The sequence below is a fragment of the Mesorhizobium loti genome, from assembly GCF_013170705.1.
Classification (GTDB): Bacteria; Pseudomonadota; Alphaproteobacteria; order Rhizobiales; family Rhizobiaceae; genus Mesorhizobium; species Mesorhizobium loti_D.
This window is the reverse complement of the sequence record NZ_CP033334.1, coordinates 3,479,975-3,533,894: the sequence shown is the minus strand read 5'-3', so window position 1 is coordinate 3,533,894 and position 53,920 is coordinate 3,479,975. Positions and strand designations below refer to the sequence as shown.

Below are 53,920 nucleotides of genomic sequence, written 5' to 3'. Positions count from 1 at the left end.
CCCGCGATCCTCGGCAACGCGAACACTACAAGGAGACCGGCTTCGCGTTTTTCTGGAGCGGTATGTCCAAGTAGCTCTGGGCAAGGCCTCAAGCAGCACCACGCGGATCATGACCACCGCAAATTCGCGACCAAATCAACATGAATGAATGAGTGCCTAATCACTCGTTTATTTGCCAACGCACCGAAAGGAAAAGACAATGTCGAAAGTCTGGTTGATCACCGGCAGCGCCCGCGGGCTGGGGCTGGATATCACCGAGGCGGCGCTTGCCGCCGGCAACAGCGTCGTGGCGACGGCGCGCGATGTCACCCGCCTCGCGGAGCTCGAAAGCCGCTACACCGGGCATCTGCGCGGCTTTGCGCTTGATGTCACCGACCCCGCCGCCGCGCAGGCCTCCGTGGATTTTGCGCTGGAGACGTTCGGACGTCTCGACGTTCTCGTCAACAATGCCGGCTTCGGCCATATCAGCCCGTTCGAGCAGACCAGGGAGGCTGATTTCCGGGCGCAGATCGAGACCAACCTCCACGGAGTCGTCAATCTTGCCCGCGCGGCCATCCCGGTCATGCGTGCCCAGCGCTCGGGCCATATCATCAACATCTCCTCGGTCGGCGGGCGGACGGCCACGCCGGGCCTCAGCGCCTACCAGGCGGCAAAATGGGCGGTGGGCGGCCTGACTGAAGTGCTGGCGCTGGAACTCGCCCCCTTCGGCGTCAAGGTCATTTCGGTCGAGCCGGGCGGCATGCGCACCGATTGGGGAGCCACCGCCTTGGCCGCCGCGCCGGCCTTGCTGCCCGATTATGAGCCAACCGTCGGCGCTGTGCTGGGCATGCTCAAGGCCTATGTCGGCAATGCCATTGGCGACCCGCGAAAGGTCGCCGATGTCATCGTCGATCTCGCCGGGCGCGATTCCTTGCCCGCTCACCTGATTCTCGGCAGCGACGCCTTGCATGTCTTTGCCCAGGCCGAAGCCGCGCGCCAGCATGCGGCGAAGGAATGGGCACCGGTCAGCACCTCCATCGATATCGAGGGTGTCGACCTTTCGTTCCTGTCGCGGGAGAGCCACTCATGAGCGCCTGGACCACGCACGACATCCCGCCCCAGCAGGGGCGCAAGGTGGTGATCACAGGCGCCACCGGCGGCCTTGGTTACGAGACGGCGCTGGCGCTGGCGCAAGCCGGCGCGGACGTGCTGATGACGGGACGCAACGAAGCCAAGGGCAAGGATGCGCTGAGCCGCGTCCAGGCCGAGGTTCCCGGCGCCGTCGTGCGCTATGCCCATCTCGATCTCGCGGACCTCGCCTCTGTCGAAGCCTTCGCCGGCCAGCTCGCCGGCGAATGGGAGGGGATCGACCTGCTGGTCAACAATGCCGGCGTCATGACCCCGCCGACCCGCCACGAAACCGCCGACGGCTTCGAACTGCAGTTCGGCACCAACTATCTCGGCCACTTCGCCCTGACCGGACGCCTGCTGCCGATGCTGCGCAAGGGAAGCAGGACGCGCGTCGTCAATCTCAGCAGCGGCGCCCACCGCATCCAGGCGGCGATCCATTTCGACGACCTGCAATGGCAAAAGCGCTACAGGCCCTGGGCCGCCTACGCGCAGTCCAAGCTCGCCATGATCCTGTTCGCCTTCGAACTGCAGCGCCGCAGCGACGCCAACGGCTGGGGCTTGCTGAGCAATGCGGCACATCCCGGCTACGCTCTCACCGACCTGCAGACCAGCGGGCCACGCCTGGGCCACGACGGCCGGCCGTCGTGGCTCGATTGGCTGGGCAGGCTGCTCGCGCCGGTTCTTTCGCAGTCGGCCGCGCAAGGCACGCTGCCGACGCTGTTCGCCGCGACCGCGCCCGACGCGAAGCCGGGCGGCTATTACGGTCCGCAAGGTCTGTTCGAACTGAAGGGCGCGGTAGGCGAGGCAAGGATAGGCCGCCACGCGCGCGACACTGCCGTCGCCTCCCGGCTTTGGGACGTGTCGCGGGAATTGACCGGCGTTGGCTGGCCGGGCGGGGCCTGATGCGCCCGTCAGCCGTCCCTGGCAAACAGCGTAATGCCGGCGGTGCCGGCGACCTTCAGGACTTTCCCCAGTTCGAGCGTCGGCTTGCCGTTCTCCAACTCCGACAGGAAGCGCCGGCCGACCCCGGCGAGATCGGCGAACTGCTGCTGGGAGAAATCTCGCCGCTTGCGGGCCGCGCGCACCAGCCGGCCGAGATCCGCCGGCGACGTTATGGTGCTCCCCTGCAAGGCCGCTTGCGCCAAGGCGTCCCCGGCATCATCGCGGACCGGAGGTAGCCGCCGTGGCAGCGCCGCACGGACGGGCCTGGGTTCATCGCGGAGGTCACCAAGGCTCCCGTCATGCTTGTTCGAAACGCCGTCAGTCGGGACGGCCGGCGCCAGCGACCCGAATAAATCCCCCTGCTCGGCGGGAGCGGATCGTGCGGCGCGGCGCGCAATTTCGACAGCGCTTTCAGGCGGGGGTGTCTGTGTGGTCATGATTCCGCTCCCGAACGGGAGCATATGCTTTGCCGGAATGAAATCAAAGCTACTTGTTACCGTACGGGATCATAAATCATGACCCCGTACGGGAGCGGCCATAGATTGCCGCCGGCCTCCACACGGAAGCAAGCGCGGGCGGAGACTGCTCCCGAACGGTATCGGCCGATCACCGTGCCGCATACCTCGCCAGCGCGTGCTCGATCAGCACGTCGATAACCCTGCTGTAGCCGATGCCTATCGCCGCCAGCGCCTTGGCGTACATCGAAATGTCGGTGAAGCCCGGCAGCGTGTTGACCTCGTTGACCAGCAGCGAACCGTCGGCGCGCAGGAAGAAGTCGACGCGCGCCATGGCCTCGCAGCCGAGCGCCCGGAAAGCCTGCGCGGCCATCTCCTTGGCTCTGTCGGCAACAGCGGCCGGCACATTGGCGGGCACCTGGACCACCGCGCCGTCGGCGTCGAGATACTTGGCCTCATAGGTGTAGAAGCCATGCTTGCCGGCCGGAATGATCTCGCCGGGGAGCGACACCGTGAGCGAGCCGTCGGCCTGCTCCAGCACCGAACATTCGATTTCGCGGCCTTCGACGAACTCCTCGATCAGCACCTTGCCGTCATAGCGGAAGGCCGTTTCGACAGCCTGCTCGAAGCCATCCCTGTCATTCACCTTGCTCACGCCGAAGGAGGAGCCCTGGCGCGCCGGCTTGGCGAAGAAGGGCAGCCCAAGCGCGCCGGCAATTTCCTGGAACGAACCTCTGTCGTTGCGATGCACGGTCACGGAGCGGGCAACCCCAAGCCCCGCCTCGCGCATCAGCCGCTTGGCGACGTCCTTGTCCATGGCGACGGCGGAGGCCAGGATGCCGCAGCCGACATAGGCGACATCGGCGACCTCGGCATAGCCCTGCACCGAGCCGTCCTCGCCGAACGGCCCGTGCAGCACGGGGAAGACGACGTCGACCGGCGGCAGGTCATGCCGCGCTCCACCGTGCGGCACGGCCACCAGCCGTCCCTTGCCGCCTGGCAGCAGGGCGACCTCGATACCGTCCTCGGATACCGCGGCCCCTGCCCCGTCGACATCAGCCTCGGACAACGGTTGCAGCAGCCATCTGCCGTCCCTGGTAATGGCGATCGGGACCACCTCGTAGCGCGTCCGGTCGATTGCCTTCAGCACATTGGCCGCCGACAGGCGCGACACCTCATGCTCGGCCGAGCGCCCGCCATAGAGGATGGCAACCCTTGTCTTCCCGATCATTGAAACCCCTCGAAAAAATCAAATGGCGACGGCAATGCCGCGATTGGCAAAGAAACGGTCGAAATCGTATGGCGCCAACATTGCGTTCTCTTGTGTGGCGCTGGTATGGCCGGATGGATTGTGAAAGCGAAAACCATCATCGGATGCGGCCGTCACCAGCACCAGATGGCCGCCCTTCGAGGGCGGCTCGCGCTCGGGCCAGCGGATCGAGCTGCTGACCGAAGCGATGAAGAAGCGCGACTGCCTGAGGATCGCCGGGATGTCCGCGGTCGCGACATTGGTCATCACCTGCGCCTCCAGGCCGAATTCCGCCTTCACGAAGGCCACGAAAGGCGCGTAGATCAGGCCCTTGATCGAGCCTTCATTGACGACATAGCCGCCATATCCAGTGCATCGCCTGGCCAGCTCGATCGTCGGCACGATCTCGCCCCGCGTCGCCAGGATCATCTTGAGGCACGCCATGCCGCAGATGTTGTCGGCCCAGACCGCGTATTCGTCGAGCGTATCCGCGCCTGATCCTCGCCACAGCGGATCCCGCCGCAACGCGGCTTGGGCGCCATCGGCGATCACGGCCAGCGTCATGTCGGGCGTTTCCCACTGGCTGAAAAACGGCACGGTTTCAGGCAACGGGCTCATGCGAATCCTCGGGCCGGCTCATTCCATCTCGTATACGAGGATACGAGATCAAAGAAAAGCCGACGCTTGGACTGTTTCGAATTCGTTCTTGCCGCCAGGGTGGAATGTCCAGACAGTCTCTCAGAAGGTGATCCTCACCGAAGGGGTACTGCGCGCGTGCGGACCGTGATGAACAGCCTCGATGTTGTTGCCGTCCGGATCGAGCAGGAAAGCGGCGTAGTAACCGGGATGATAGGGCCGCTCGCCTGGCGCGCCATTGTCCTTGCCGCCGGCCGCCAATCCGGCCTTGTAAAAGGCGTCGACCATCGCGTGGTCCCTTGCCTGGAAGGCCAGATGGTGACGGCCGGTGAGCTGTCCGAGCGCGGCGCGGCTGTCGGCACTGGAGATGAACAGCTCGTCGCACCAGAAATAATCGGCTGCCGTCCCGCCGATCGGCACATCGAGCACGTGCAGGATCGCCTCGTAGAAACGCCGGCTGGCGGCGAGATCCCTTACCACCAGCTGGATATGGTCGATGAGCCGGCCGCGATGCAATTCATGGGTTTCCATGCAGATCCTCCTCGCAAAGCCCCGAATGTAGATTCGGACCGGGCGCCGTCAATACGGGCGACGGTGTCAGCTGACATGCCTTGCCTGGTTTCGCTGGATCTCCCTCGAGCCGGCCCTGCGCGGCGGCTGGTGAATTCCCGGACACCATCCGCCGCGCTCGGCCCGCCGCGTCACTTCGTGTTGATCACCGAGGAGGACCGGTAGGTATCCATGGTGGCGCCGTTGCGGTCTTCGTCGAACAGCGTGTCGCTGCCGAAGCTGGCGCGCAGGCCGATGACGAACTTGTTGGCCCTAATGTCGTCGGTAGACGTTTCGAACTTCCTCCGTTCGAATTCGTAACGTCCGAACACCGCCCATGGCGTTTCGTCGAAGCGATACATTGCCTGGACGGCGGCACCGACCACGTCCTCGCTGGTGCCGTTATAGTCGGTTTGGTTGAAGTCGAGCTCCGCATCGAGGCGAAGGTTCTTCTGGACGAAATAGCGCGCCACGCCGCGCACGCCCCATTGGTCGCCGTGAAAATCGTTCACGGTGAGCTGGCCGACACTGGCCTGGCCGTAAAGGGTCAGGTTGCCGAGGTAGAGCTGGGCCTCCGGACCGACCGCATAGTTGTAGACGGTCACGCCTTCGGCGAAGCCGAACGATGTGTAGGCGGCGAAGATGCCGGCGGCAAAACGATCGGGATCGCGATAGAAGCCATGGACCGCGCCGCGCGAGTCATCCAGGGGGTCGTAGTGGCCCCATATGCGGTCGTATGTCAGGTCGCCCTGCAGGTTCCAGCGCTGCGCGAATGCGATGTTGACGCGCGCTGCCCCGCCGCCGGCCCGGGTCGTGTAATCGTCGCCGACAAAGCGGAGCCCGCCGAGATAGAGTTCGCCGTAACCCGAAATCCGCGGCGTCGCCACTGTCTCCTCGGCCAGCGGCGGCGGGGCGTCCGCGGCGAAAGCGGAGGTCGTGGCGGCCAGTGAAGCGACGACAAGTAAAAAGCGATGCATTGAGAACCCCGAAAAATATGCGTTCCGGACCCCGCGTCCGGCGAATGACCGTCAATTGGCCGATACCGCGGCCGGCGCTGACGGGCCTTCCCGTGTTGCATCGTTCGCCGTGCCGCGTCTTGGGCCGGACCGCATGCGAATTGTCCTGGGGTGCGCCGCAGCACTTGGCGCGCCGGTGTGACCATTCGGCATCAGCCGACACCGTTCAGAATCTGTAGGCTATGCCGAGCCGGATATCGTGCGTCTTCAGTTCGATCGCATCGGGGTTCGCGGCGGCCCCATCGAAGGTCGAGTGCCGTATGGAGGTGTGGCGGCCGAAGTCGGCAAAGCGATATTCACCCCGGACCACCCAATTGTCGCTGACAGCATATTCGGCGCCGGCGCCCAGCGCATAGCCCGCGATGGTGTCCTCGACATCGGCATAGGCATCTCCGCTCGGAAGGAAGACGGTGCTGTGCTTGTAGTGCGCCATCGCCACGCCGGCGGTGACGAAGGGGAGCCACCGATCCATCGCGTAGCCGGCCCTCAGCCGAGCGGACCCGATCGGGTTCAGTTCCAGCACACCGCCGAAGCCCGGATCGTCGACGCCCAGCGCCTGATAGACGGTCGTGTCCTTGAGATTTGCGAAGTTGTAATCGCCCTCGACGCCGAGGACCAGGCCGCCGTCGAACTGCTTCATATAGCCGGCATATAGGCCACTGAGGCCGCCCGAAAGGCCGCCGTAGCCCCAGCCGTAGCCGCCAAAACTGTCAGGTGCGAAAGTCTGGCCGACCCTTGCGTCGCCCCATCCGTATCCGGCCTGCGCGCCGATATAGCCGCCGGACCAGTTGTAGGTGGCCGAGGCCGGCAGTCCGGCGTCGGCGGCTGAAGCCATGCCGGCGTGAGCAAGAAAGAAGGCTGTGGCGAGAAGTATCGTTTTCATTGCTTGTCCGCGGTCCCCGAGATGTTCGCCACGGCGGAAGTGCTTCGCGGCGCTACATCGCGGTCTTGCATTGTTCGCCGTCCCGCGTCTTGGGCTGGACCGCACCGGACTTGTCTTCGGGCGTGCCGTGATGCTTTCCTGCCCGGTGTGGTTCCGCACCGGCCGGATCAGACCGGATCGTCCGATTGCGGTAGAGCGTCTCACGGCGACGGCGAACCGCCCCGACTATTCCCGGGGAAAGCCGTTTGCCTTACCTGGCGCAGCTCGGCGTCGAGCCGAAGCGGCGGCGGAAGCAGCGGTTGAAATAGGAGACGTCGGAAAAACCGCTCAGCAGCGCGATCTCGCTGATGCGCATGCGGTCGTTGCGCCGGTCGCCAAGCATGCGGTGGGCCCTCTGCAGGCGCAATTCGAGAATGCGCTCGGCGAAGCTCGCCCCGGTCTCGTGCAGGAGGTCGTGGACATAGCGCACGGAAAGCCGCAACTGCTGGGCGACCTGCTGGGCCGAGATGGCGGGATCGGCGAAATTGTCGCGGATCTTGTCCAGTATGGCCTGCAGCCTCGCCGCGCGCAGGCCGCGCATGCCGGCGAGTTCGGCGGGATCGCCCTTGGCGCCGGTCACCAGGCCGATCAGGTCGACGATGGTTTCGGTGGCATGGGTGACAAGGTTGGGCGAGACCAGGGCCGGGCCCGCCGCCAGGAAGCTGCAATACCGCCTGAGCATGCCGAGCGCCTCATTGTCGGCCGCGACGGTCAGTGCCAGCCGATCCTCGACACGGGCGAAGGCATTCTCCAGTATCTCGCGCGGGACGACGATGTTGGCCCACACATTGCTGTCGCCGCCGCTCATTTCCAGCGCTTCCGAGGCCGAGACCAGCGCGGCCTCGTTTTTGCCGACGCTGTAATCGCGGCCGGCCTGGGCGCCGCTCAGCCTGGTATCGCCATTGTTGATCAGGAGGAGATAACCGTCGCGGCCGTCATCGGCGATGTTGCGGGCCTTGCGGCTGGCATGCTGGATCGTTCCGGCCATCTGCCCCAGCACCAGCGGCCCGACCGCCGTCGCCTCGATGGCCGCGGCGAACGGCCGATTGGCCGAGATGGCATATTCGACCGACCAGATCTCCGCGACATGGATATCCTGCCAGAGCGCGAACCGTGCTTGATCGTCGAGATGTGAGGGCAGGTCGACCGACGAGAAGACGTTCTTTTTCAAAAATAACCGGCCCTTCCCACGCCTTCTAGGAAATGCAGCGTATGAAAATTGCTCGCGTCTTGTCCAGAGTTGGCGATATTTGTGCCTTGCACGACAATTTCATTGCCGTCCCGGTCAAGAATTCAGCCGATATTGCCAAAACTGGCGTTCGAAATTTCAAAACAAGCTGAAATATACAGGAGCGCGGGAATCATCTCCGCCGCATCACCTTCGTACACTCGCGGTGGTTGAGCCCGTACTTGCGCCTTTCGCCGATCTTCCCGAAATGTATGTGTCGCACCGGTTGTCAAACCACCGGATCGGAACGAAAGCGATTTCTTTTCGCGGGACCGTTCCGAGGCGGAACCTTCCACCGCTGACCAGGTTTTGTGGCGCGGTCAGGGAGGAATGGCATTGGACAGTTTTCAGAGGCTCGAAGCACTCCTCGACAGTGCCGGCGGCGACAGTATCGAAGAAGCGGCCGCTTTGCTGCGCCGCTTCACGGGCAGGTCGCAGGAGATCGCAGCGGCGGTGGACGAGTTCATGCTGGACTTCAAGACATTGGTCTTCGTTATTGAAAGCGGCAAGGAAGGGTTCGAGAAATCGATCCGCAAGCTGGCGCGCGCCAGGCTTTCGAAGATCAAGCTCCTGATCGGCGTCCCGGCGTAGCGGGGCACGTCCACAAGCCGAGCGCCGATACGTGTCTCCGCGCAGCCGCTTCAAGTTTCTTCGCTGGTCGCAAAGTCAGGGAACCGACTTTCTTGTCATGGCGACATCGCTTTATCGCTTATCCCTGGGAACAAAGCGCTCGGGCGCAGATTAAGTCCTCAGCACATAAGTGCATAAACAAGGACCTTCCCGATGAAAACTCGCCTTCTTATGGCCACACTGGCCACAGCCACAACTATGGCTTTCGCGCTGCCAGCCTTTGCTGCCGACAGCGCCCAAGACTTTGTCGACAAGGCAGCGAACGGTGCGATGTTCGAAGTGGATTCGAGCAAGATCGCCGAGACCAGATCGCAGGATCAGAGCGTCAAGGATTTTGCGCGTAAGATGATCGACGATCACGGCGCGGCCAATGCCAAGCTTGAGACGATCGCCGGCGAGCAGAAGCTGACGGTTCCCAAGGAACTGGACGCCAAGCACAAGAGTGATGTCGACACCCTGAAGAACGGCAAGGATCCGGTCGACGGCCCCTACGTCCAGATGCAGCGCGACGCGCACACCGATGCCGTGAAGCTGTTCGAGAGCTACGCCAAGGACGGCGACAACGCCGAGCTGAAGACGTTCGCCGGGCAGACTTTGCCGACACTCAAGATGCACCAGGAGATGATCGAAAAGATCGCGGCGACCTCGGGCACCCAGTCATCAAGTTCGCAGACGCCCAAGGTCACGGTCGGCGACAAGCCTGAGCAGGCCCCTCCGCTATCCGGCGCGAACAGCTTCACCGAAGACCAGGCAAAGGACCGGATCCAGGCCGCCGGTTTCTCGGATGTCTCGAAGCTGACCAAGGACGACCAGGGCATCTGGCGCGGACAAGCGAGCAAGGGCGGCAAGAACACCACCGTTGCGCTGGACTACAAGGGCAACGTCGTTGCCGGCACCAACTGAATCCGAAAATCGAGGAGATCAAGCACATGAAAACCGTAACCGGACTATTCGACAATTATGACGACGCTTCCGATGCCGTTGGCGAACTGGAAGCCACGGGCATTCCGCATTCCGACATCAGCATCGTCGCCAACAACGCGGACAACCGGCACGAAAATGACGGCTCCAAGGTCGCGGATGATGCCGCGGGCGGTGCTGGACTGGGAGCCGCGATCGGCGGAGCCGGCGGGCTGCTGGCTGGACTTGGCCTCATGGCCATTCCGGGCGTCGGCCCGGTGGTGGCGGCTGGATGGTTGGCGGCCACCGCGGTCGGCGCGGTGGGAGGTGCCGTGGTTGGCGGGGCCGCGGGTGGCATCGTCGGCGCGCTGACCGATTCCGGCGTGTCTGAAACCGATGCACATGTCTACGCCGAGGGCGTGCGCCGTGGCGGCACATTGGTCACGGCCAAGGTCGATGACCAGTTCGTGCCCGAGGCTGAAAGGATTCTCGGGCAGGCCAATTCCGTGAACCTGGAAGAACGGCGCGGTGAATACGAGGCTGAAGGTTGGACCGGCTTTGACGCCGATGCGGAGAATCACCGTTCGAACGAAATCGGACGCGACCGAGCTCGTGACGTGAACCGCATCTGACCTCGAGCAATTCCAGGACATAAAGAGTTGGGGCGGTTAGCCGTCTCCACGAAACGGTGAACCGCTCCGGAAGCTTCGCTGCCGCATCGTCATTTCGGCGGCGAAGCTCCCTAAGCCTATCCTTTCAGCAGCGCCGCCAGCCTTGGAATGCCCTCGGTCACCGCGCGGCGGTCGGCCAGGGTGAAGGACAGCCGCAGCGTGTTGCGTCCGGTGCCGTCGGCATAAAAGGCATTGCCGGGCACAAAGGCGACGCGCGCCTCCTTCACCGACCGCGCAAGCAGTTCGGTTGCATCGATCCCTTCCGGCAGGGTCGCCCAGACGAACATGCCGCCCTCCGGGCGGCTCCAGGTCACGCCCTTGGGCATGTTGGCTTCCAGCGCGCCGAGCAGACCATCGCGACGCTCGCGATAGGCGCCGATGAGTTTTTCGACCTGGCCGTCGAACACGGATTCGGCGACGCGGTGCATGACGAGCTGGTTGATCGAGGGGCTGTGCAGGTCGGAGGCCTGCTTCATCAGCACCAGCTTTTCGACCACATGGCGCGGCGCGCAGACCCAGCCAACGCGCATGCCGGGCGACAGGATTTTCGAGAACGAACCGCAATAGAGCGTGCGCGCCTTGTCGATGCCGCCGGAGCGCGCGCAATCGAGCGCCAGGATCGGCGGGACGCCCTCGCCGTCATAGCGCAGCGCGCGATAGGCGGCGTCCTCGATGACGGCGATGTCGAGTTCGCCGGCAAGGTCGAGCACCGCCTCGCGCTGCTGCCGGTCCAGCGTGTTGCCGGTCGGGTTGGCGAAATCGGGAACCAGATAGGCGAACTTGACCTTGCCGCCATTTGCCGCCGCCGCCGCGCGATAGGCATCCGGCGTCATGTTGCCGCCTTCGGGCCGCAGCCGGTCATAGCGCGGCTCATAGGCGTTGAAAGCCTGCAGCGCGCCGAGATAGGTCGGCCATGTCACCAGCGCAGTGTCGCCCGGCGACAGGAAGAGCTTGCCCAGATAGTCCAGCGCCTGCTGCGAGCCGGAGGTGATGAAGATGTTGGCCTCGTCGCAGGCGACGCCGAGCTTCCCCATCCGCCCGGCGATCCAGCGCCGCAACGGCAGATAGCCTTCCGAGACCTGGTACTGCAGCGCCGCGCCGGCCTCCCCGCCACCCAGCACCTCGGCATAGGCATCGCGGATCGCCTCGGCCGGAAACAGCGCCGGATCGGGAATGCCGCCGGCGAAGGAGATGATATCAGGCTGGTCGAGCAGCTTCAGCAGCTCGCGGATTTCGGAGGCCTTCATGCGCGACGAGCGCGAAGCCAAGAGGTTCAAAAGGGTCAAGTCACGCCTCCCCGGACGTTTCGTATATAGGTCAACTTGGCTGACCTATATCCGCTTTGCCAGGCAATTTGAATAGTGCCTGAAAGCCTGGCGGTATACGCCAGTCACCGCGGAATTGCCCTAAAGGCTCTTCTTGTAGCCAATATGGCTGCCCGTGAAGCCGAGGCTTTCATAGAAACGGTGCGCGTCCGCCCGCCCCTTGTCGGTGGTCAGTTGCACGAGACCGCAGCCGCGCGCCCGGCACCGGTCGATCGCCCATTCGAACATCCGCCGGCCGATGCCGCCCGAGCGGCGATGGCCGGCGATCCGCACCGCCTCGATCCGCCCGCGCCAGGCGCCCTTGCGTGAAAGTCCGGCAAGAAAGGTGATCTGCAACGTGCCGATCACCTCCACGCCATCCACGGCCACCGCCAGCAACTGGTTTGGATCGGCGTCGATGGCTTTGAAGGCATCGACATAGCCTTGCGCCAGCGGCAAGGAGGCATCCTCACGGGCGGCGCCCAGCGGATCGTCGGCCAGCATGGCGACGATGGCGGGAAGATCGGAGGCTTGCGCCTTGCGGAAGGTGATCATGGCGCCGGGATAGCGCGAGGCGGTGGCGGCGGCAATAGATCGAGACCGAGCCTTTGGGTGCGAGACTGATAGTGGGTAGACTGGCAAGGCCGGCGCTGCCAACCTCGCAGGTTATGCCTCGCCCTCATACACCCTCTGCGCATGCGTCAACGCCGCGTCCAGCCTCTCGCCCTCGGCATATCCAGCCAGGTTCTCCGGCCGCTCGATGCCGGGCAGGATCCTTGGGCACGGCTCGGCCGCGCCGATCACCATGCGCACCGGGATGACGCCCGCCCAGACGGGATGGCCGTAATCCTCCTCGTCATCGCCGACACCCTTGGCGCGCACCTTGGCGGACGCTTCCTCGATGCGCATGCCGATCACCGTCGTCGCCTTGGCCTCCTGCGCCGAGATCGGCCGCAAGGTTTCGCTGCGGCCCGGATAGAAGCGGTCGACGACGCCGGCCAGTGCCTTCATCTTCTCTTCCGGGTCATCGACGATGCGTGCGGTGCCGAAGCACATGGCCGAGCGGTAGTTGGCGGAATGGTTGAAGCCGGTGCGCGCCAGCACCAGCCCGTCGAGATGCGACACGGTGAGACAGGCCGGCGTGCCGCCGCGCAACTGGCGCAGCATGCGGCTGGCCGACGAGCCGTGCCAGTAAATCCAATCACCCTCGCGCCAGTGGATGGTCGGCGTGCAATAGGGCTGGCCGTCGAACGTGTAGGCGACGTGGCACAGCAGCCCGGCATCGAGCACCGCGAAAACGGCCGCATGGTCGTAGCTGCCGCGCTCACGCAGGCGCTTGACCCGGTTGCGGCTGGTGGTCGGAAAGCTGGCGGCAACATCGTTCACGGCTTGCATCCTCAACTATTGTTTGCCAACCATGCGCCATGGCATTGGTCGATAAAAGAACCAATCAAGGCAATAAAACTCAGACCAATCCACCGGATTGGTCAGCGCTGATCCCGGTTCTGCCCGGCGACGGCCCGCGCAGCCGCGAGCTTTACGCCGCGCTCAGGCAGCTGATCGAGACCGGCGCGCTGGCCGCCGGCGCCAAGCTGCCGACCACCCGCGACCTCGCCCGGCGCTTCGGCCTGTCGCGCTCGGCGGCGGTCGCCTGTTTCGAAATGCTGATCTCGGAAGGCTTTGCCGTCGCCAAGGTCGGCGCCGGCACTTTCGTCGCGCGCGATGTACCCTATCTGCCGACAACACTGGCCAAGGCGCGTCCGCCCGAGATCGATGCCGCCACATCGTTGCCTTGCGGCCTTGGCGTCGCGGTGTCCGACCCGCGCACGCTCAACCTGTTCCGCATCCTGTTGTCGCGCCACCTCGCCCGCCCCGGCCCCGAACATTTCCGCTATGGCGATCCGCGCGGCGGCGTCGCGCTACGCACCGCGATATCAACCTATCTGCGAACCGCGCGCGGCGTGCGCTGCGACGCCGGCCAGATCGTGCTGACCTCGGGCACGCAGCAGGGGCTCGACCTGCTGGCGCGTGCCGCGCTTCGCCCCGGCGACGCCGTCTGGCTGGAAAACCCCTGCTATCCCATGGCGCACGCCGTGCTGGCCGGCAGTGGGGCCAGGATTGTCGCCGTGCCGGTGGACAGCGAAGGGCTCGATCCCGAAATCGGCGAAAGCCTGTGCCCAAAAGCGCGCGCGGCCTATGTCACGCCCTCGCACCAATATCCGCTCGGCGTGACGATGACGATGCGCCGGCGCCTCGCCCTGCTCGACTGGGCGCGGCGCAACGATGCCTGGATCATCGAGGACGATTACGACAGCGAGTTCCGCTATGCCGGCCCGCCGCTAACCTCGCTGCAAGGCATGGACGGCGCCAACCGCGTCGCCTATCTCGGCACCTTCTCCAAAGTGCTCTTCCCCGGCCTGCGCATCGGCTATGTCGTGGTGCCGGAACCGCTGCTCGATGCCGTGATGGCGGTCAGGGCCCGCTCCGACCGCTATCCCTCGACACTGGCCGAAGGCGCGCTGACCGACCTGTTGAACGAAGGCCACTTCGCCGCCCATCTCAGACGCGTGCGCCGCCGGGTGCAAGCCGCGCGCGATGTGCTGGTGGCGGGCCTCGAAGCGCATTGCGGCGATGCGCTCGATGTGACGGTGCCCGAACAGGGACTGCATCTGATGGCGATGCTGCGGGGCGCTGGCCCTGACACCGCCATCGTCGAAGCCGCAAAAGCGGTGGGCGTCGGCGCGCGGGCGCTGTCCGCGATGTTCATCAACGGCGCGCCGAAGCACGGGCTGGTGCTGGGCTTTTCCGGGTTCTCGGATGAGGAGTTGATGGCGGCGACGGTAAGGTTGGGCGGGGTGATGGGGCATTCTCTCGCTTCGTCATCCTAGGGCGAAGCAGGAGCGAAGCTCCGTCGCGGAGACCCTAGGATCCATGCCGCGACACCTGTGACGGTCAAAGCGGTTCAGGATAGAGCACTACCACTCGGCATCGAACAACGGCAATGCGTCGGGAGAACATCCTGATTCCGTTGAATTTTTGGCAGACCTCACGGCATGGATCCTAGGGTCTGCGCCGCGTCGCTTCGCTCCTTGCTTCGCCCTAGGATGACAAAGGCGCGGGTACCGCCTCATCAATCCCCATCCGCCGCGGGCTTGGCCTTGCCGCACTGCGCCAGCACCTTGCCTATGGCCCCGCTCGAGCCCTTCAGCGGAAAGCTGATCGGGCCATATTTGGCGGCACTGACCGACACATCCCCCTTCGAGCGCAGCAGGTCGAGCAGCGGATCGGCCTTGGCCAGATTGACCACGAAATAACCGTACATTTCCTCGAGCTGCAGCGTCTTGGTCACCGTCTTGCCGTCGGCCTCGAAGTCGAACGCGCCGCTGATTCCGGGCTCCGTCTGCTGGCCGCCGGCGCCCAGATCGTAGCTCAGCACCGGCGTTTCGAAACAGGTCAGCATCAGTTGCGCGTCGCCCTTCGGCCCGCCGCAGACCGAGGCGGTCAGCACCTTGCCGCCTTCGTCTTCCTCCATCTTCGCGCTCCAGCCGCTGCACGACGCGGCAAAGGCCGGCTGCGCGGCCTGCAGCGCGGCCAAGGCACCGGCGACGACGAGATGTCCTGCTTTCATGAATTCCCCCTGACAATTGCAGCACCCGCGGCCAGCATATAGGAAAAGCGATCCCGTGGCATCGCCTGTCGCGGCACGGCCGTTCGGGTCGTTTTGGAGAGTGTTGTGTCGAGAGTTCGCCTGTGTCTTCTGCTGGCCGCCCTGGTGGCCTTGCCGCCCACCGCCCATGCCGAGTGGAAGCCGGTCGAGAAGGTCGAGACCTACGCCATTTCGGGCCAGTCCGGGCTGGAGCTCTACCGGTCGATCGGCGAGAACGGACCCAATGTCGGCATTACCCGCGCCATCGCCTACACCAATTTCAAGCTGACCTGGGGGGTCCGGGACTACACGCCCAGGGGCAAGGATTGCGTGCTGACGGCGGGGAAGCCGAAACTGATCATCACCTACACCTTGCCAAGCCCATCCGCCCCGCTGCCGCCGGCCGTCCAGAAGAACTGGGAAGTGTTCATCGCCGGCGTCAGCGCCCATGAGAAGGTGCATGGCGCCAGCATGATAAAAATGGTGCATGACATCGAAGCCGCGACAGACGGCCTGACCGTCGCCGATGACCCCAAATGCAGCAAGACCAGGGCCGAAGTGGTCAAGCGGCTCGATGCGATCTCGAAGGCGAGGATACAGGGCAGCCGGGATTTCGACCGCGTCGAGTTCGGCCAGGGCGGCAATCTGCAGAAGCTTGTGCTAGCCTTGGTGAATGGCGGCTGAGCGCCATCATCGCGGCTCCATCAGGTCCGGCCCCCCAGCCCCGACGCCATGGCGCGGTCGCCACCGTGGCAAACTCGCGCCTTTCCTCTTCCCCGTCGATCGAGGGCCGCTCGGCCCGCCGCCCTACCGGCCCAGATCAAGCGCGGCGCTCAAATCCCCCATCGGCGGCTGGTCGTTGTTGCGCAGCGCCTTGTCGCGGGCGACGATGCCCGGCAGCACCGGCAGGTCGTAGCGCGCGGTGATGAAGCGCAGGATCGACGTCGTGTCGTATTGCGTGTGGTCGACCGTGCCCATCTTGGCGTAGGGCGAGATGATGAAGGCCGGGACGCGGTTGCCCGGGCCCCAGCGGTCGGCTTTGGGCGGCGCGACATGGTCCCAGAAGCCGCCATTCTCGTCATAGGTGACGACCACCAGCATGTGGCTCCATTGCGGGCTCTTCTCCAGATGCGCGACGAGGTCGGCCAGATGCTGGTCGCCCGATGTCACATCGGCATAACCGCTGTGCTCGTTGAGATTGCCCTGCGGCTTGTAGAAGCTGACAGAAGGCAGCTTGCCGTCGTCGATCGCCTTGATGAATTCGGAGCCGTCGAGACCGCCATCCCTGAGATGCGCGGTACGCGCGGCGGTGCCCGGCGCATAGGCGGCGAAATAGTTGAACGGCTGGTGATGGAACTGGAAGTTCGGCACCGGCGTCGCGTTCTTGCCGTCGAGCGTGGCCTGCCAGGCGCCGGCATACCAGGCCCAGTCGATCCCCCGCAGCGAAAGGAGGTCGCCGATGGTGATATCGTGCTGCGGCGGCAGCGTCGTCGGCTGCGCCGGGTCGGCCAGCGCCTTGTCGCCGCCCTCGGCCGGCTTGTTGGCGCTGGGCTGGTAGGGTGGCTGCATGGTGTTGACGACATGGAAGTCGGGCGTGATGGCGCCGTCATTGACGAATTTCGGCACGCCGCCAAGGGCGGAGGGCGGCGAGTTGTCGGCGACCTTGAGTGTCTTGCCATCGGCCTCGACGACGGCGATCTGGGCCTTCACCGGGCTGGTATCGGCGTTTGGATAGACCGGGACGCAGGCGCAGGCGAGCTGGAAATGGTTGAGGAAGGAACCACCAAAGGCGCCCTGGAAGAAATTGTCGGCCAGCACGTATTTCTTCGCCACCGCCCACATCGGCAGGCTGGAGCCGTCATAATGGCCCATGACAAGACCGCCGGAATCGGCCCAGGCGGCGAACTTGTCGTTCCGGCCGTCATCGATCTGCATCTGCTCCTGGTAGAACCGGTGCCAGAGGTCGCGCGTGACGACGGAGGTCTTCTCGTTGAAGCCGCTGGCGTCGTCTATGGCGAAGCTGGCGTTGCCGAGATGCGCCGACTGCGCCTCGGTCACAACAGGCGTCACGCCCTTGGCGGTCAGCCCGCCCCAGGCCGGCGGCAGTTCTGAAAGCGGCTTGCCGTCGCGGTCGAGCTGGCGCGCCTGGTCGGCCGAGACATTGGCCAGCCCATTGGCGCCGGGGAAGCCGCCATAAAGATTATCGAAGCTGCGGTTTTCGGCATAGATGACGACGACGGTGTCGATCTTGTCGTAGCCGGGAGGGGCGGCGTTGGCAGCGCCAGCGACCGATGCCAGGGCGGTGGAGGCCAGGAAAAGCGAACTGAAGGGCCGCATCAAGGAGTCCTCATGGCTAAGGGGAATGGCTAGAGGCGTCGTGCATGGCCGGAGGCCGCGCATGCAAAGAGCTACGTCGATGCCTTGTCACCTTTGTGACACTTGCCTCGCCCGCGAACACGGTTTCGTGAAGAACGGGAGCAGTCATCAATCCGTTGCAGTGCGACCCTAACTGCGGAGCGAAATGGACCGGGAAGCGATGACGACGGGACGAGGCAAACGCCTGATGATCGCGGCCGCTGCCGCCTCGTTGTTCGGCCTTGCCCTCGCCTGGCCGCAAACCCTTGTCCATGCCGGATCCGGCAGCGTCCACCCCGGCCCGCTGTCGCGTGCCGATGCCTTCGCGCGGGCGCAGGCACTCATGGCGCTTGGCCGAAAAATGTTCTTCGATCCGGCCCTGTCCGCCTCGGGCAGGCAGGCCTGCTCGTCCTGCCACGACCAGCGTCACGCCTTCGGCCCGGCCTCGGCCAAGCCGGTCGAGATGGGCGGTCCAAACCTCGACCAACCAGGCGTGCGCGCCGTGCCGTCGCTGCGCTATTTGCAGGCGGCGCCCGCCTTCACCGAGCATTTCTACGATTCCGAGGACGAGGGCGACGAGAGCGTCGACAATGGCCCGACCGGCGGCCTGACCTGGGACGGCCGGGCCGACCATGGCAAGGACCAGGCGAAAATCCCCCTGCTCTCGCCTTTCGAGATGGCCAACAAAGACGGGGCCGCCGTCACATCAGCCCTGCGCAAATCAGCCTATGCCGGCGAGTTCAAGGCGGCCTTTGGCGACGACGTGTTCGACCACCCGGACGATGCTTTCGACGCCGCCGCCGAGGCGCTCGGCACGTTCGAGCAGAGTGCGCCCGATTTCTATCCCTATTCCAGCCGCTACGACGCCTTCCTCGCCGGCAAGGCTGAGCTCACGGCGCAGGAGCTGCGCGGCCGCGCGCTGTTCGAGGACGAGGCCAAGGGCAATTGCGCCAGCTGCCATCTCAGCGAACCCGCCAATGACGGCGAGCCGCCGCAATTCACCGATTTCGGCCTGATCGCCATCGCCGTGCCGCGCAACGCGGCAATTCCCGCCAATGCCGATCCCGACTATGTCGATCTCGGCCTGTGCGGCCCGCTGCGCACCGACTTCAAGGGCCGGACCGAATATTGCGGCCTGTTCAAGACGCCGACCCTGCGCAACGTCGCGCTGCGCAAGAGCTTCTTCCACAACGGCGCCTTCCACACGCTGCGCGACGCGGTCGCCTTCTACGCCAGCCGCGACACCGATCCCGGCCATTGGTATCCCAGGACTGCCGATGGCACGGTCAGGCAATATGATGATCTGCCAAAGGCTTACTGGCCGAACTTGAATCAGGATCCGCCCTTCAACGGCAAGAAGCCAGGCGACAAGCCTGCGCTGAATGACGCCGAAATCGACGATATCGTCGCGTTTCTGCAGACGCTGACGGACGCCGATCAGCAGGCCGGGACAGTGCCCGCGAACTGAACCCTTGCTAGCTCCGCCAGGCCGCCAGATCGGCCAGGATCCCTGCCTTCATCGCGGGGTCGGCGTAGCTCGCCTGCACCGATGTCGCGGCAAGCTGGCGGATGGTTTCGTCGTCCCAGGCGAAGGCCTCGGCGCAAGCGGCGTAGGATGCTTCAAGCGTGGTGTCGAGCAGCGCCGGATCGTCGGTGTTGATCGAGACCGGGACCCCGGCCTTGCGCAGGGCGTCAAGCGGATGTTGCGCCAGCGAGGGATAGACGCCAAGCGCCAGATTGGAGACCGGGCAGATGCCGAGCGGAATCCGTCTTTGCGCCAGCAAGTCGACAAGGTCCGGATCCTCGATCGCCCGCACGCCGTGGTCGATGCGGTCGGCTCCCAGCAGTTCGATTGCGTCGCGAACGCCTTCGGGCCCGCTCGACTCGCCGGCGTGAACCGTGCGCCGCAAACCCGCCCGCGCCGGCACGGCGAAACGCCTCGGCGAAGCGCGGGCCGGTGCGCCCGGCCGCCGCTTCGTTTCCGTCGATCGAGAAGGCAACCACGCGCCTGTGCCTGATGTCGCTCAGCAACTCCACCAGCTCGATCGCTTCCGCCGCCGACTGGGTGCGCAGCAGGCTGACGCAAAGCCCGGCCGGGGGGTGCCCATCCTGTTCGGCGGCCGCGAAGCCCGCGTCGAACGCGTCGATCATCCCCGGAATATCCTTGTGCCAGTGCGGCCAGTGGGTCGGGTTGACGATGACGTCGGCGTAGCGCACGCCGCTTCGGCCCATCCGTTGCGCGAATTTGTAGGCCGTGGTGGCGAGCTGCTCGCGCGTGCGGAATGTCCCGCATAGCCAGTCGAGCATCTCGAGGAAGCTCTTGAGGTCGTGGGCTTCGAAGAGCCTGTCGCGCGGCGCCCGCAGCGGAATGCCGGCTTCCTCGCAGTTCCGGATCACATCGTCGGCCTCGAAGCAGCCCTCGATATGGATGTGCACTTCGGCTTTCGGCAGTCCGATGAAGTCGGTCAATGACGCCCCCCCTCTTGGCCGGCACCATCAAACCATGAAACGGTCGCTGTCGGTTTCAAGAAATGATTGAAAGAACTGCGCAAGGGCCGCGAGATTGGCGGCGCCTGCCAGAAACTGACTCCTCGCCCCGCTTGGTCTACGCACAACGCTCGTCCGGCAAAGCTCCCTTCCTTTCCCTCCGGAGGGGGGAAAGGTGGCGCTGCGAAGCAGCGACGGATTGGGGGAACCGCGTGCCAATCAAGCCTCGGGCCGATCAGTCACGCCAGTCACGGAAGATGTGTGCATGGCGTAGCCGATCGAACCCAAGCTCACAGCGCCCTGATGACACCCCCATCCACCCGAATGTTCTGGCCGGTGATGTAGCCCGCACCGTCCGAAGCCAGGAACGCGATGGTCGCGGCGATTTCCTCCGATGTGCCGTAGCGTTGCATCGGCACGTTGTCGCGGCGCTCCTCGGTGGCCGGCAGGCTGTCGATCCAGCCGGGCAGCACATTGTTCATGCGCACATTGTCGGCGGCGTAGGTGTTGGCGAAGATCTTGGTGTAGGCGGCAAGGCCGGCCCGGAACACGGCCGACGTCGGGAACATCGCATTCGGCTCGGCCACCCAGGCGGTCGAGATGTTGATGATGGCGCCGCCCTTCTGCTTGACCATCTGCGGCGCCACGATGCGCACCGGCCTGATCACGTTGAGCAGATAGACATCCATGCCGGTGTGCCATTGCTCGTCCGTGATCTCCAGGATCGGCGCACGCGGGCCGTGGCCGCCGCTGTTGACCAGCACGTCGATGCGGCCAAAACGCTCCAGCGTCAGGTCGGCGAGGCGCTGCAGATCCTCATTCGACTGGTTGGAGCCGGTGACGCCAAGCCCGCCCAATTCCTTGGCCAGCGCCTCGCCCTTGCCCGACGAGGACAGGATGGCGACCTTGAACCCATCCGCCGCCAGCCGCTTGGCCGCCGCCGCCCCCATGCCGCTGCCGCCGGCCACGACCACAGCCACTTTTTCTACACTCATTGGATTTTCCTCTTCGGGTTGGCGGGAGCCGCAAACGGTGTTTTCGGGATCCGGGCGCTGATATAGCTGGTTTTTCCGCTCGGTTCGAACCAGAATGCCTGAAATCAACCAGTAGAAAAACTCCTGCATGCCCGAAGCCTTCCTGAGCCTGCCGCCGCTGAATGCGCTGCGCGCCTTCGAGGCCTCGGCGCGCCATCTCAACTTCCGCATCGCCGCCGAGGAGTTGAACGTCACCCAAGGTGCGGTCGCCCAGCACATTCGCGGGCTGGAGGCCGAGCTCGGCACGAAACTGTTCGAACGGCTGCCACGCGGCCTGGCGCTGACCGATGAGGGCCGCGCCTATGTCCCCAACATCCGCCGCGCCTTCGACCTGATCTCGGAAGCAACCTTGCTTCTGCGCCCCGAACCGGCGCGGCTGACGATCAGCGTGACGCCGAGCTTCGCCACCAAATGGCTGATCCCCAGGCTGCAGGACTTCATGGCCGACAATCCGCTGGTCGACCTGCGCGTGCTGGCCAGCGAAAGCCTGTCGAGCTTCCAGGCCGACGGCGTCGACATCGCGGTGCGGCAGGGCCGCGCCCCCTTCGGCCCCGGCCTGATCGTCGACCTGTTGTTTCCCCAGCAGATCATCGCCGTCTGCAGCCCGGCCCTGCTGCCGGCCGGCACAACCGAAATCGCGGCGACCGAAATCCAGCATCACCTTCTTCTGCACGACGCGCACAATCTATGGCCGGAATTCATGGAAAAGGCGGTCGGCCTGAAGATGACGACCGAGTTGAAACGCATGCGCTTCAACCAGACCGGGCTCGCCATCGACGCGGCCATCGCCGGCCAGGGCATAGCGCTGGCCAGCCGCTTCCTCGTCGCCGCCGACCTCGCCGCCGGCCGGCTGATCCAGCCAGTCCGCGGCGAGATGCGGGGCACGCAGGATTTCTATGTCGTCATGCCGAGAAAACAGCGCCATCCCGAGCCGACGCAGGCCGTGCGGCAATGGCTGCTCGATGCGGGGGATCGGGCGTTCTCATGAACGTCGTGACGAATACGAACCGGTCGTGCGTCAACCGCCTAAGCCAGCGCCGCCCCTCATTGCCCTGCCGGGCATTTCTCCCCGTATAGTGACGGGGAGAAAGAGCGGATCGTAACGTCGGCGCCTTCACTGCAACGTTGGCGATTGGCGAAATCATTCACGACAGCGTCCCTCTCCCCGTCACTATACGGAGAGAGGATGCCGGCAGGCAGGTGAGGGGCAGCGCTGGCATCCGGTAATGGAACTCGAGCCTTCCCGCCCCTACCCCTCCACGGTCTCCAGCACGCTCAACAGCGTACCTTCCATGTCGGGCTCGTCGCCGGAACACACGCACAGCATCTCGGCGTCGCCTTCGCCCACCGAGAGATAGGCGTGGCCCATGGTGGAATCGATGTAGACGCTGTCGCCCTCCTTGAGCCGCACCGGCGCGTACTGGTCGGTGTGCAGTTCGATCTCGCCCTTGAGCACGATCAGGAATTCCTCGCCGGCATGCCTGGTCAGAGGGCCGAATTCCTGCGGCGTGCGGGCCCGCGCATAGGCGCGGATCGGCACCATGCGCTTGCGCACCAGGTCGGTGGCCAGATAGCGATAGTCGTAGTTGCGGGTCAGCTGGCGCAGCGTGTTGGCCGGTGACGTCACCGAGCGGCGGGTGCGCGACGCCGGCTGCTTGCGGTCGCCGCTGAGCAGTTCCGTGACATGGATGCCGAGCCCCTCGCAGATCTGCAGGAGCTTGTCGTAGCTCAGCGACATCTGGTCGTTCTCGACCTTGGACAGCGTCGACACCGCGACGCCGGTGAGCGTGCTGACCTCCTGCAAGGTCCAGCCATGCGCTTTTCTCAGCGCACGCAGACAATCACCGAGGTTCGGTTGCTCCGACATCATCAGCTCCATGGCGCGGCCATCCGTCGCTCGCTTGCTCTAGGTAGTCGAACGCCCCGCCGCCATCAACAACATCAACAATTTTCTTATACGCTAAATATTGACTGGATACGAAAACATTTTTACGACTGGCGGATGCAGTCGAAGTCTTCCAAAAAAATCGTCGTCATCGGTGGTGGCATTGCCGGCCTGTCGCTGGCCGCGGCCGTGCGGGACTGGGCGGAAGTCACCGTCATCGAGCGTGAGCCGCATCTGGGCTACCATGCCAGCGGCCGCTCCGCAGCCCTGTTCACCGAGACCTATGGCAACCGGGTGGTGCGCGGGCTGACGCTGGCCAGCCGGGAGGCCATCGTCGAGGGCGGGTTCGTCGCCCACCGGCGTGGCGCCCTGCATGTCGGCTGGCGCGGCGACGACGCGGCGATAGACCGGCTGGCCGGCGAATTGCAGGCGCTTGTGCCGAGTGTGCGCCGCCTCTCCGCGGCCAAACTCCACGCCCTGGTTCCGGTCATTGCCACGGAGGCCACCTGCGGCGGCGTCTATGAGCCGGACGCGGTTGATGTCGACACGGGCAAGATGCTGGGGTCAAGCGCCTCGGCGCTGAAGTCCAGCGGCGGCATCATCCGCACCGGCGAGGAAGTCCGCGAGATCGCCCATGCCGGAGACGGCTTCCGCATCACCACCAGTGCCGGCGAGCATCGGGCCGACATCGTCGTCAATGCCGCCGGCGCCTGGGTCGATGTCGTCGCCGGCCTTGCCGGGCTCTCCGGCCTTGGCTTCCAGCCCAAACGGCGCACCGCCTTCCTGTTCGACCCGCCCGCGGGCACCGACATTGCCGGCTGGCCGCTGGTGGTCGACTTGCACGAACAATTCTACTTCAAGCCCGATGCCGGCAGGCTGATCGGCTCGCTCGCCGACGAAACGGACTCCGAGCCTTGCGACGCCTGGCCCGAAGACATCGACATCGCCATCGCTGTCGACCGCATCGAGCAGGCGACGTCGATGCGCATCGGCCGGCCCTCGACGCCGTGGGCGGGCCTGCGCACCTTCGCGCCCGACCGAACCCCGGTCGCCGGCTTCGACCCGCGCCTGCCCGGCTTCTTCTGGCTCGGCGGCCAGGGCGGCTACGGCTTCCAGGTGTCGCTGACGCTGGCCAGGCTAAGCTCGGCGCTGATGCGCGGCCAGCCCTTGCCGGCGGATGTCACAGCGCTTGGCGTCAGCGCCGCGGCGCTGGCGCCCGACCGCTTCCTTGTCCCGGCGGCAACGCCATGAAGTTCATGCCCTTCCCTCAACCCCCGAAACTGTCATCAGGAGCGTTTGCGATGAAATCCACCGTTCTGCGCGCCGTGCTTGCCTCGACCCTTCTGGCCTCGTCCGTCCTTCTCGGCGGGCAGGCCTACGCCAAGACACTGGTCTATTGTTCGGAAGCCAATCCGGAGACCTTCAACCCGGCGATCGGCATCGCCGATTCCACCATGGACGCCGCCGCCAAGACGATCTTCAACCGGCTGGTCGAGTTCAAGCCGGGCACGACGGAGGTCGGGCCGGCGCTTGCCGAGAGCTGGGATGTCTCGCCGGACGGCAAGACCTACACGTTCCACCTGCGCCACGGCGTGAAGTTCCAGTCGAACGAGCATTTCACCCCGACGCGTGATTTCAACGCCGACGACGTGCTCTACACCTTCAACCGCCAGCGCGATGCCAACAATCCCTACCACAAGCTCGGCGGCGGCACTTACGAGTACTTCAACGCGCTGGGCATGGGCACGCTCATCGAGAAGATCGACAAGGTCGACGACTACACTGTGCGCTTCACGCTGACAGCAGCCAACGTCACCTTCCTGGCCGGGCTGGCGCTCGACTATCTCTCGATCCTGTCGCTGGAGCAGACCGAGAAGATGGTGGCGGCCGGCACGCCGGAGCTGATCGACAGCCAGCCGGTAGGCACCGGCCCGTTCATGCTCGAGGCCTATGTGCCCGACAGCCAGGTCCGCTACACCGCCAACAAGGATTACTGGCGCGGCGCGCCGAAGATCGAGACGCTGGTCTTCGCCATCACGCCCGAGCCGACCACCCGCGTCGAGCGCATCAAGGCCAATGAATGCCAGGTCGCCGCGCCGCCGCCGCCGAGCGCGGTGGCCGAGCTGCGCACCGATCCCGACATCACGGTGCTCGATCTCAAGGGCCAGAACATCGGCATTCTCGGCTTCAATGTCGAACACCAGCCGCTGGGTGATGCGCGCGTGCGCACCGCGCTGGCCAAGGCCATCGACCGCAAGGCGATCGTCGAGGCCGTCTATGCCGGCGCGGGCACGGTGGCCGGCAGCGTCGTGCCGCCGGCGCAGCTCGGTGCCGTCACCGATGCCGGCATCGACTATGATCCCGACGGCGCCAAGAAGCTGCTGAAGGAAGCCGGCCACGAAAGCGGGCTGAAGATCAGCCTGTGGGCGATGCCGGTGTCGCGCCCCTACAATCCCAACGCCAAGCGCATGGCCGAGATGATCCAGGCCGACTGGGCCAAGGTCGGTGTCCAGTCGGAGATCGTCAGCTTCGAATGGGGCGAATATCTCAAGCGCACCGCCGCGGGCGAGCAGGACACCTTCCTGCTCGGCGGCAGCAGCGACAATGGCGATCCCGACAACATGCTGAGCTACCTCCTGTCCTGTGACGGCGTGAAGGGCGGTTCGAACCGCTCGCGCTGGTGCGACAAGGATTTCGAGAAACTGCTTGACGAAGGCCGCGTCGCCGCCGACCCGAAGGAACGCGCCGCGATCTACGGCAAGGCGCAGGCCATCCTGAAGGTGGAGGTGCCGGTGGCGCCGATCGCCCATTCCATGGTGGCGATCCCGATCCGCAAGAGCGTGCTCAACTACGTGCTCGACCCCTTCGGCCGGCAGAATTTCGCCGCGGTCGACATAGCGGAGTAAGGCCCGGCTCCTCCTGGTCCATCCCTCGGCTGGATGGACCACGACATCCATGAAACCAGCAATTTAGCGGCGAAAGCAGAATCGATGCGTGAAAACTTGACCGCCCTCCTCGACAGCTACCTCGCCGATGGCGCGGTAGGCGCCTCGCTGGCCTATGCGCGAAACGGCGCGACGCCGACCGCCCTCGCATCGGGGCTTTCCGACCGGCAAAGCGGCGCCGGCGTCACACCGGACCAACTGTTCAAGATCGGCAGCTGCACCAAGACCTTCGTCGCGGCGGCACTGGTCAAGCTCGCCGAGACCGGCAAGCTCGACCTCGGCGCGCCGATCTCCGCCTGGTTCCCGGACCTGCCGGGCGCGAAAGACATCTCGGTGCGCCAGCTGATCAACCATCGCAGCGGGCTGCCGGAATTCGAATATTACATTCCGATGGACCCGAGCCGACGGTGGACGCCTCGGCAGCTGGTCGACATCGCCTTCGCCTCCGACAAGCAGAAGGCCCCGGGCGGTCCGGCTGTCTACAACAACACCGGCTATGTGCTGGCCGGCATGGTGATCGAGGCCGTCACCGGCCAGTCGCTGGGCGCCTATGTCAGAAGCGCGATCCTGCAGCCGCTCGGCCTGAAAACCACCTGGTCGCCGGCGACCGAGGCCTTTCCGGAAAAATCGATGGTCCGCGGCTATTACCACCGGCCGCCGCCGGCGCCGGACGCGCCGGCCGACATCGCCTCGGGCGCCGAGATGTGGCGCATGGACGGCGTGCTGCCCTATTCCGACGCCTTGCAGGATTCCTCCGATTCCTTCCCCTTCGAGGCCGCCTATGGCTGCGGCGACATGGTGTCGACCCCGACCGACATGGTGGGCTTCATGCGCGGCCTGTTTTCCGGCGGGCTGCTGTCGCCGCCCTTCTTCGCGGAGATGTTCGAACACCGCGTGCCGGCGAGCTTTCCCGGCACACGCATGCGCGAAACCGGCGCCGGCATGTTCCAGAGCGCCTATGCCGACCGCGCCTTCTACGGCCACCAGGGCAGCATTCCGGGCTATGTCGCCGTCATGCTGCACGATCCGGAAACGGATCTCACCATCGCCATGACCAGCAATGTCGGCTCCGGCAACCGCCTCTCCTTCCAGGCCAGCGGCCTGCATCCGGTGGTCGATCAGGCGATCCGGATCATTCTCGAGTAAGCGTCAGGGCCGCGCCTGGCGCCCGAAACCGGAGGACGGATCGGGCAAGCCAGGCAGCATCTGGCTGAGCACGCGATCGCGAAGAAAGACGTGATGGAAGATGGCCGCGGCCGCATGCAGGCCGGCAAGCCACATGATGATATCGCCAAGCGTGCCATGGATTTCCGCCAGCGGAGCACCCCAAGTGCCTGAAAACGGGCCGATTGCTCCCAGGCCGTAGACCGTCACGGGGTGACCTCCGAACCAGGCGCCGAGCATGGCGGTCACCGGGATCGCGAAAAGCAGTGCGTAGAGCGCCCAATGCGTTGCCTTCGAAGCGACCTCCATCCAGGCTGGCATGGCCGGGGCATCGGGAATGCGGTCGAACAGTCGCCAGACAAGGCGGATGACCAACAGCCAGAAAACGGCGAAGCCCAGCGATTCATGAACCAGCAGCGTCGAGGCCCTGGCCGCTGAATAGACGCGCTCGGCAGGACCACCTGCCGAAACCAGGAAGGCAATGAGCACGAGCACTGCCGTCAGCCAGTGCAATGCCTGGGCAAGGCCTCCGTAGCGGGTTGTAGTACCGGACAGCGACATGCGAGAGTTCCCAAACAGTTGGACACGTTCCTCCCGCACCCCTCTCCGAACTTGCCCTCGTTTCGATTGTTCCTCAAGCGCCCTCTAATAAATTTGTCATGCGCCGGTCTGTATGACGGGATGTCTCGCCCGCCGCCGGCAAGAGGTGCCGCGATCGATACGGTTGGTGCGCTCGCAGCTGGATTGCCGCGCGGGGATATGAGACGCTGCCTGATCCCCGGAAGCGAGATGCCGCCATGAAGCCCACTCTGCCGCTGCTGTTGTGTCTCAATGGCGGTTATGTCGACACGGCGGGCTTCCTGGCGCTGCAGGGCTTGTTCACCGCGCATGTGACGGGAAACTTCGTCACCCTGGGCGCCTCGCTGGTGCTCGGTATTTCGGGCGTGCTGGCAAAGCTCCTGGCGCTGCCGGTGTTCTGCATCGTCGTCATCCTGACCCGGCTGGCCGGCGAACATCTGCGCCGGCATGGCCGGCCGGCGCTCGGGCCGCTGTTGGGAACCAAACTGGCGCTGCTTGTCATCGGGGCCGCCCTGGCGATCCGCTTTGGCCCTTTCGCCAGCGGCGACAGCGCGGCCGCGATCGTCACCGGCATGGTGCTGGTCGCCGCCATGGCGATCCAGAACGCGGTGCATCGGGTCCATCTGGCGGCAGCCCCGCCCTCGACGCTGATGACCGGCACCACCACCCAGATCATGATCGACCTCGCCGACCTCGTCGGCGGGCTGGCGCCGCAGGCCCGCCCGGCGCTTGTTGCCCGCCTGCGGCGCATGGCGGCGGCGGTCGCCGTGTTCGCCGCCGGCTGCGCGGCAGCGGCACTCGGCTTCGCCTTCGTCAATGTCTGGTGCTTCGTCGTTCCGCCGGTGATCGCACTGGCCGCGCTGGTGCTGCGGATCGCGGCGCCGGAGGAGACGAGGCAATAGGATCAGCCCCGCGACGAGAAAATCGCCACCGCCGCCGCAACGATTTCGGCATTGTCCTTCGCCACCGTTCCATCGGCCAGCGTCTTGCCGTCTTCCAGCCCGACCCGCGTCGACCAGCGTTTTTGGCGCGCCAATTCCACGAACGGCCAGACCGTGGCGTCGGCGCCATGCAGCAGGATCGGCCGCCGCATTTCGGCGCGTTCGAGCACGGCGCCGATGCCTCGAGCCTCGTCGAGCGCTGCCGCCAGGTCCTGGATGTCGATCTCGACCAGGATGCGCAGCACCCGGTTGCGGTCGGCAAGCGCCACGAAGCGCTCGGCATCCTCTGTCGTGGCAAGCCCGGCCTCGATGCCGACGCCGCGCTGGCGCAACAGCTCCATCACGGCGGGCGCATCGGCTTCCGACAGGTTGACAGAGGCGTAGTCGGGCAGTTCGCGCCAGCCGGCGATCGCCGCGCGGGTCCGCCCGACATCGTTCTCGATCCAGGCGCCGGTCGACACACCGACAAGCGTGCCCGGGCAAGCCCGGCGCACCGCCAGCACCGTCGCGTCGACGGCCGCCAGGCTTTCGCGCCCGTCGGCGCCGCGCGGATGGATGTGCAGTTCGCCGGCGCCGGCGGCGACACAGGCCGCGGCATCGCTTGCCATGGCCTGCGCGTCGAGCGGCAGCTTCGGGTGGAAATCGCGCGGACGCGCGCCGTTGATGCAGGCCTGGACGATCATGAATGTCACCTCGGGCAAGGAAGTCGCAGTCTAGCCGTGCGGCCAGGCCGGGCAAAGAGTTGCGCGGTGCCTCTCCTGACAGCGCGGCAAGGTCCGGCGGCATTTGAATAAAAAACGCCTGTGGATATTTACCCAGCGTTCCGGCGGGCGAGCCAAGATAAATTAGGGCGGGATCATGGAGGGACCATTGACCAGCGATTTTTCAGCCGCCCGCATCCATCTCGAACGCGCCTATCACTATCTGCGCGGCAATGACGAGACGAGTCGCTCGACATGCGAGGCCCTCGACCTCCTCATCGAGACGGTGGCGGAAGCACAGCACAGGCGGTCCGAGACCGGAGTGCTGGCCTTTCCCCAGGCGACGATGCGGCAATCCAGCTGATTTTGAGCGACAGGCATCAGGATGCCTTGCGGGCTCCGCTTGCCGGCCCGGCCGCACGTGCCACGATCTGCTCCAGCGGTTCGGGCCGGTGCAGCAGGAAGCCCTGGCCGAAATCGACGCCCATTGCCTGCAGGATGCCGAGCGTCTCGGCCTGCTCGATCTTCTCGGCCACGACGGCGCAGCCGACACTGCGGGCAATGCCTGATATGGCCGAGACGATCTCGCGGTCGAAGCGGCTCTCGGCGATGTGCTCGATGAAGGAACCATCGATCTTGATGGCATCGACCGGAAAACGCCTGAGATATTCGAACGAACTCATGCCGGCGCCGAAATCGTCGAGACTGACCTTGCAGCGCCGCTCGCGCGCCTTGCGCACGAACGCCTCGGCGGCGTCGAAATTGGTGACGGCGGCGGTTTCGGTGATCTCGAATCCGATGCCCGAATGCGGCGCCCCGGTTTGCTCGATGATGCCGTCGACGAAGTCCCACAGGCCCGGGTCGCTCAGCGTCTGCGCCGACAGGTTGAAGCCGAGCGTGATCGCGCCGGACTTCATGGCCGCGCCGTGCCGCGAGAGCGCGGTGCGGATGATCCAGCGATCGAGCCTGGCGGCAATGCCGAAGCGCTCGGCCGCCGGTATGAATTCGCTGGGCGGGATCAGCTTGCCGGCGCGCCCGGCAAGCCGCGCCAGCACCTCGACATGGCGGCTTTCCTGCCAGGGCCGGCCCAGCCGGTGGATCTCCTGGCCGAACAGTTTCAGCCGGCCGTCCTCCATGGCGTCGACTGTGTCGGCGGCGAGCCGTGCCGCGTTGAGGCCGCCCGAAGCGGCCTCGGCTGAAAACACCGCGAAACGGTCGCGCCCGGCGGCCTTGGCCGCGTAGCAGGCATCGTCGGCGCAGGCCAGCGCGTCGGCAACCGTGGTGGTTCGGTCATCGACGATCGCGATGCCGATGCTCGCCGCGAGCCGGCGCGAGGTCGCGGCGAGGCCGAGATCGGCGCCGCGCACGGCCGCCAGGATGGCGCCGGCCAGCCGCTCGGCCTGTGCGGCGTCGCAATGGGGCACCAGCAGGGCGAACTCGTCGCCGCCCAGCCGCGCCGCGTGCGCCGATGGCGGCAGGCAGCGGCCGATGCCCGCCGCCACGCTCTTCAGCGCGAGATCGCCGGCGGCGTGGCCGGCGAAGTCGTTGAGCGCCTTGAAGTAGTCGAGATCGATATAGAACACCGCCAGCGGCATGCCCGTGGCGATATGGTCGGCAAGCAGCCTGTCGAAGGCGGCGCGGTTCCACAGGCCGGTCAGCGCATCGTGGCGGGCGGCGAAGGCAAGCTCCTGCTCGCGCAGCTTGTCCTCGGTGATGTCGCGCACCGTGCCGAGGACCTGGCCGGCAGCGCCCGCGGCGGCGACGAAACGCACCAGCGATTCGATATGGCGGATCTCGCCGTCGCGCCTGATGATCCGGTACTGCGAGGCGGTAACGCCGTCCGAGCCGGGTGACGGCAGGTGCGCCCGTTCGGTGGCTTCCTTGTCGTCGGGGTGCAGGTAGGTGTGCCAGAGGTCGCCCGCCACCTCGTCTGTGTCGGCGACGAGGCCGAATATGTCCCGGGTGCGGGCGTCCCAATAGCTCTTGTTGGTAGCGATGTCGTAGTGCCAGATGCCGGTGCCGCTGGCGGCGAGCGCGAGGCGAAAGCGCACATTGACCTGTTCGAGCGCGGCTTCGGCCGCTTTCTGCTTCGAGATGTCGGTCTGCACGCCCATCAGCCGCAGCGGCCGCCCGTCCGCGCCGCGTTCGACGATGCCGCCGCGATCGAGCACCCACACCCAGTGCCCCCGCTTGTGCTTCAGCCTGAGTTCGGTCTCGATGGTATCGGTCAGCCCGGCGATGTGGCGATCGCCACTGGCCAGCGCGCGTTCGCGATCCTCGGGATGGGTGAGTTGCAGCCACAGGTCACTGGCGTTGGCGAGTTCATCTTCCCCGTAACCCAGCATTCGCGCCCAGGTCGCCGAATAAAAGCAATCGCCGCTGCGAAGATCCCAGTCCCAGACGCCAAGTTGGGCGCGTTCCAGGGCCTTGGCCCAGAACGCTCCGTTGCGACCTTTCCTGCTCTGACGCGCCATAGTCTGTTTCGCTTGCCCCACGCACGGACAATCTGCCGCAAAACCAGAGAAGAAACAGTTACCGGAGCGGCGGATGGCCATGTCGGGAAGGTCAGCGGCCCGTCAAGACGCCCACGCTGCATGCCGCAACAGGCGGCCCGTCAATTTTCCTCGACCGTTGACACGCCAGTGGCCGCCGTCACGCTGGACAGTTTTTCGCGCTTTTCGAGCCTCGGCTTTTCGTAGGTCTTCTTCATGGCCAGTTCCTTCTTCAGTGCCCATTCACCGCTCAAGTCTATCCGGGCCAGGTGGCCAGGCTTGGGCCCAGCGGAACAGAGTTTGGCCTGCACGGCCCTGTCCAGGTCCCGGTACCGACGCTTCGCGGTCTTTTGATTGGCCGACAAGAAGCGGAGTTCTGTCGCCGGCCAATGGTCCTAGTGATCGCACGAGGCCGCCCATCCCGGCGGTCTCGAGAGAAGCAGCCGCCCATCAGCCATCGGGCCGAATGCGCCCACGCCTTGGGGAAACGGCATGCACGACAACAAGAGGACCCTCCCATGACCAAACAGGAAGACAACAAGGTCGTCGTCGTCAGATGGTTCACCGATTTCTGGGGTGGAACCTGCGATCTGTCGGTCGTCGACGACATCGCCGCGCCCGACATGCTGCTCAAATATTCCTTGCATGAGCCACGCCGGGGCCGCGACGACATCAAGGCCTTCATGACCGATTTCCGCGCCGCCTTCCCGGATCTCAACTTCTGGGCCACCGCCGATCTCATCGCCGAGGGCGACTATGTCGTCGGCCAGTGGGAGGGCGGCGGCACGCATACCGGCCCGGCTTTCGGCGATTTCCTGGCCGGTTCGCTGCCCGCCGCCACCGGACGCGCCATGCGCTTCACCGGCACCACGGTGCTGAAGGTGATCGACGGCAGGATCGTCGAGGAGATCGGCCTCGACGACGGCGTCGCGGCGCTGACCCAGCTCGGCCTGATCAAGGCCGCCTGATCGGCGGGGCCATCGCCGCCTGGGCGATGGCCCCTTGGTCCGACAACCCGTCAGGGTGTTCGGCAGCGCCACACGACATCGTCAATAGTTGTGCATTTCACTGTGACATCTTCGTCAACGATTCCTTGATGAACAAGGAAGAATTATAGACGTCTAATATTTCGATTTTTATCCTTTTCCAAGTGTAACTGAATAGTAATACACAATATGCAAAAATACCCGTCAATAGTGCTTTGGGCTGCTGGCGGGACGTCCTTCGATGAGTGCGCACACCGGGCAACGGGGCCGCGATCGCCGGTCCCTTGCCGTTTTCGACCTGGACATCGCGGTCACCAGGAGCGACTGGCTGCTGGCCGCCCTGTGCCTTACCTGTATCGCGGCGGCGATTTGCCTGCGGCCGGAGCGTTATCTGCGGCTGTCCATACAGTATTTCGGGACATTCCTCAGCGTGCTGCCGGTGCTCCTGGTGGTTGGCCTCGGGCTGGCGGCGCTGATGTATGGCAGGCCAACGCCGACAAGGTTCATGGTGCGGGTGCTCAGGGAACGCGGCCCGGCGGCCGCGCGGGTCGTCCTGCTGTTCTTTCTCGGCATCACCGCCTTCACGACGTTCAGGATCACCATACCGGAGATCGTGCCTTACTATGCCGATCCCAAGCTGGCCGAACTCGATCTTTGGCTGCACGGCATCGATCCCTGGGTATGGACGCACCGCATTGTTTCAGAGCCCGCCTCCATGCTGGTTTTCAAGGCCTACATGTCCTGGTGGTTCATGCAATGGTTCGGCGTCATGCTCTTCGTCGCCTTCTGGAACAACCCCGTCCGGCGCATCCGCTATCTTTGGGCGTTCGCGCTCACCATGATTTTTTGCGGCGCCGTTCTTGCGACCATGCTGTCATCCACCGGGCCGATATTCTACGACCGGTTCTATGGCGGCGACCGATTTGCCGGGGTGCTCGCCGCGCTGCTGGCGGACCCGCATGCCTTGCCGGTGAGGTTCGCCGCCAATTATCTGCTCGATGCACACGACAGCGGCAGGTCCCGGTTGGGCACCGGCATCACCGCGATGCCCAGCATGCATGTCGCCATCGCCACGCTCAATGCTTTCTTCCTCACCGGTTTCGGCCGCCGCTGGGCCTTCGCCGGATGGTCTTTTGCAGCACTCATCCTGTTTGGCTCGGTCTACACCGGCTGGCACTATGCCGTGGACGGCTACCTTTCGATCCTTGTCGTGTCCGCGATCTGGTATCTGACAGGGCGTTTCCTCCTGCCGCAAGCGAGCCGGGACACCGTCGGGCTGGATCTGCCGCTGCCAGAACCGGTGTCGCAATGAGCGGGTTCGGCTGAGGCCGGCAAACCACTTCCAGCTGGCGTTCGGCCAGGCGGCCCTGGAGCCGCCTGGCCCTGGCTCGCTACTGGCTCGGCGCCATCGCGTGTTCGCAAGACACTTTCGGGTTCATGTCGGCGAAAGTGCCGGTCGGGTTGCCCTTCCAGGCCCAGACATGCAGCTCGTAGAATTCACCAAGGCCATAGCGGTTGGGCGCGCTGTTGAAGTTGAACAGCTGTCCGTCCAGCGACGCCGGTCCCTTGGAGGTGATGTATTCGACCGCCACCAGCTTCAACGTGCCGTCGGCCATCGGCTCGTACATGACGGCCTCGGGACGGGCGATGTCGATCTTGTCGTCCTTCAGGTACTGGCCGTTGACGTAGTGGATGCCCATGGCGCCGCCGGTGATGCCGCTGGCGCAGGGAATGGGCGCATAGCCCTCGGCCGTCGCCGCTTTCACGTCGAGAAACCGGTTGTTGGCGGCCCGCACCTTGTCGGCCAGCGGATTGGGGCCGGACACGGCTTCAGCCGCCTCCTGATGCGCCTGTGCGAAGGTGGTGCAGACGGCCAGCATGGCCCCCGCCATGACAAGCCTGTTGCGGAAATCTGGTATCATATCCATTCCATTCTTCTTGAAAAAGCACGGCTGGCCGGCCGCCGGAAATACGGCGGCGCGACAGGCAAGCGCCGTGGCTGTTGTTGCTTGGAGATCCCGAAAACGATGCGGCGAATGCCGGTCATCCCTTCGGCAGATACGGGATCGTTCCGGCCAGGTCGGTGTCGTCGATCAGCTGGAAACGGCTGTCGCTGCCGCCTTGACGGGCCGAAACGAAAGGCGCGTAGGCCGGATCGTTGGTGAAGGCGCGCGCCGCCGCCTCCGACGGGAACGCCATAAGGGCGATCAGCGTGGTGTCGAGCGGCTTGCCTTCGAGCGTCTTCACATTGCCGCTGCGCGACAGATACTTGCCGCCATGCTTGTGGACGAGGTCATGCACCGAGGCGGCATAGGCCGGCACCCATTTCGGGTCCTTCATCTTGATGTCGGCGATAAGATAAGCAGTCATGGTCGTCTCCTGGTTGCGGTGCACAGGGATATCCCGTGTCACCGGCCAAAGGGCTCGCATGGCGGGGCTCTGGCCAACCAGTCCGCGATCTGTACCGGGCCGGTACAGTTTCTGTACTCGCCGCCTCAATCATGAAGGGCTAATGTTCGGCCTTGCTTCGAGGGAGGGACACCAGTCATGGCCCAGCACGGATACAAGCAGTTCTGCCCGCTATCGATGGCCGCCGAGGTGCTGTGCACCCGCTGGACGATGGTGCTGATGCGTGAACTGGTGGCCGGTTCGACCCGCTTCAACGACCTGCGCCGCGGCGTCCCAAAAATGTCGCCGACCCTTCTGTCGCAACGGCTGAAGGAGCTCGAGCTGGCTGGGGTCGTCGAGCGCAAGGAGGTTCAGGGCGAGAAAGGGATCTTCGATTACCGGCTGACCGAGGCCGGCCGCGATTTGCGCCCGGTCGTCGAGGCGATGGGCTTCTGGGGGCAGAAATGGGTCGAGTCACGGCTGTCGCTCAAGAACCTAGATCCGTCGCTGCTGATGTGGGACATGCGGCGCAATCTGAACCCATCGCCGCTCCCTGAAGGGCGCACGGTGATACAATTCCTGTATCAGGATCTGCCGGCATCCAAACGCTCATGGTGGCTGATCGTCGAAAAGCACGGCGAGGTCGACCTGTGCTGGTATGATCCCGGCTTCGATGTCGATCTCTACGTCTCGACAGACCTGCACACGATGACGGCGATCTGGATGGGGTTGCTGACCGTCGAGAAGGCCGGCGCCAAGGTTTCGCTGACCGGCGACCAGGCCATCGGCAGGAAGATGCAGACCTGGCTCGGACTCAGCCCGTTCGCGGTGGAGCCCAAACGCGCGGCTTAGGAGAACCGAGAGCCGCTTGTCAGGAAACGGGTGGCGGGGCCGGTCCCAGGCGGGCTTCAATGCCGGCATGTTCATCACGCTGCAAAGAGATCTGAAATCGACGCCGCTGGCGGTGGCCGACGACCCACGCTGGGCGCGCATCGTTGCGCGTGACAAATCGGCGGACGGAGAATTCTGGTATTCGGTGGCGACGACCGGCGTCTATTGCCGGCCCTCCTGCCCGTCGCGGCAGGCCAACCCCGCCAATGTGCAATTGCACGACACGCTGGCCCAGGCGAAGGCGACCGGCTTTCGCGCCTGCCGGCGCTGCAAGCCGGATGGTCAATCGCTCGAGGCCGGCAATGCCGCGATGGTCGCCGATGCCTGCCGCAGGATCGAACAGGGCGAGCAAGAGCCCTCGCTAGCCGAACTCGCCGATGCCGCCGGCCGCAGCCCCGGCTATTTCCACCGCGTCTTCAAGGCGATCACCGGGCTGACGCCGAAGGACTATGCCGGCGCGCACCGCGCCGCCCGGGTCCGCCAAGGGCTGGAGGACGGCGCCAGCGTGACGGCCGCGATCTACGATGCCGGTTTCAATTCAAGCGGCCGCTTTTACGAGAAATCGACCGGCATGCTCGGCATGACGCCGACGCGCTACCGCGCCGGCGGCGCCAACGAGGATATCCGCTTCGCCGTCGGCGAGACCTCGCTCGGCACCATACTGGTCGCGTCGAGCCGCAAGGGCGTCGCCTCGATCCTGCTCGGCGGCGATCCGGACGCGCTGGTGCGCGACCTGCAGGACCGTTTCCCCAGGGCGCGGCTGATCGGCGGCGACCGCGACTACGAGGCGCTGGTCGCCCGCGTCGTCGGCTTCGTCGAGGCCCCACAGTTCGGCCTCGACCTGCCGCTCGACGTGCGCGGCACCGCGTTCCAGCAGCGTGTCTGGCGGGCCTTGCGGGATATCCCGGTCGGCAGCACGGTGTCCTACGCCGAGATCGCCGAACGCATCGGCTCGCCCAGGGCAACCCGCGCCGTCGCCGGGGCCTGCGCCGCAAACGCCCATGCGGTCGCGATTCCCTGCCACCGCGTGATCCGCAAGGACGGCGCCCTCTCAGGCTATGCCTGGGGCGCCGAGCGCCGGCGCGCGCTTCTTGACCGCGAGGCCGACGGGACGGCGACCGCGGCCGACAGGGCCGACCGGCCTACACGGGCCTGACGAGGATCGGCGATGCGCGCGATGGCAAGGTCCTCCACCGCCGGCGCAAACCGCCAGATCGCGGTCAGCCGCCCGGAAGACGCCAAGTCGCGGGTGTTGGCCGCCATCGTTGAGCTGGTCGACAGCGGCAGGGCGGAGTGGAGCCGCACCGCGACAGACGAGATCGAGCTGCGGCTGTTGAGCGGCGAAGTGTTCATGCTCGGCGAGGTGTCCGTCACGCGTGTGGGATAAGCACACTCAGCACCCTACGGCGCCCCCCTCTGTCCTGCCGGACATCTCCCCCACAAGGGGGGAGATTGGCTGTCATCACGGCCTTCGCCAATTTTCAACGTCGCGGGACGAGCGGAGGCGCCAAAGCTGCCAATCTCCCCACCCGTGGGGGAGATGTCCGGCAGGACAGAGGGGGGCGCCGTAGGGTGATTACCCTGGCATCGCTAGCCCCTCGAAGATTTGAATTTGAAAGCAAGCACCGGAGTGGGCGCGCGCCGGCACATGGCTAGGGTTCAGGCACAGACAAAGGAGTGAAGGCAATGAATATCATGCAAACCCACATGACCGAACCGACGGCGCACATCGACACCATCGCCTACGCCATCGGCCAATCCGCGATCGGCAAAGTCCTGGCCGCTCGCAGCCCCATCGGCGTCTGCGCCATCCTGATCGGTGACGACGCCAAGGCAATGGAGCAGGATCTCGCCAACCGCTTCCCCGGCAAGGTTCTGGTCAAAGACGAACCGGGGCTGCGTGACGATCTTGCTGCAATAGCGCGCTTCGTCGAAACGCCCGCCGCCGGCCTCGACCTGCCGCTCGACATGCGCCACGGCACGCCGTTCCAGCAACGGGTGTGGGAAGTGCTGCGCACCATACCGTGCGGCGCCACGATGACCTACACCGCGCTTGCCCGGCGCCTTGGCCAGCCGAACGGCGCCCGCGCCGTGGCGCTCGCCTGTGCCGCCAACGCGATCGCGCTCGGCATTCCCTGCCATCGTGTTGTCAGAGCCGACGGCACGCTGTCGGGCTACCGCTGGGGCATCGAGCGCAAGCGCGCGCTGCTGGACAAGGAGGCCGCGATATGAACGCCCATGCCAAGGTTGCCACATCCGTGGTCGAAGCCGCGGAGGCCCGCATCGCCGGCTACGACTGGCCGGCCCTTGCCGCCGAACTCGACGGCTTCGGCTGCGCGGTGATGCAAAAGCTGCTCTCGCCCGAGGAGTGCCGGCGGATCGCCGGCCTCTACCCCCAGGAGCAGCATTTCCGCAGCCATGTCCACATGGCCAGGCACGGTTTCGGCAAGGGCGAATACCGCTACTTCCGCTATCCCTTGCCCGACCTCATCGGCGGCCTGCGAAGCGCGCTCTATCCAAGGCTGGCAGAGGTCGCCAACAGATGGAACGAGCGCATGGGCATCGCCCTGCGCTATCCCCGCACCCATGCCGGGTTTCTGGACCAGTGCCATGCCGCCGGCCAGGAGCGGCCGACGCCGCTTCTCCTGCAATATGTGCCCGGCGACTTCAATTGCCTGCACCAGGACCTCTATGGCGACCTCGCCTTCCCTCTGCAGGTGGCGATCCTGCTCTCCGAACCGGGCGAGGATTTCACCGGCGGCGAGTTCGCGCTGACCGAACAGCGGCCGCGCATGCAGAGCCGGGTCGAGGTGGTGCCGTTGCGCCAGGGCGATGCGGTGGCCTTCGCCGTCCACAACCGGCCGGTGCAGGGAACCAAGGGCAACTACCGCGTCAACCTGCGCCACGGCGTCAGCCGGCTGCGCTCGGGCATGCGCCACACGGTCGGCATCATTTTTCACGATGCCAGGTGAGCGCCGCTCAAGCCTCCCAATAGGGCGGATCGCCAAAGGCGTCGCGCAGCCATGTGGTGAGCGCGCGCAGTTTGGCGGATCCGCGCCTATCCTCGGGATAGGCGATATAGATGGTGGCGCCTTGCGGCTCGGCGCCGACATCGACGACCGTCAATCGCTTGTCGGCGATCTCGGTCTGGATGAAGTACGCGGGGAGCAATGCCAGGCCGAGGCCGGCAAGAGCGGCGTCGCGCATCAATATCCCGTTGTTGACGCGCAGCGCGGTTTGCGGGCGGATCGTCACCAGCCGCCGCGAAATCTTGAACCGCCAGTCGGCGGCGCCCCGGATGGAATAGATGATGCCCTTGTGGCGTTTCAGGTCGTCGGTGGTCGCGGGTCGTCCGAACCGCTCGATGTAGTCCGGCGAAGCCACCAGGAATCGCGCGCTGGAAGCCAGCTTCCTGACGATGACCGGTCCGTCATCGACGACGGGCCCGTGACGCACGATCGCATCGTAACCATCTGCCACCATGCTGACGAAACGATCGTCGAGATCAAGCGTCAGTTCGATCCCCGGGTGCCTGGCCAGGAAACCATACAGCGCGGGGCCGAGATGGAGGATGCCGAAACTGGTCGGCGCCGATATCCTGAGCGGCCCGGCCAGTTCGCCGCGATGTTCGGCGACTTCGGCTCTGGCATCGGCCACCTCCTGCATGATGCGCCTGGCGCGTTCGTAGAAACCCCGCCCCGCTTCGGTGATCGAGAGTTTGCGGGTGGTGCGGTCCAGCAGCTTTGCGCCGAGGCTGCGCTCGAGCTCCGACAGCCGCTCGCTGATGACGGACTTGGACAGGCTCATGCGCCTGGCCGCCTCGCTGATCGAACCGGATTCCGCGACGGCGACAAACGCGGCGGCGGCTTCAAGCTTTAGCATTGTTCGGCGTTCCCGAATTCACAATCAGGCGACCGGCGCCTAACGAAATCAAGGACATGGTGCCATAGTTCGAAGGACCGCGATACGGCGGCCACAAAAGCTCGGGGTAATGCATCATGTTTCGTCCTTTGGTTATCGTGCTTGGTCTGCTGTCACTCGCCGCTCCGGCCTCGGCGCGCGTGATCCCGTTTCCGGCGGGCTTCAAGACCCAGTCGATCGAGACCAACGGCACCAGCCTGCATGTGCGCGTCGGCGGACAAGGGCCCGCGGTCATCCTGCTGCACGGCTTCGGCGATACCGGCGACATGTGGGCACCGGCGGCGACAAAGCTGATGAAGGATCACACGGTGATCGTGCCGGACCTGCGCGGCATGGGCCTTTCGGCACATCCGGACAGCGGCTATGCCAAGAAGAACCAGGCGGTCGACATCGCCGGCGTGATGGATGCGCTGAAGATCGACAAGGCCGACCTGGTGACGCACGACATCGGCAACATGGTCGGCTATGCGCTGGCCGCGCAATATCCGAAGCGCGTCACGAAATGGGTTGTCATCGACGCACCGCTGCCGGGCATAGGTGACTGGGACAAGATCAAGCAAAGCCCGCTGCTCTGGCACTTCAACTTCCGCGGCCCCGACATGGAGCGGCTGGTCGCGGGCCGCGAGCGCATCTACCTCGACCGCTTCTACAATGAACTGTCGGCCGACCCGAAGAAGATCGACGAGGCGACGCGCGCCCACTACGCAAAACTCTATGCGCGGCCGCATGCCATGCATGATGCTTTCGAGCAGTTCAAGGCATTCGACCAGGACGCCGTCGACAACCAGGCGATGCTTGCCGCCGGCGGCAAGCTGCCCATGCCGGTGCTGGCAGTCGGCGCGGAGAAATCGGCGGGCACGTCACAGGCCGACATCCTGCGGTTCGTCGCGTCGGACGTGACGGGCGCCATCGTGCCCGCATCCGGCCATTGGATCATGGAAGAAAACCCGGATGCCACGGTCAAGCTCATCACCGATTTCCTCGCCAGGTGACAACCGGCCGGCGATCGTCCCGGGCCTGCTGAACCCGATCTCATGAAACCAAGCCGATGGGTTCTCCCGCGCAAGCGGCCCGTCACGACAAAAATGGAGCCATTCGATGTCGTTGTCGCATCTTCTCTTGTCGGGAGCCGCCGTCCTGATGGCGATGGCCGCGCCGGCCTCGGCCGCCGGCGCGCCGAAGAAAACGGTCGTGCTGGTGCATGGCGCCTTTGCCGACGGCTCGAGCTGGAGCAAGGTCATCCCCCTGCTGGAGGCCAGGGGGCTCAATGTGGTGGCGGTGCAGAACCCGTTGAGCTCATTGGCCGCCGATGTCGACGCAACCAGGCGGGTCATCGATGCCCAGCCGGGGCCGGTCATCCTGGTCGGCCATTCCTGGGGCGGTGTCGTCATCAGTCAGGCGGGCGTGAACGACAAGGTCAAGGCGCTGGTCTACGTCGCCGCCTTCGCGCCCCCAAAGGGCGTGTCGGTGAACGATCTTGGCAAGGGGCAGCCGCCGCTGCCCTGGGCAAGCGCCCTGGAAGCCGATAGCGGCGGCTATGTCAGGCTAAGCGCCGAAGGCGTCGCCAAATATTTCGCGCAGGACCTGCCGCCGAGTGAAATCAGCCTGATCGCAGCCACGCAAGGTCCGACCTTTGCCGGTATCTTCGACGAGAAGCTGACGGCCGCCGCCTACGAGACCAGGCCGAGCTTCTACATCGTCGCCAGCCACGACGGCATGATACCGCCGGCGGCTGAAGCTGCGATGGCCAAGGCCATCGGCGCCGAGGTGACCGAGCTTGCGACCAGCCACATTCCAATGCTCTCCAAGCCGCGCGAGGTTGCCGATGTCATTCTGGCGGCCGCCGACTCGATGAAATAGGGCGCGGGCCGGATCGGTCCGTCATCCGTCCGCGAAGACCATCTCCAGGATCCAGGGGCAGGCATAATAGTCTGCGATGCGATCGATGACGCCGCCATCGGCATGGATACGCACCAGATAGGCCGGCCGCCATGCCTCGCCCCGCGGCCTGTCGACGACCAGCACGGCCTCCCCTTCGATCGCATCTTGCCGCATGCGCCAGGGCTCGCCGCGCTCGTATTCGACGAAATAGGGCGAGCGCGAGAGCAGGCCATTGTAGCAGTCCGAAACCCGCAGCCGGGCATCGGCGCTGGTCAGCGCCCGCACCCCGTCCCAGTCCCTGGCATTGAAGAGTTCGACATAGCGGCCGAGCAGCCGCTCCAGTTCCGGGTCGTGCGCGGGTGCCGCAACCGGTTGCGCCGGAAGAGCGGCGAGCTTGGCGCGGCCGCGATTGAGCGCCGACTTGACGCCGCCCGATGTCGAGCCGACCAGGTCGGCGATCTCCTCCAGCGAATGGTCGAGGACATCCTTGAGCAGCACGCAGGCGCGCTCCTTCGGCGGCAGGTGCACCACCAGCCGCTCGATGGCGCGGCCGGCGCCCGCACCGGCGGGCTCGACCGGCAGCACGATCTCATCGCTGGCATAGGAGGCTTCGGCCTTGAGCCGCGTGCGGCGGTTGCGGATGAAGTCGATGCACCTGTTATGGGCGATACGAAACAGCCATGGCCGCAATGCCTGTGCATCGTCGAGCAGCGCGATCTTGCGGTAGGCCTCGAACAGCGCCTCCTGCATGATGTCCTCGCCGTCGAGAGCCGAGCCGGTCATGCGCGCGCAGTAGCGGTGGAGACGGACGCGCAAATGCGAGACCGTCTCCAGGAATGCCCTGTAGCGCAGGTCGAACAGGCCTTCGGGATCGAGGCGCGGCTCGATGCCTTGCCTCGTTTCACGGGATGCGCGGATCTGCTGGTTCATCACGGCACGTCGCTTAGGGCAATTCCAGGAAAAGTGTGTAGCGGTTTTCCCGGGACAAGCGCGTAGCGCTTGCCCTTGGGAATTGCGTCAAGACAAAGAGTTAGAGCAGTTCGCCGTTTCCGTGAAACGGCGAACTGCTCTAACGTCACCGCAGCATCGCGCAAGCGCGGTACTTCCACAAGCGCCAAGCCCAGCCGGCGCATGGTCACGCCGCCCTTTCGCCGGTCGCCATGGCGACGGCATCCGGCAGGCCCAGCCTCGGCCGCACCCAGGCGGCGAAGCGGCCGATCGCGTCATCGGCCTCCGGCGCCCGGCCGGCCATCATCTGGAAGGAGTGCAGCATGCCGTCGAAGACATCGAGGCGCGTCTCGATGCCCGCCTGCCGTGCGCGCTCGGCGAACATGCGGCTTTCGTCGACCAGCGCCTCGTCGGCACCGGCCTGCAGGAACACAGGCGGAAAGCCGCTCAAGTCGGCGTAGAGCGCGCTGACCTCCGGATCGAGCCGGTCGCGGTCGCCGATGAAGTTGGTCACCAGCCAGTCGACGGCCTCCCTGGCGAAGGCCGGATCCTTCTTCCGGTTGGTCTCGTAGCTGGCGCCGGTCAGTGCCATGTCGAACCAGCCGGAGATGATCAGCGTGGCGGCTGGCAACGGCCGGCCTTGCGAACGCAGCCGCTGCAGGAGGCCATAGGTCAGCACCGCTCCGCAGGAATCGCCGGCAAGCGCGATCGATTTTGCGTCGACGCCCTGGTCGATGAGCCAGTTCCAGGCGGCCATCGCCGCCTCGAGCTGCGCCGGGTGCTTGGCCTGATGCGCCAGTGGATAATCGTAGGCCAGTGCCCGGCAGCCGACGGCCTTGGCCAGATGGCCGACCAGCTTGCGGTGCGTGTAGATCGAACCGCCGATGAAGCCGCCGCCATGGGCGTAGAACAGCACGCGCCGCGCGTCGGCGCCCTTCGGCACGATCCACAGCGCCGGCACGCCGCCGGCATCCACCTCGCTATAGTCGACACCGCCCGGCTCGCCGGTCAGCGCCGTCCAATGCGTGTCGTTGTAGTCGATGATCGCCTGCGGGCTGGTCAGCTTGCCCGCATTGGCTGCGATCGCCGCGTAGTGGTTCCTGTTTGCCTCGCTCTCAGTGCTCGCCATGATGGTCTCCCGGGGTTGCCGATCGCCGACTGCGACCTTCGAGAAGCAGAGACGGACGGGCGGGCAAAAAGGATACGCGGCCGCCGATGCTTTTTCCCGAAGTTCGGCTAAGCCTCGCCTCTGAACATGGCCGCGTGGCGTTGGGCGAATTCGACGAACGGCGTCGGCCGCACGCCGAACATGTCGTGCGTCGCAAGATGCACCCGCGATTTCGGCCGCCGCAGCCGCTCGGCCAGTTGCTCGTCCAGCGCATCGGCGAAACCGGCCGGAATGCCGGCGGCCAGCAAATTGCGCCGCCGCTCCGCGGGGCTGATATCGACATAGCGGACCGGCTTGCCGATCGCCTGCGATATGCGCGCCGCGATGCCGGTCATGGTCAGCGCTTCCGGTCCGGTCATGTCGAGGCTCTCGCCTTCATGGCCGCCATCGCGCAGCAGCCGGAAGGCTACCTTGGCGATATCCTCGACGTCGACGGGCGACAGTTCGGTGTCGCCGAGCGCGAGGTGGAAAGCCCCCTCGGCCGCAATGGTCGGCGCGTCGCGCAGGTACACCTGCATGAACTGGCTGGGGCGCAGATGCGTCCAGGCCATGCCGGCCGCTTCCAGATAGCGCTCGACCTCCTCATGCATGCGCGTGAAGCGGAACTTCGTCGCGTCGTAGCCGATGTTGGATTCGGCACCGGAGAACTTCACCACATGCGCGACACCGGCCTGCCGGCAGGCATCGATGAAACGGCACTGCGTCTCCGTCATGTCTTCGGCGGCGGTCGAAATCATCAGGACGCGGTCGACGCCGTCGAGTGCCGCGCCCAGCGTTTCCGCCCGGCGCATGTCGCCCTCGACCAGTTCGACGCCGGCAAGTCCGCCGAGCCCCGCCATGGACGCCCGCTTCGGGTCGCGAACCAGCGCCCTCACCTCGTGTTTTTGCCGCGCGAACTCGTGCACGATCGCTTTGCCGTTCAGGCCCGTGGCGCCCGTCACCAGGATCATCGTCTTCTCTCCGTCTGGGATTGAGGCGGCCGCCACGCCGGCGACCGCACCTTGAAGACGAACAGACGAGGGCAAAGGATTCTGGCCAAACGGTTTTTTTGGGAACTCGCCGTACCCGATCACCGCGCCGGGGCGTAGCGGTTGACCACCATGCCGCAGGCATAGGCCTTCGAGCCGAGCAGGAGCAGGTTCTGGAAACCGCCCTGCTCGAAGATGCGGCGTCCCGCGCCCAGCACCGCCGGGTTGATGAACAGCTGGAACTCGTCGACCAGCCCGGCCGCGATCAGCGCCGACGCAAAGCCGGCGCCACCGAAGACGGCGATGTCGCCGCCCTCGCCCGCCTTCAGCGCGGTCACTTCGCGCGGCAGGTCGCCGCTGACCACCGTCGTGCGTTCCCAGCGCGAGGATTTCAGCCTGCCGCTCGGCACCACCTTCCGGGCCTCCACGATGCGCTGGGCGAAGGCGTGGAACGGATCGGCCGGAAACCTCTTCGCCGCATTGCCCCAATGGGTCAGATACCCCTCCTCGGCCATCTTGCGGCTGAGCAGGATTGTGTCGATCCCGGCGAAGATGGTGTTGAAGTCGCGCTTCAGCTCCTCGTCCCAGGCGCTGTCGTCGCCCCATTCCCAAAGCTGCCAGCCATGATCCTCATAGGCGCCGACGAAACCGTCGACCGACATCTGCATCTGAAGGATGAGCTTCTTCATCGTCGTCTCCCCGCGGGATCAAAAGAAAATTGCTTTACTTTTGGAATCATTGACGCGGCCCAAAAATGATGTCAATGGTAAAGTGATTTAAAAATGGAAGCATAGAGATGTCGATGCGTGAAAGATCCGGCTGTCCGATCAGCCTGTCGCTGGAACTGCTCGGCGACCGCTGGACGCTGCTCATCATCCGCGACCTGGTCTTCGCCGGGAAAAAGCATTTTCGCGAGTTCCTGCAGTCCGATGAGGGCATCTCCTCGCGCACGCTGGCGGAGCGGCTGCAGACGCTGCAGGACGAAGGCATCCTCACCCGCAGCGACGACCCGAGCCATGGGTTGAAGGCGATCTACCGGCTGACCGAGGCCGGCATCGACCTTTTGCCGGTGCTGGCCACGCTAGGCGCGTGGGGCAGCAAGCACCGCAAGGCCGACGGCCACCTGGCCCGGATTGCCGACGAACTGGCGGCCGGCGGCGCACCAGCGTTGGAACGGATGAAAGCGGCGCTGCGGGCCGAGCATATTGTCTAGGCGGCGCCCCTCCTTCCCTCATCGGAACGGGTTTCAGCAAACGGTTTCCCTTGACAGAAATCACCTTTTGTTCTCTATTCGTTCGCATCTATCAGCAACTGCGGATGAGCGGTCGGGATGGAAACGACAGCCACCATCCTGCATGCCGATCTCGACGCGTTCTATGCCTCGGTCGAGCAGCTGCTCGATCCATCGCTGCGCGGCAAGCCGATCGCGGTCGGCGGCGGTGTGGTGCTCGCCGCCTCCTATGAAGCGCGCGCCTTTGGTGTGCGTGGCGGCATGCCGGGGCGCAAGGCGCGCGAGCTTTGCCCGCAACTGATCTTCGTCGGCGGCAATTTCAGCCACTACCAGCGGCTGGGCGACGCGGCGATCAAGGTGCTCGACGATTTCACGCCGGTGGTCGAGCGCATTTCAATCGACGAGGCCTTCGCCGATGTCGCCGGCTGCACGCATCTGTTCGGGCAACCGGCAGAGATCGCCATGGCGATCCGCCACCGCGTGCGCACGGAACTTGGCCTGCCGATCTCGATCGGCGTGGCCCGCACCAAGCATCTGGCCAAGATCGCCTCGCAGGTCGCCAAGCCCGACGGGCTGGTGGTGGTCGATCCCGGCACCGAGCTCGCCTTCCTGCATGATTTGCCGGTTTCCCTGATGTGGGGCGTCGGCCCGGCGACCAAAGCGCGGCTGGCCGAGATCGGCGTGGAGACCATCGGCCAGCTGGCCAGGACGCATAGCGGCGCGCTGACGCGGCTGCTCGGCCCCGCCGCCGGCGAAAAGCTTGCCGCCCTGTCGTGGAATCGCGACCCGAGAAAGCTGGAAACCAGGCGCCGGGCACACTCGGCAGGCGCGCAATCGGCGCTTGGCCAGAAACCCGCCGTGGCGCGGGTGATCGTGCCGACCTTGCTGCACCTGGCCGACCGCGTCGCCAGCCGCCTGCGCGCCAAGGCGCGGCCCGGCCGCACGGTGACGGTGCGCGTGCGCTTTGCCGACCTCAGCGCCGTCACGCGCTCGATCACGCTGGAGCAGCCGATCTCCGCGACCACCATGCTGGCCGAGATCGCACAGGACCTGGTGCGCGGCGTGCTCGCCGATCATCCCCGGGAAAAGACGATCTCGCTGCTGGCGATCTCGGTTTCGCATCTGGAGGAGAGCGCCGAACTGCAGCTCGACCTGCCGCTCGGCCTCGCCGACGAGAAGCGCCGGCCGGGCAGCAAAAAAGGCCTTGCCCGCTTCGGCGCCGACCGCGCCATCGACAAGATCCGCGAGCGCTTCGGCAAACAGGCCGTCGGCTACGGCACCGTGGCGTTGGAAGCGGCGCGCTCCGTGCCCGACGAATTCAGGGAACTGGCGGAGAAGGAACTGTGAGCAGAAGAAAGCTCCAACGTCAGCTACGGTAGGTGGCCGACGCTAGATGTCAGCAATCTCAAAACTACATAGTTAGCAGTATTTGATCTCCTGAGCGATGAGGCGGAGAAAGCGCATCGGCGACCTTGGGAGTTGCGGCATAATTCGCGCCATTGAATGTTGAGTAGATTAAACGACCAGTAAATTCATATAGAAGAGAGATCGCAAGCCAAACGGATTGTTCGCCAACTTCCGCTAAGCTACCAAACTCTGATGAGGTAGCAAAAATTCCATGTTCGACAATCAAAATCGCGTCAATAGCACTATTATCAACTAATTTCTGCCTGACAATATCTGCACGCGACCATCCCTTGAAACCAATAGCTATAAAAGGAATGCGAGGCGATGGTCGAGATCCTATTATTAAGCCAGAGGGAGAGCTCCTTTTTATTTTTGAAAGCGAGTTCGCAGTGTGAATAACTTCTTTCCATTGCGCCTGTATATCGGATTTTATTTCGAGGGTCGCGGCAACAGTTTCAGCAAGATAGAGTCGATGATGCGGACTGCCAACAGCGGGCAGTGATGGCCCGAGGGGAAACTCTACAACGACATCTATTTGACCTGATTGATTGCCTTCCAAGTCCACGACATCGCCAGAACCAAATCTGTAAATTGGTGGAAATACATCCTTAAGAAATCCATCTACAAAGGTTTCGCGCTCACGCCCTTTCGTAGCAGCAGACATAGGTGCACTTGCTTCGTAGCTGGCCATCAACTGCTTTCTAATACCACCGAGGCGACGCAAGACATTATCAACGGGCACACCAGCCTCCAGACAGTTGACAGGATTGAGTGTCGAAATTTCACAATGGAAATAGACCGCCTGACAGGTAAATCATCTTGCAGCCGGATAATGAGATATCGTACGTTCCGATTTACAGTTTATGCTCACTTAATTCATTCAGATTGGCTACAGCGCCTTGTTAAGATCGATCAAATATCCAGCCGCCTTCAGTTCCTTCGCAAGTAAAACCTTCCAAATTCCGGAATCGTCAACCTTCGTGTAGATCACACCATCGAAATCACTCGGGGTTTCGACATCACCTCTTACTAGGGCAGCCACATTGGAGGGCCCCAATCGGCCAAGAAAGAAGCCCAATTCGAGGATTACATTTTGGCGGGCGCGTTTCATTCCCGATACCAGCTCATCGTCCGGTGACATAAGGACAATAGCGAACCCAATACTGTCCGCTTCGTCTCGAAATTTCTCAATTATGGTCCGCCCTTTATTGGCCTGCTCGTGGAGAATGATAGGCTCATAACCAAGTCTCGTCACAAAACGGGCGACAGATTCCTTCGTTCCGTTATCATGGCCATGGACGATAAAGATCTTGTTTGACCGATTCCCATCGAATACAGCCTTCTGAAGCCGCTCCCCACCAGATAGATCCGCCGCCTCCTCTATTCTTTCATCAAGTAGACGGATTGCCGCCTGCAGCAATTGAATAGAACGATTTCGATCTTCCGCAACATGCTTTACCTTGTCATGGTAAGCAACATCACCTCCCAATATAAGCGGCCAATCGAACTTAGAAGCCGGGAAATACCGATTATACTCGATACTTCCTTTTCCAAAGGTCTCGTCAAGAGCGGTTTCTACCGACGTCGACAATGGTCGCACTGTGGCCCAAGGGTCATTTTGATCAAGGGTCTTGGGATCGAATTCCGTAACCTCGGCCAGGCGCTTCTCCAGGCGGCGCTTTCCACGTCGCATGTCGTCGGGGGTTAGGTGAGCAGACTTTGGAGCGTCCATGCTAGGTTTTCGTACCACTACCGAATCCTTCGAAAAACAGATGAACTCGAAGCAGAGAAAGCAAAGATGTCACGCTGAGGCAACAGACCTCGCCCTGCCAAAAGCGTAGTACACTGGATTAAGTTATCGCGGGGCACCAGAAAAGGTGATGACACGACCACCCAAGCCCGGCCGTCGCCGTGAAATGCTTGCCAAACCGCGCCATGCCGCCCATACAGCCTCTCGGGCGGATCGCGCATCCTGAGAGGTCCTCGCCTCTCCCATCTCGCCGGGATACTGTCCGATGTCCGCGACGCCGTACCCTTGGTCGAAGCCTTGACGGCCTCCTCCCCAGCCTCGTCACCATCGCTTGTCCACCTTGGCTGGTCGGATTTCTTCGCCGATCAGCTTGAACTGGGCGAGGCAAGCCTGATCCCGACCCGCATCGCCATGGTCCACCGTGACCGGCTGAGCGGCCTGTCCCAGGCAGGGCAAACCGACCTGACGCTGGCGCCGCAGGCCACCACCGGAGACTATGCCGTCGGCGACTGGGTGCTCGTCGAGCCGCATGATCAGCTTGTGAAGCGTCGCCTGACCCGCAAGACGGTTCTGGAGCGCCGCACCCAGGGCGGCCGGGTGCCGCAGCTGGCCGCGGCCAATGTCGACACGCTGTTCATCGTCACCTCCTGCAATGCCGACTTCAACATCGCGCGGCTCGAGCGCTATCTGGCGCTGGCCAACGAGGCCGGAACGACACCCGTCATCCTGCTGACCAAGGCCGACACGGCTGAAGACGCCGAGGCGTATCAGCGCCAAGCCGCCGCGCTGCAGCGCGGATTGACCGCGGTGACGCTGAACCCGCGCATAGCGGGTGCCGCGACCGCCCTCGCCGCCTGGTGCGGCGCGGGGCACACGGTGGCGCTGATCGGTTCCTCCGGCGTCGGCAAATCGACGCTGGTCAACACGTTGGCCGGATCAGCGCGGCAATCGCCGCAGCAGACCGGAGCCGTTCGCGAACACGACGACAAGGGACGCCACACCACCACGGCACGGTCGCTGCATGCCATTGCCGGCGGCGGCTGGGTGATCGACACGCCGGGCATGCGCACGCTGCAGGTCAGCGACGTCGGCTACGGCATCGACACGCTGTTTGCCGAGATCACCGAGCTTGCCCCACTTTGCAAGTTCCGCGACTGCACCCATGTGCACGAACCGGGCTGCGCGGTGCAGGCTGCCATCAAGGCCGGCACGCTCGATCCCGAGCGCCTGGCCCGCTGGCGCAAACTGTCCGGTGAAAACCAGCACAACACGCCGGTGCGGACAGGACCACGCGGCGCCAAGTCCTCCGCCGGCCGCGGCAAGCGGCGCTGAACGGCCGCCCTACTGCCCTACTGCCCTACTGCCCTACTGCCCTACTGCCCTACTGCCCTACTGCCCTCAAAGCCGGGCCGTGCCGAAAACCCTGTCCCAGAAAATCGACGTCACACCGAAATTGGCGGTGTCGTCGATATGGTGGTGCACGGCATGGCGGCGCTTGAGCGTGTAGAGGTAGCTCGGATGCGAGGGATGCCAGTGATGGATCATGTGATGAACGCTGATGTACCAGAGATAGCCCAGCATCAGCCCGCAACCGACCGCGCTGGCGATCGCGAAATCCGAGAGCATCCAAACGGGCAGTACGATCAACGCATGCACACCGAGACTGAGCCAGGTCGGCGTGCCCACAGAACTGCGCTCCTCGACATGATGACGATCGTGCAGATCCCTGATGTAGGGAACGTGATGAAGGACGAAGCGGTGCAGGACGTATTCGATCAGCGTCCACAGGCCCAGGCAGATAAGCACCGTGCCGATCCAGTCCGGGGCGCTCTCTTCGCCTGCCTCGATCAGCCCGGCGATCCCCAGTACGGCGATCACCAGCGGATAAACCACGAAATCGCTGTAGTAGCCGATCAGACCCAGTTGCATTTCGGACGTCCCACCTGACTTCGACGCAACCCAAACCATGCTGTCAGATTGCAAGCCCCCGCAATGGGGTGCAATGCGGATGCACCTGACATAACGTCGCAATCTCCCGGCGCAAGACCGGCGCCCATGATCCACGCAGAATCAGGTGAGCGCCGACTTCGCACCGGCGCCGCAAACGGACACACAAAAATGGCAAAACGCAGTGCAGGCCTGCTGATTTATCGCCGAGGCGATGGCGATGTCAGCGTGCTTCTGGTTCATCCCGGCGGCCCGTTCTGGGCGAAGAAGGACGACGGCGCCTGGTCGATCCCGAAGGGGCTGGTCGGCGAAGACGAGGACGAACTCGCCGCGGCGCAACGCGAGACCGCGGAAGAGCTAGGCATCAAGGTCGGCGGACCTTTCACGCGCCTCGGCGACTACAGGCAGCCGGGCGGCAAGATCGTCATCGCCTGGTCCGTCGAGACCACAACCGGGATCGATGTGGCCGCCATCAGCAGCAATACCTTCACCATGGAATGGCCGCCGCGATCCGGGTCGATGAAGGAATTTCCCGAGGTCGACAGAGCCGGCTGGTTCAGCCTGCCCGAGGCCGAGGTGAAAATCCTTGCCGGGCAGCGCCCGATGCTGGCTGACTTGGCGAAGCAACTGGGCTGAGTGATCTCCCCGCTTGTCGAGAGATCCGCTGTCATCCTCCAAACCGTGCCGCCGTCCAGGCCCCGCCTGCGGCATTCGACTCCACCGCCGCCGCGACAAACTTCACTCCCCGTGCGCCATCGACCACGTCGGGCACCTGTGCCGCGCGTGCCGGATCGACCGTACCGCCAGAGCGATGGGCGCGGATGATATCAGCGGCGTCGCGATAGAAATTGGCGAAGGCCTCGATATAGCCTTCCGGGTGCGCCGCCGGCATGCGCGACACGCGCCGCGCCTCCGCCGTCGATCCGTGGCCGCCGCGCACCAGCGTGCGGGTTTCCTCGCCATAGGGCGAAAAGCGCAATTCCTCCGGCCGCCCACCCGACCATTCGAGCCCGGCCTTGTCGCCATGGATGCGCACGGAGAGATCATTGTAGTGGCCAGGCGAGGTCTGGCTGGCCAGGATCGTGCCGCGCGCCCCGTCCGTCCAGCGCACCAGCACATGCGCGTTGTCGTCGAGCCGGCGCCCGGGCACGGCGGTGAACAGGTCGGCCGAGACCGCCTCGGCCTCGCGCCCGGAGATGAAGCTCGCCAGGTTGAAGGCATGCACGCCGATATCGGCCAGGACGGCGGACTGCCCTGCCCTTGCCGGATCGGTGCGCCACTCCGCCTGCTTCTGGCCCTCGGCGTCGATCGGCTTGGTCAGCCAGTCTTGGATATAGGCGCCATGCACCGACACGATCCGGCCGAGCTCGCCCGCCATCACCATTTCGCGCGCCTGGCGCACCATGGCGTAGCCGGTGTTGTTCAGCGTGACGACGAAGCGGCGTTTTTTCGCCTTCGCCAGCGCCACCAGCGCCTCGGCATCGCCGAGCGTCGTCGACAGCGGCTTGTCGCAGATGACGTCGATGCCGGCCTCGAGGAAGGCGGTGGCGATCGGCGCATGCAGATGGTTGGGCGTGACGATGACCACCGCCTCGATACCGTCCGGCCGCGCGGCTTCGGCCTTGGCCATGGCATGGTAGTCGGCATAGCTGCGTTCCGGCGCGATGCCGATCTCGGCGGCCGAAGCGGCGGCGTTCTCCGGGTCGGACGACAGCGCGCCGGCCACCAGCGCGATCTGGTCGTCGAGGCGCATCGCCAGCCGGTGCACCGCGCCGATGAAGGCATTGCGGCCGCCGCCGACCATGCCGACCCTCAGGCGCTTGCCCGCCGACCCATCCGATGTTGCGTAGACCATGTTATTTCCTCCGGGCAGATCATTGGCGACGCGCCAAGCCTCAAGCTCGGCTACCACTTTCGAACATAATTTCCAATTTCCATATTGTAATACGATCGTGCCGCGCTAGCCTGAACATCATGAGTGGGGCGGGCAAATCATCGGGACGGTCTCTCAGCGACGAGGCGGCGACGCGCAAGCGCGGGCGCTCGCTGGCGGCATTGGGCTATATCCAGCCGCAGACCTATGAGGAGCTGCGCGCGGTGCTGTCGTCCGGTACCGTGCATTTCCCCAAGCGCCTGCGCCAGGTGGCGATTTTCCTTTGGCAGCATCCGAGCGATGTCGCGCTCGGCACCATCGCCCAGGTGGCCGCACAGGCCGGCGTGCAGCCGTCGACCCTGGTGCGCTTCGCGCAGATCTTCGGCTATTCCGGTTTTTCCGATTTCCAGGGCCTGTTCAAGGAGCACATCAAGGGGTCGTGGCCGGATGGGCGCGGCGAGCCTCGGACCGAGGCCGAACCCAATGCTCTCCTGCATTTCCTGCATGGCATGGTCGGCGCCTCGCAGGCCTCGCTTGGCCGCGTCGAGGCGGGCTTCGACGTCGGGAGTTTCGAGAAGATGGTGGAGGTGCTGGCGGCCGCCGACCTGATCTATGTCATCGGCTCCAAGCGCGCCTTCCCTGTCACCACCTATCTGTCGCTGACGCTCTCCCAGCAGGGCGTGCGCAACGTGCTGGTCGACAATGTCGGCTCCACCGCGC

At 64.8% G+C, this 53,920-nt stretch carries 59 protein-coding genes and 1 pseudogene (2 of these 60 cut by a window edge); 29 read left to right on the top strand and 31 right to left on the bottom strand.

Going from position 1 to position 53,920, the window contains the following annotated elements; translation table 11 throughout:
* From EB815_RS17170 to EB815_RS17160, 3 genes are all read left to right on the top strand, one after another.
* Positions 1 to 74, top strand: partial view of a TetR/AcrR family transcriptional regulator gene (locus EB815_RS17170; RefSeq protein WP_056571520.1) — the 3' end only. 496 nt of this gene lie to the left of the window's left edge; 74 of the gene's 570 nt are visible here — the last part of the coding sequence; its start codon lies beyond the left edge, outside the window; its stop codon occupies positions 72 to 74.
* A gap of 125 nt (positions 75 to 199) precedes the next feature.
* Positions 200 to 1,069, top strand: a complete 870-nt coding sequence (locus EB815_RS17165) for an SDR family NAD(P)-dependent oxidoreductase (RefSeq protein WP_056571519.1) — start codon at positions 200 to 202, stop codon at positions 1,067 to 1,069.
* Positions 1,066 to 2,013 carry an oxidoreductase gene (locus tag EB815_RS17160; protein WP_056571517.1) on the top strand — a complete coding sequence of 316 codons (948 nt, stop codon included), beginning with the start codon at positions 1,066 to 1,068 and terminating at the stop codon, positions 2,011 to 2,013. The genes EB815_RS17165 and EB815_RS17160 overlap by 4 nt, the downstream gene beginning before the upstream one ends.
* An 8-nt stretch (positions 2,014 to 2,021) precedes the next feature.
* On the opposite strand, the gene EB815_RS33610 is transcribed toward EB815_RS17160, so the two are convergent.
* The 7 genes from EB815_RS33610 to EB815_RS17125 form a co-directional block, all read right to left on the bottom strand.
* Positions 2,022 to 2,255: a helix-turn-helix transcriptional regulator gene (locus EB815_RS33610; RefSeq protein WP_244494083.1), complete on the bottom strand. Its 234-nt coding sequence runs from the start codon at positions 2,253 to 2,255 to the stop codon at positions 2,022 to 2,024.
* A gap of 403 nt (positions 2,256 to 2,658) precedes the next feature.
* Complete coding sequence (locus EB815_RS17150; RefSeq protein WP_056571515.1) at positions 2,659 to 3,738, bottom strand: D-alanine--D-alanine ligase family protein; 1,080 nt, start codon at positions 3,736 to 3,738, stop codon at positions 2,659 to 2,661.
* Positions 3,739 to 3,756: 18 nt separating this feature from the next.
* Complete coding sequence (locus EB815_RS17145) at positions 3,757 to 4,374, bottom strand: C39 family peptidase (RefSeq protein WP_056571513.1); 618 nt, start codon at positions 4,372 to 4,374, stop codon at positions 3,757 to 3,759.
* 120 nt (positions 4,375 to 4,494) lie between these two features.
* Positions 4,495 to 4,923, bottom strand: coding sequence for a VOC family protein (locus EB815_RS17140; RefSeq protein WP_056571508.1), 429 nt, complete (start codon positions 4,921 to 4,923; stop codon positions 4,495 to 4,497).
* 170 nt (positions 4,924 to 5,093) lie between these two features.
* Positions 5,094 to 5,918 carry an outer membrane beta-barrel protein gene (locus tag EB815_RS17135; RefSeq protein ID WP_056571506.1) on the bottom strand — a complete coding sequence of 275 codons (825 nt, stop codon included), beginning with the start codon at positions 5,916 to 5,918 and terminating at the stop codon, positions 5,094 to 5,096.
* A 205-nt stretch (positions 5,919 to 6,123) separates the two neighbouring features.
* Positions 6,124 to 6,840: an outer membrane protein gene (locus tag EB815_RS17130; protein ID WP_056571504.1), complete on the bottom strand. Its 717-nt coding sequence runs from the start codon at positions 6,838 to 6,840 to the stop codon at positions 6,124 to 6,126.
* Positions 6,841 to 7,090: 250 nt separating this feature from the next.
* Positions 7,091 to 8,050 carry an AraC family transcriptional regulator gene (locus tag EB815_RS17125; protein ID WP_056571501.1) on the bottom strand — a complete coding sequence of 320 codons (960 nt, stop codon included), beginning with the start codon at positions 8,048 to 8,050 and terminating at the stop codon, positions 7,091 to 7,093.
* A 387-nt stretch (positions 8,051 to 8,437) separates the two neighbouring features.
* On the opposite strand from EB815_RS17125, the gene EB815_RS17120 reads away from it, so the two are divergent.
* The 3 genes from EB815_RS17120 to EB815_RS17110 all read left to right on the top strand — a co-directional run bounded on the left by EB815_RS17120 (position 8,438) and on the right by EB815_RS17110 (position 10,269).
* Positions 8,438 to 8,698, top strand: a complete 261-nt coding sequence (locus EB815_RS17120; RefSeq protein WP_056571499.1) for a hypothetical protein — start codon at positions 8,438 to 8,440, stop codon at positions 8,696 to 8,698.
* Between the two features lie 192 nt (positions 8,699 to 8,890).
* Positions 8,891 to 9,640: a DUF4142 domain-containing protein gene (locus EB815_RS17115; RefSeq protein WP_056571496.1), complete on the top strand. Its 750-nt coding sequence runs from the start codon at positions 8,891 to 8,893 to the stop codon at positions 9,638 to 9,640.
* Between the two features lie 26 nt (positions 9,641 to 9,666).
* Complete coding sequence (locus EB815_RS17110) at positions 9,667 to 10,269, top strand: general stress protein (RefSeq protein WP_056571493.1); 603 nt, start codon at positions 9,667 to 9,669, stop codon at positions 10,267 to 10,269.
* A gap of 116 nt (positions 10,270 to 10,385) precedes the next feature.
* On the opposite strand, the gene EB815_RS17105 is transcribed toward EB815_RS17110, so the two are convergent.
* From EB815_RS17105 to EB815_RS17095, 3 genes are all read right to left on the bottom strand, one after another.
* Positions 10,386 to 11,555 carry a PLP-dependent aminotransferase family protein gene (locus EB815_RS17105; protein WP_171883357.1) on the bottom strand — a complete coding sequence of 390 codons (1,170 nt, stop codon included), beginning with the start codon at positions 11,553 to 11,555 and terminating at the stop codon, positions 10,386 to 10,388.
* Positions 11,556 to 11,714: 159 nt separating this feature from the next.
* Positions 11,715 to 12,167 (bottom strand): GNAT family N-acetyltransferase, encoded by a 453-nt coding sequence (locus EB815_RS17100; RefSeq protein ID WP_056571488.1) that lies wholly within the window; start codon positions 12,165 to 12,167, stop codon positions 11,715 to 11,717.
* Between the two features lie 111 nt (positions 12,168 to 12,278).
* Complete coding sequence (locus EB815_RS17095) at positions 12,279 to 13,007, bottom strand: pyridoxamine 5'-phosphate oxidase family protein (protein ID WP_056571485.1); 729 nt, start codon at positions 13,005 to 13,007, stop codon at positions 12,279 to 12,281.
* 29 nt (positions 13,008 to 13,036) lie between these two features.
* Between EB815_RS17095 and EB815_RS17090 the strand changes: the two genes are divergently transcribed.
* Entirely contained in the window at positions 13,037 to 14,500 is a 1,464-nt protein-coding gene (locus EB815_RS17090; RefSeq protein WP_056571482.1) for a PLP-dependent aminotransferase family protein, read from the top strand.
* A 242-nt stretch (positions 14,501 to 14,742) separates the two neighbouring features.
* Here the strand turns inward: EB815_RS17090 and EB815_RS17085 are convergent, their stop codons facing one another.
* Positions 14,743 to 15,240, bottom strand: a complete 498-nt coding sequence (locus EB815_RS17085) for a hypothetical protein (RefSeq protein ID WP_244494081.1) — start codon at positions 15,238 to 15,240, stop codon at positions 14,743 to 14,745.
* Between the two features lie 105 nt (positions 15,241 to 15,345).
* On the opposite strand from EB815_RS17085, the gene EB815_RS17080 reads away from it, so the two are divergent.
* Positions 15,346 to 15,942: a DUF922 domain-containing Zn-dependent protease gene (locus EB815_RS17080; protein ID WP_171883299.1), complete on the top strand. Its 597-nt coding sequence runs from the start codon at positions 15,346 to 15,348 to the stop codon at positions 15,940 to 15,942.
* Between the two features lie 123 nt (positions 15,943 to 16,065).
* Here EB815_RS17080 and EB815_RS17075 read toward each other — a convergent pair whose 3' ends face one another.
* Complete coding sequence (locus EB815_RS17075) at positions 16,066 to 17,595, bottom strand: acid phosphatase (RefSeq protein ID WP_065005315.1); 1,530 nt, start codon at positions 17,593 to 17,595, stop codon at positions 16,066 to 16,068.
* Between the two features lie 199 nt (positions 17,596 to 17,794).
* On the opposite strand from EB815_RS17075, the gene EB815_RS17070 reads away from it, so the two are divergent.
* Entirely contained in the window at positions 17,795 to 19,081 is a 1,287-nt protein-coding gene (locus EB815_RS17070) for a cytochrome-c peroxidase (protein ID WP_081294908.1), read from the top strand.
* A 7-nt stretch (positions 19,082 to 19,088) separates the two neighbouring features.
* Here the strand turns inward: EB815_RS17070 and EB815_RS33970 are convergent, their stop codons facing one another.
* The 3 genes and pseudogenes from EB815_RS33970 to EB815_RS17060 form a co-directional block, all read right to left on the bottom strand.
* A complete protein-coding gene (locus EB815_RS33970; RefSeq protein WP_274534576.1) occupies positions 19,089 to 19,541 on the bottom strand; it encodes an adenosine deaminase family protein in 453 nt (150 codons plus the stop codon).
* Between the two features lie 70 nt (positions 19,542 to 19,611).
* Positions 19,612 to 20,010 (bottom strand): annotated as a pseudogene (locus tag EB815_RS33965) (adenosine deaminase); the annotation flags it as partial.
* 380 nt (positions 20,011 to 20,390) lie between these two features.
* Positions 20,391 to 21,095, bottom strand: coding sequence for an SDR family oxidoreductase (locus EB815_RS17060; RefSeq protein WP_056572128.1), 705 nt, complete (start codon positions 21,093 to 21,095; stop codon positions 20,391 to 20,393).
* A gap of 127 nt (positions 21,096 to 21,222) precedes the next feature.
* Between EB815_RS17060 and gcvA the strand changes: the two genes are divergently transcribed.
* Positions 21,223 to 22,122, top strand: a complete 900-nt coding sequence (gene gcvA / locus EB815_RS17055) for a transcriptional regulator GcvA (RefSeq protein ID WP_056571433.1) — start codon at positions 21,223 to 21,225, stop codon at positions 22,120 to 22,122.
* A gap of 261 nt (positions 22,123 to 22,383) precedes the next feature.
* Here the strand turns inward: gcvA and EB815_RS17050 are convergent, their stop codons facing one another.
* Entirely contained in the window at positions 22,384 to 23,001 is a 618-nt protein-coding gene (locus tag EB815_RS17050) for a helix-turn-helix domain-containing protein (RefSeq protein WP_056572126.1), read from the bottom strand.
* Between the two features lie 135 nt (positions 23,002 to 23,136).
* On the opposite strand from EB815_RS17050, the gene EB815_RS17045 reads away from it, so the two are divergent.
* The 3 genes from EB815_RS17045 (at position 23,137) to EB815_RS17035 (ending at position 27,110) form a co-directional block, all read left to right on the top strand.
* Positions 23,137 to 24,270 (top strand): NAD(P)/FAD-dependent oxidoreductase, encoded by a 1,134-nt coding sequence (locus tag EB815_RS17045; protein WP_056571430.1) that lies wholly within the window; start codon positions 23,137 to 23,139, stop codon positions 24,268 to 24,270.
* Positions 24,271 to 24,320: 50 nt separating this feature from the next.
* Positions 24,321 to 25,925 carry an ABC transporter substrate-binding protein gene (locus tag EB815_RS17040; protein WP_056571427.1) on the top strand — a complete coding sequence of 535 codons (1,605 nt, stop codon included), beginning with the start codon at positions 24,321 to 24,323 and terminating at the stop codon, positions 25,923 to 25,925.
* An 84-nt stretch (positions 25,926 to 26,009) separates the two neighbouring features.
* Positions 26,010 to 27,110, top strand: coding sequence for a serine hydrolase domain-containing protein (locus EB815_RS17035; RefSeq protein ID WP_056572124.1), 1,101 nt, complete (start codon positions 26,010 to 26,012; stop codon positions 27,108 to 27,110).
* Between the two features lie 3 nt (positions 27,111 to 27,113).
* On the opposite strand, the gene EB815_RS17030 is transcribed toward EB815_RS17035, so the two are convergent.
* Positions 27,114 to 27,689, bottom strand: a complete 576-nt coding sequence (locus EB815_RS17030) for a cytochrome b (RefSeq protein ID WP_056571424.1) — start codon at positions 27,687 to 27,689, stop codon at positions 27,114 to 27,116.
* A gap of 236 nt (positions 27,690 to 27,925) precedes the next feature.
* On the opposite strand from EB815_RS17030, the gene EB815_RS17025 reads away from it, so the two are divergent.
* Positions 27,926 to 28,609, top strand: a complete 684-nt coding sequence (locus EB815_RS17025; protein ID WP_056571421.1) for a YoaK family protein — start codon at positions 27,926 to 27,928, stop codon at positions 28,607 to 28,609.
* 2 nt (positions 28,610 to 28,611) lie between these two features.
* On the opposite strand, the gene EB815_RS17020 is transcribed toward EB815_RS17025, so the two are convergent.
* Positions 28,612 to 29,331, bottom strand: coding sequence for a 3-keto-5-aminohexanoate cleavage protein (locus EB815_RS17020; protein WP_056571418.1), 720 nt, complete (start codon positions 29,329 to 29,331; stop codon positions 28,612 to 28,614).
* 187 nt (positions 29,332 to 29,518) lie between these two features.
* On the opposite strand from EB815_RS17020, the gene EB815_RS17015 reads away from it, so the two are divergent.
* Positions 29,519 to 29,713, top strand: coding sequence for a hypothetical protein (locus tag EB815_RS17015; RefSeq protein ID WP_056572122.1), 195 nt, complete (start codon positions 29,519 to 29,521; stop codon positions 29,711 to 29,713).
* 16 nt (positions 29,714 to 29,729) lie between these two features.
* Here EB815_RS17015 and EB815_RS17010 read toward each other — a convergent pair whose 3' ends face one another.
* Complete coding sequence (locus EB815_RS17010; RefSeq protein ID WP_056571415.1) at positions 29,730 to 31,823, bottom strand: EAL domain-containing protein; 2,094 nt, start codon at positions 31,821 to 31,823, stop codon at positions 29,730 to 29,732.
* 140 nt (positions 31,824 to 31,963) lie between these two features.
* Positions 31,964 to 32,152: a hypothetical protein gene (locus EB815_RS33605; RefSeq protein ID WP_244494080.1), complete on the bottom strand. Its 189-nt coding sequence runs from the start codon at positions 32,150 to 32,152 to the stop codon at positions 31,964 to 31,966.
* 207 nt (positions 32,153 to 32,359) lie between these two features.
* Here EB815_RS33605 and EB815_RS17000 point away from each other — a divergent pair, with 207 nt between their 5' ends.
* The gene (locus EB815_RS17000) at positions 32,360 to 32,809 is read left to right on the top strand and encodes an ester cyclase (protein WP_056571409.1); all 450 of its coding nucleotides are present in this window, start codon (positions 32,360 to 32,362) and stop codon (positions 32,807 to 32,809) included.
* Between the two features lie 259 nt (positions 32,810 to 33,068).
* A complete protein-coding gene (locus EB815_RS16995) occupies positions 33,069 to 34,139 on the top strand; it encodes a phosphatase PAP2 family protein (RefSeq protein ID WP_056571406.1) in 1,071 nt (356 codons plus the stop codon).
* Between the two features lie 79 nt (positions 34,140 to 34,218).
* Here the strand turns inward: EB815_RS16995 and EB815_RS16990 are convergent, their stop codons facing one another.
* Together EB815_RS16990 and EB815_RS16985 are read right to left on the bottom strand one after the other, a co-directional pair.
* On the bottom strand, positions 34,219 to 34,719 hold the full coding sequence (locus EB815_RS16990) for a hypothetical protein (RefSeq protein WP_056572119.1): 501 nt from the start codon (positions 34,717 to 34,719) through the stop codon (positions 34,219 to 34,221).
* 151 nt (positions 34,720 to 34,870) lie between these two features.
* Positions 34,871 to 35,197, bottom strand: a complete 327-nt coding sequence (locus tag EB815_RS16985) for a DUF1330 domain-containing protein (protein WP_056572117.1) — start codon at positions 35,195 to 35,197, stop codon at positions 34,871 to 34,873.
* A 177-nt stretch (positions 35,198 to 35,374) separates the two neighbouring features.
* Here EB815_RS16985 and EB815_RS16980 point away from each other — a divergent pair, with 177 nt between their 5' ends.
* From EB815_RS16980 to EB815_RS16960, 5 genes are all read left to right on the top strand, one after another.
* Positions 35,375 to 36,067: a winged helix-turn-helix transcriptional regulator gene (locus EB815_RS16980; protein ID WP_056571403.1), complete on the top strand. Its 693-nt coding sequence runs from the start codon at positions 35,375 to 35,377 to the stop codon at positions 36,065 to 36,067.
* Between the two features lie 67 nt (positions 36,068 to 36,134).
* The gene (gene ada / locus EB815_RS16975; RefSeq protein WP_056571400.1) at positions 36,135 to 37,262 is read left to right on the top strand and encodes a bifunctional DNA-binding transcriptional regulator/O6-methylguanine-DNA methyltransferase Ada; all 1,128 of its coding nucleotides are present in this window, start codon (positions 36,135 to 36,137) and stop codon (positions 37,260 to 37,262) included.
* A gap of 21 nt (positions 37,263 to 37,283) precedes the next feature.
* Positions 37,284 to 37,493 (top strand): hypothetical protein, encoded by a 210-nt coding sequence (locus tag EB815_RS16970; protein WP_244494079.1) that lies wholly within the window; start codon positions 37,284 to 37,286, stop codon positions 37,491 to 37,493.
* 299 nt (positions 37,494 to 37,792) lie between these two features.
* Complete coding sequence (locus EB815_RS16965; protein WP_056571394.1) at positions 37,793 to 38,338, top strand: methylated-DNA--[protein]-cysteine S-methyltransferase; 546 nt, start codon at positions 37,793 to 37,795, stop codon at positions 38,336 to 38,338.
* On the top strand, positions 38,335 to 39,078 hold the full coding sequence (locus EB815_RS16960) for a 2OG-Fe(II) oxygenase (protein ID WP_056571391.1): 744 nt from the start codon (positions 38,335 to 38,337) through the stop codon (positions 39,076 to 39,078). The genes EB815_RS16965 and EB815_RS16960 overlap by 4 nt, the downstream gene beginning before the upstream one ends.
* Before the next feature lie 7 nt (positions 39,079 to 39,085).
* Here the strand turns inward: EB815_RS16960 and EB815_RS16955 are convergent, their stop codons facing one another.
* Positions 39,086 to 39,988, bottom strand: a complete 903-nt coding sequence (locus EB815_RS16955; RefSeq protein WP_056571388.1) for a LysR family transcriptional regulator — start codon at positions 39,986 to 39,988, stop codon at positions 39,086 to 39,088.
* A gap of 116 nt (positions 39,989 to 40,104) precedes the next feature.
* On the opposite strand from EB815_RS16955, the gene EB815_RS16950 reads away from it, so the two are divergent.
* A complete protein-coding gene (locus EB815_RS16950; protein ID WP_056571385.1) occupies positions 40,105 to 41,019 on the top strand; it encodes an alpha/beta fold hydrolase in 915 nt (304 codons plus the stop codon).
* Between the two features lie 106 nt (positions 41,020 to 41,125).
* Positions 41,126 to 41,887: an alpha/beta fold hydrolase gene (locus EB815_RS16945; RefSeq protein WP_056571382.1), complete on the top strand. Its 762-nt coding sequence runs from the start codon at positions 41,126 to 41,128 to the stop codon at positions 41,885 to 41,887.
* A 21-nt stretch (positions 41,888 to 41,908) separates the two neighbouring features.
* Here the strand turns inward: EB815_RS16945 and EB815_RS16940 are convergent, their stop codons facing one another.
* The 4 genes from EB815_RS16940 to EB815_RS16925 form a co-directional block, all read right to left on the bottom strand.
* Positions 41,909 to 42,838 carry a sigma-70 family RNA polymerase sigma factor gene (locus EB815_RS16940; RefSeq protein ID WP_056571379.1) on the bottom strand — a complete coding sequence of 310 codons (930 nt, stop codon included), beginning with the start codon at positions 42,836 to 42,838 and terminating at the stop codon, positions 41,909 to 41,911.
* A gap of 205 nt (positions 42,839 to 43,043) precedes the next feature.
* The gene (locus EB815_RS16935; protein ID WP_056571376.1) at positions 43,044 to 43,985 is read right to left on the bottom strand and encodes an alpha/beta hydrolase; all 942 of its coding nucleotides are present in this window, start codon (positions 43,983 to 43,985) and stop codon (positions 43,044 to 43,046) included.
* Between the two features lie 107 nt (positions 43,986 to 44,092).
* Positions 44,093 to 44,974, bottom strand: a complete 882-nt coding sequence (locus tag EB815_RS16930) for an SDR family oxidoreductase (protein WP_056571370.1) — start codon at positions 44,972 to 44,974, stop codon at positions 44,093 to 44,095.
* Between the two features lie 119 nt (positions 44,975 to 45,093).
* Positions 45,094 to 45,681 carry a dihydrofolate reductase family protein gene (locus EB815_RS16925; RefSeq protein WP_056571367.1) on the bottom strand — a complete coding sequence of 196 codons (588 nt, stop codon included), beginning with the start codon at positions 45,679 to 45,681 and terminating at the stop codon, positions 45,094 to 45,096.
* Positions 45,682 to 45,788: 107 nt separating this feature from the next.
* On the opposite strand from EB815_RS16925, the gene EB815_RS16920 reads away from it, so the two are divergent.
* Entirely contained in the window at positions 45,789 to 46,205 is a 417-nt protein-coding gene (locus EB815_RS16920; RefSeq protein ID WP_056571364.1) for a winged helix-turn-helix transcriptional regulator, read from the top strand.
* A 117-nt stretch (positions 46,206 to 46,322) separates the two neighbouring features.
* Positions 46,323 to 47,570, top strand: coding sequence for a DNA polymerase IV (dinB, locus tag EB815_RS16915; RefSeq protein WP_056571362.1), 1,248 nt, complete (start codon positions 46,323 to 46,325; stop codon positions 47,568 to 47,570).
* A 64-nt stretch (positions 47,571 to 47,634) separates the two neighbouring features.
* Here dinB and EB815_RS16910 read toward each other — a convergent pair whose 3' ends face one another.
* Complete coding sequence (locus EB815_RS16910) at positions 47,635 to 48,372, bottom strand: DUF6602 domain-containing protein (RefSeq protein ID WP_155772443.1); 738 nt, start codon at positions 48,370 to 48,372, stop codon at positions 47,635 to 47,637.
* Between the two features lie 147 nt (positions 48,373 to 48,519).
* A complete protein-coding gene (locus tag EB815_RS16905) occupies positions 48,520 to 49,362 on the bottom strand; it encodes a TIR domain-containing protein (RefSeq protein WP_056571360.1) in 843 nt (280 codons plus the stop codon).
* A 315-nt stretch (positions 49,363 to 49,677) separates the two neighbouring features.
* Between EB815_RS16905 and rsgA the strand changes: the two genes are divergently transcribed.
* Positions 49,678 to 50,712 (top strand): ribosome small subunit-dependent GTPase A, encoded by a 1,035-nt coding sequence (gene rsgA, locus EB815_RS16900; protein ID WP_244494078.1) that lies wholly within the window; start codon positions 49,678 to 49,680, stop codon positions 50,710 to 50,712.
* Between the two features lie 66 nt (positions 50,713 to 50,778).
* Here the strand turns inward: rsgA and EB815_RS16895 are convergent, their stop codons facing one another.
* The gene (locus EB815_RS16895) at positions 50,779 to 51,309 is read right to left on the bottom strand and encodes a sterol desaturase family protein (RefSeq protein WP_056571356.1); all 531 of its coding nucleotides are present in this window, start codon (positions 51,307 to 51,309) and stop codon (positions 50,779 to 50,781) included.
* Between the two features lie 189 nt (positions 51,310 to 51,498).
* On the opposite strand from EB815_RS16895, the gene EB815_RS16890 reads away from it, so the two are divergent.
* Positions 51,499 to 51,963, top strand: coding sequence for an NUDIX domain-containing protein (locus tag EB815_RS16890; RefSeq protein ID WP_056571354.1), 465 nt, complete (start codon positions 51,499 to 51,501; stop codon positions 51,961 to 51,963).
* Positions 51,964 to 51,994: 31 nt separating this feature from the next.
* Here EB815_RS16890 and EB815_RS16885 read toward each other — a convergent pair whose 3' ends face one another.
* Positions 51,995 to 53,182 (bottom strand): Gfo/Idh/MocA family protein, encoded by a 1,188-nt coding sequence (locus tag EB815_RS16885; protein WP_056572115.1) that lies wholly within the window; start codon positions 53,180 to 53,182, stop codon positions 51,995 to 51,997.
* A gap of 119 nt (positions 53,183 to 53,301) precedes the next feature.
* Between EB815_RS16885 and EB815_RS16880 the strand changes: the two genes are divergently transcribed.
* On the top strand, positions 53,302 to 53,920 hold the 5' portion of the coding sequence (locus EB815_RS16880) for a MurR/RpiR family transcriptional regulator (RefSeq protein ID WP_056571352.1). Its footprint extends 275 nt past the window's final position; 619 of the gene's 894 nt are visible here — the first part of the coding sequence; the start codon lies at positions 53,302 to 53,304; its stop codon lies beyond the right edge, outside the window.

What these genes read in the sequence shown, in the direction of transcription:
- EB815_RS16960 (WP_056571391.1), top strand. Translation starts at nt 38,335, where the DNA reads ATGAACGCCCATGCCAAGGTTGCCACATCCGTGGTCGAAGCCGCGGAG.
- EB815_RS17090 (WP_056571482.1), top strand. Translation starts at nt 13,037, where the DNA reads ATGGCATTGGTCGATAAAAGAACCAATCAAGGCAATAAAACTCAGACC.
- EB815_RS16895 (WP_056571356.1), bottom strand. Translation starts at nt 51,309, where the DNA reads ATGCAACTGGGTCTGATCGGCTACTACAGCGATTTCGTGGTTTATCCG.
- EB815_RS17145 (WP_056571513.1), bottom strand. Translation starts at nt 4,374, where the DNA reads ATGAGCCCGTTGCCTGAAACCGTGCCGTTTTTCAGCCAGTGGGAAACG.
- EB815_RS16925 (WP_056571367.1), bottom strand. Translation starts at nt 45,681, where the DNA reads ATGAAGAAGCTCATCCTTCAGATGCAGATGTCGGTCGACGGTTTCGTC.
- EB815_RS16890 (WP_056571354.1), top strand. Translation starts at nt 51,499, where the DNA reads ATGGCAAAACGCAGTGCAGGCCTGCTGATTTATCGCCGAGGCGATGGC.
- EB815_RS17025 (WP_056571421.1), top strand. Translation starts at nt 27,926, where the DNA reads ATGAAGCCCACTCTGCCGCTGCTGTTGTGTCTCAATGGCGGTTATGTC.
- EB815_RS17095 (WP_056571485.1), bottom strand. Translation starts at nt 13,007, where the DNA reads ATGCAAGCCGTGAACGATGTTGCCGCCAGCTTTCCGACCACCAGCCGC.
- EB815_RS16985 (WP_056572117.1), bottom strand. Translation starts at nt 35,197, where the DNA reads ATGACTGCTTATCTTATCGCCGACATCAAGATGAAGGACCCGAAATGG.
- EB815_RS16905 (WP_056571360.1), bottom strand. Translation starts at nt 49,362, where the DNA reads ATGGACGCTCCAAAGTCTGCTCACCTAACCCCCGACGACATGCGACGT.
- EB815_RS17120 (WP_056571499.1), top strand. Translation starts at nt 8,438, where the DNA reads ATGGCATTGGACAGTTTTCAGAGGCTCGAAGCACTCCTCGACAGTGCC.
- EB815_RS17035 (WP_056572124.1), top strand. Translation starts at nt 26,010, where the DNA reads ATGCGTGAAAACTTGACCGCCCTCCTCGACAGCTACCTCGCCGATGGC.
- EB815_RS17075 (WP_065005315.1), bottom strand. Translation starts at nt 17,595, where the DNA reads ATGCGGCCCTTCAGTTCGCTTTTCCTGGCCTCCACCGCCCTGGCATCG.
- EB815_RS16945 (WP_056571382.1), top strand. Translation starts at nt 41,126, where the DNA reads ATGTCGTTGTCGCATCTTCTCTTGTCGGGAGCCGCCGTCCTGATGGCG.
- EB815_RS17130 (WP_056571504.1), bottom strand. Translation starts at nt 6,840, where the DNA reads ATGAAAACGATACTTCTCGCCACAGCCTTCTTTCTTGCTCACGCCGGC.
- EB815_RS17105 (WP_171883357.1), bottom strand. Translation starts at nt 11,555, where the DNA reads ATGAAGGCCTCCGAAATCCGCGAGCTGCTGAAGCTGCTCGACCAGCCT.
- EB815_RS16980 (WP_056571403.1), top strand. Translation starts at nt 35,375, where the DNA reads ATGGCCCAGCACGGATACAAGCAGTTCTGCCCGCTATCGATGGCCGCC.
- EB815_RS17030 (WP_056571424.1), bottom strand. Translation starts at nt 27,689, where the DNA reads ATGTCGCTGTCCGGTACTACAACCCGCTACGGAGGCCTTGCCCAGGCA.
- dinB (WP_056571362.1), top strand. Translation starts at nt 46,323, where the DNA reads ATGGAAACGACAGCCACCATCCTGCATGCCGATCTCGACGCGTTCTAT.
- gcvA (WP_056571433.1), top strand. Translation starts at nt 21,223, where the DNA reads ATGCCCGAAGCCTTCCTGAGCCTGCCGCCGCTGAATGCGCTGCGCGCC.
- EB815_RS17115 (WP_056571496.1), top strand. Translation starts at nt 8,891, where the DNA reads ATGAAAACTCGCCTTCTTATGGCCACACTGGCCACAGCCACAACTATG.
- EB815_RS17110 (WP_056571493.1), top strand. Translation starts at nt 9,667, where the DNA reads ATGAAAACCGTAACCGGACTATTCGACAATTATGACGACGCTTCCGAT.
- EB815_RS16935 (WP_056571376.1), bottom strand. Translation starts at nt 43,985, where the DNA reads ATGGCGAGCACTGAGAGCGAGGCAAACAGGAACCACTACGCGGCGATC.
- EB815_RS16950 (WP_056571385.1), top strand. Translation starts at nt 40,105, where the DNA reads ATGTTTCGTCCTTTGGTTATCGTGCTTGGTCTGCTGTCACTCGCCGCT.
- EB815_RS17010 (WP_056571415.1), bottom strand. Translation starts at nt 31,823, where the DNA reads ATGGCGCGTCAGAGCAGGAAAGGTCGCAACGGAGCGTTCTGGGCCAAG.
- EB815_RS17060 (WP_056572128.1), bottom strand. Translation starts at nt 21,095, where the DNA reads ATGAGTGTAGAAAAAGTGGCTGTGGTCGTGGCCGGCGGCAGCGGCATG.
- EB815_RS16990 (WP_056572119.1), bottom strand. Translation starts at nt 34,719, where the DNA reads ATGGCGGGGGCCATGCTGGCCGTCTGCACCACCTTCGCACAGGCGCAT.
- EB815_RS16885 (WP_056572115.1), bottom strand. Translation starts at nt 53,182, where the DNA reads ATGGTCTACGCAACATCGGATGGGTCGGCGGGCAAGCGCCTGAGGGTC.
- EB815_RS16920 (WP_056571364.1), top strand. Translation starts at nt 45,789, where the DNA reads ATGTCGATGCGTGAAAGATCCGGCTGTCCGATCAGCCTGTCGCTGGAA.
- EB815_RS16995 (WP_056571406.1), top strand. Translation starts at nt 33,069, where the DNA reads ATGAGTGCGCACACCGGGCAACGGGGCCGCGATCGCCGGTCCCTTGCC.
- EB815_RS17150 (WP_056571515.1), bottom strand. Translation starts at nt 3,738, where the DNA reads ATGATCGGGAAGACAAGGGTTGCCATCCTCTATGGCGGGCGCTCGGCC.
- EB815_RS17085 (WP_244494081.1), bottom strand. Translation starts at nt 15,240, where the DNA reads ATGAAAGCAGGACATCTCGTCGTCGCCGGTGCCTTGGCCGCGCTGCAG.
- EB815_RS17000 (WP_056571409.1), top strand. Translation starts at nt 32,360, where the DNA reads ATGACCAAACAGGAAGACAACAAGGTCGTCGTCGTCAGATGGTTCACC.
- EB815_RS17165 (WP_056571519.1), top strand. Translation starts at nt 200, where the DNA reads ATGTCGAAAGTCTGGTTGATCACCGGCAGCGCCCGCGGGCTGGGGCTG.
- EB815_RS17040 (WP_056571427.1), top strand. Translation starts at nt 24,321, where the DNA reads ATGAAATCCACCGTTCTGCGCGCCGTGCTTGCCTCGACCCTTCTGGCC.
- EB815_RS17100 (WP_056571488.1), bottom strand. Translation starts at nt 12,167, where the DNA reads ATGATCACCTTCCGCAAGGCGCAAGCCTCCGATCTTCCCGCCATCGTC.
- EB815_RS17050 (WP_056572126.1), bottom strand. Translation starts at nt 23,001, where the DNA reads ATGTCGGAGCAACCGAACCTCGGTGATTGTCTGCGTGCGCTGAGAAAA.
- EB815_RS17140 (WP_056571508.1), bottom strand. Translation starts at nt 4,923, where the DNA reads ATGGAAACCCATGAATTGCATCGCGGCCGGCTCATCGACCATATCCAG.
- ada (WP_056571400.1), top strand. Translation starts at nt 36,135, where the DNA reads ATGTTCATCACGCTGCAAAGAGATCTGAAATCGACGCCGCTGGCGGTG.
- EB815_RS17160 (WP_056571517.1), top strand. Translation starts at nt 1,066, where the DNA reads ATGAGCGCCTGGACCACGCACGACATCCCGCCCCAGCAGGGGCGCAAG.
- EB815_RS16965 (WP_056571394.1), top strand. Translation starts at nt 37,793, where the DNA reads ATGAATATCATGCAAACCCACATGACCGAACCGACGGCGCACATCGAC.
- EB815_RS17045 (WP_056571430.1), top strand. Translation starts at nt 23,137, where the DNA reads ATGCAGTCGAAGTCTTCCAAAAAAATCGTCGTCATCGGTGGTGGCATT.
- EB815_RS16970 (WP_244494079.1), top strand. Translation starts at nt 37,284, where the DNA reads ATGGCAAGGTCCTCCACCGCCGGCGCAAACCGCCAGATCGCGGTCAGC.
- EB815_RS16940 (WP_056571379.1), bottom strand. Translation starts at nt 42,838, where the DNA reads ATGAACCAGCAGATCCGCGCATCCCGTGAAACGAGGCAAGGCATCGAG.
- EB815_RS17070 (WP_081294908.1), top strand. Translation starts at nt 17,795, where the DNA reads ATGACGACGGGACGAGGCAAACGCCTGATGATCGCGGCCGCTGCCGCC.
- EB815_RS17135 (WP_056571506.1), bottom strand. Translation starts at nt 5,918, where the DNA reads ATGCATCGCTTTTTACTTGTCGTCGCTTCACTGGCCGCCACGACCTCC.
- EB815_RS16930 (WP_056571370.1), bottom strand. Translation starts at nt 44,974, where the DNA reads ATGATCCTGGTGACGGGCGCCACGGGCCTGAACGGCAAAGCGATCGTG.
- EB815_RS17020 (WP_056571418.1), bottom strand. Translation starts at nt 29,331, where the DNA reads ATGATCGTCCAGGCCTGCATCAACGGCGCGCGTCCGCGCGATTTCCAC.
- EB815_RS16955 (WP_056571388.1), bottom strand. Translation starts at nt 39,988, where the DNA reads ATGCTAAAGCTTGAAGCCGCCGCCGCGTTTGTCGCCGTCGCGGAATCC.